The 56,358-nt window shown below is 64.7% G+C and carries 48 protein-coding genes, 2 tRNA genes and 3 pseudogenes (1 of these 53 only partly in view); 23 read left to right on the forward strand and 30 right to left on the reverse strand.

Translation table 11 applies throughout. The features are described 5' to 3' along the window. Window positions 1-832: 832 nt before the first annotated feature. Window positions 833-2,632, reverse strand: coding sequence for a DNA mismatch repair endonuclease MutL (gene mutL / locus ACTIEZ_RS13950; RefSeq protein WP_439547296.1), 1,800 nt, complete (start codon window positions 2,630-2,632; stop codon window positions 833-835). Window positions 2,633-2,891: 259 nt separating this feature from the next. Here mutL and ACTIEZ_RS13955 point away from each other — a divergent pair, with 259 nt between their 5' ends. The 14 genes from ACTIEZ_RS13955 to ACTIEZ_RS14020 all read left to right on the forward strand — a co-directional run bounded on the left by ACTIEZ_RS13955 (window position 2,892) and on the right by ACTIEZ_RS14020 (window position 17,862). Next, window positions 2,892-3,932: a rod shape-determining protein gene (locus ACTIEZ_RS13955; RefSeq protein ID WP_439547297.1), complete on the forward strand. Its 1,041-nt coding sequence runs from the start codon at window positions 2,892-2,894 to the stop codon at window positions 3,930-3,932. Window positions 3,933-4,005: 73 nt separating this feature from the next. After that, window positions 4,006-4,935 (forward strand): rod shape-determining protein MreC, encoded by a 930-nt coding sequence (gene mreC / locus ACTIEZ_RS13960; RefSeq protein ID WP_439547298.1) that lies wholly within the window; start codon window positions 4,006-4,008, stop codon window positions 4,933-4,935. Next, on the forward strand, window positions 4,932-5,492 hold the full coding sequence (gene mreD / locus ACTIEZ_RS13965; protein WP_439547299.1) for a rod shape-determining protein MreD: 561 nt from the start codon (window positions 4,932-4,934) through the stop codon (window positions 5,490-5,492). The genes mreC and mreD overlap by 4 nt, the downstream gene beginning before the upstream one ends. Then, window positions 5,485-7,485, forward strand: a complete 2,001-nt coding sequence (gene mrdA, locus ACTIEZ_RS13970; RefSeq protein ID WP_439547300.1) for a penicillin-binding protein 2 — start codon at window positions 5,485-5,487, stop codon at window positions 7,483-7,485. The genes mreD and mrdA overlap by 8 nt, the downstream gene beginning before the upstream one ends. Further along, the gene (gene rodA / locus ACTIEZ_RS13975; RefSeq protein WP_439547301.1) at window positions 7,485-8,594 is read left to right on the forward strand and encodes a rod shape-determining protein RodA; all 1,110 of its coding nucleotides are present in this window, start codon (window positions 7,485-7,487) and stop codon (window positions 8,592-8,594) included. Before mrdA ends, rodA begins: the two co-directional genes overlap by 1 nt. A 95-nt stretch (window positions 8,595-8,689) precedes the next feature. Beyond that, window positions 8,690-8,765, forward strand: a tRNA-Lys gene (locus ACTIEZ_RS13980). A 188-nt stretch (window positions 8,766-8,953) separates the two neighbouring features. Next, window positions 8,954-9,895, forward strand: coding sequence for an NAD(P)/FAD-dependent oxidoreductase (locus ACTIEZ_RS13985; protein ID WP_439547302.1), 942 nt, complete (start codon window positions 8,954-8,956; stop codon window positions 9,893-9,895). Between the two features lie 100 nt (window positions 9,896-9,995). Beyond that, on the forward strand, window positions 9,996-10,391 hold the full coding sequence (locus ACTIEZ_RS13990; RefSeq protein WP_439547303.1) for a DUF4149 domain-containing protein: 396 nt from the start codon (window positions 9,996-9,998) through the stop codon (window positions 10,389-10,391). A gap of 496 nt (window positions 10,392-10,887) precedes the next feature. Further along, window positions 10,888-13,023: a TonB-dependent hemoglobin/transferrin/lactoferrin family receptor gene (locus tag ACTIEZ_RS13995; RefSeq protein WP_439547304.1), complete on the forward strand. Its 2,136-nt coding sequence runs from the start codon at window positions 10,888-10,890 to the stop codon at window positions 13,021-13,023. Window positions 13,024-13,144: 121 nt separating this feature from the next. Next, window positions 13,145-14,185: a hemin-degrading factor gene (locus ACTIEZ_RS14000; RefSeq protein ID WP_439547305.1), complete on the forward strand. Its 1,041-nt coding sequence runs from the start codon at window positions 13,145-13,147 to the stop codon at window positions 14,183-14,185. Further along, window positions 14,185-15,069 (forward strand): heme/hemin ABC transporter substrate-binding protein, encoded by an 885-nt coding sequence (locus ACTIEZ_RS14005; protein ID WP_439547306.1) that lies wholly within the window; start codon window positions 14,185-14,187, stop codon window positions 15,067-15,069. Before ACTIEZ_RS14000 ends, ACTIEZ_RS14005 begins: the two co-directional genes overlap by 1 nt. Beyond that, on the forward strand, window positions 15,069-16,145 hold the full coding sequence (locus tag ACTIEZ_RS14010; protein WP_439547307.1) for a FecCD family ABC transporter permease: 1,077 nt from the start codon (window positions 15,069-15,071) through the stop codon (window positions 16,143-16,145). The genes ACTIEZ_RS14005 and ACTIEZ_RS14010 overlap by 1 nt, the downstream gene beginning before the upstream one ends. After that, window positions 16,142-16,954 (forward strand): ABC transporter ATP-binding protein, encoded by an 813-nt coding sequence (locus ACTIEZ_RS14015; RefSeq protein ID WP_439547308.1) that lies wholly within the window; start codon window positions 16,142-16,144, stop codon window positions 16,952-16,954. The genes ACTIEZ_RS14010 and ACTIEZ_RS14015 overlap by 4 nt, the downstream gene beginning before the upstream one ends. Next, on the forward strand, window positions 16,954-17,862 hold the full coding sequence (locus ACTIEZ_RS14020; RefSeq protein ID WP_439547309.1) for a ChaN family lipoprotein: 909 nt from the start codon (window positions 16,954-16,956) through the stop codon (window positions 17,860-17,862). Before ACTIEZ_RS14015 ends, ACTIEZ_RS14020 begins: the two co-directional genes overlap by 1 nt. 99 nt (window positions 17,863-17,961) lie before the next feature. Here the strand turns inward: ACTIEZ_RS14020 and ACTIEZ_RS14025 are convergent. The 4 genes from ACTIEZ_RS14025 to ACTIEZ_RS14040 all read right to left on the reverse strand — a co-directional run bounded on the left by ACTIEZ_RS14025 (window position 17,962) and on the right by ACTIEZ_RS14040 (window position 19,562). Further along, window positions 17,962-18,038 (reverse strand) — tRNA-Arg (locus tag ACTIEZ_RS14025). 53 nt (window positions 18,039-18,091) lie between these two features. Then, the gene (locus tag ACTIEZ_RS14030; RefSeq protein WP_439547310.1) at window positions 18,092-18,283 is read right to left on the reverse strand and encodes a hypothetical protein; all 192 of its coding nucleotides are present in this window, start codon (window positions 18,281-18,283) and stop codon (window positions 18,092-18,094) included. Then, window positions 18,283-18,561: an NADH dehydrogenase ubiquinone Fe-S protein 4 gene (locus tag ACTIEZ_RS14035; protein ID WP_439547311.1), complete on the reverse strand. Its 279-nt coding sequence runs from the start codon at window positions 18,559-18,561 to the stop codon at window positions 18,283-18,285. The genes ACTIEZ_RS14030 and ACTIEZ_RS14035 overlap by 1 nt, the downstream gene beginning before the upstream one ends. 44 nt (window positions 18,562-18,605) lie before the next feature. Continuing rightward, window positions 18,606-19,562 (reverse strand): polyprenyl synthetase family protein, encoded by a 957-nt coding sequence (locus tag ACTIEZ_RS14040; protein ID WP_439547349.1) that lies wholly within the window; start codon window positions 19,560-19,562, stop codon window positions 18,606-18,608. Window positions 19,563-19,726: 164 nt separating this feature from the next. Here ACTIEZ_RS14040 and ACTIEZ_RS14045 point away from each other — a divergent pair, with 164 nt between their 5' ends. Next, complete coding sequence (locus tag ACTIEZ_RS14045; RefSeq protein WP_439547312.1) at window positions 19,727-20,005, forward strand: chorismate mutase; 279 nt, start codon at window positions 19,727-19,729, stop codon at window positions 20,003-20,005. A 7-nt stretch (window positions 20,006-20,012) separates the two neighbouring features. Here the strand turns inward: ACTIEZ_RS14045 and ACTIEZ_RS14050 are convergent, their stop codons facing one another. The 3 genes from ACTIEZ_RS14050 to ACTIEZ_RS14060 form a co-directional block, all read right to left on the reverse strand. Further along, window positions 20,013-21,326, reverse strand: coding sequence for a sensor histidine kinase (locus ACTIEZ_RS14050; RefSeq protein WP_439547313.1), 1,314 nt, complete (start codon window positions 21,324-21,326; stop codon window positions 20,013-20,015). 94 nt (window positions 21,327-21,420) lie between these two features. Further along, window positions 21,421-22,083, reverse strand: a complete 663-nt coding sequence (locus tag ACTIEZ_RS14055) for a response regulator transcription factor (protein ID WP_439547314.1) — start codon at window positions 22,081-22,083, stop codon at window positions 21,421-21,423. Window positions 22,084-22,162: 79 nt separating this feature from the next. Beyond that, window positions 22,163-22,414: a PepSY domain-containing protein gene (locus ACTIEZ_RS14060; RefSeq protein ID WP_439547315.1), complete on the reverse strand. Its 252-nt coding sequence runs from the start codon at window positions 22,412-22,414 to the stop codon at window positions 22,163-22,165. A gap of 223 nt (window positions 22,415-22,637) precedes the next feature. On the opposite strand from ACTIEZ_RS14060, the gene ACTIEZ_RS14065 reads away from it, so the two are divergent. Further along, a complete protein-coding gene (locus tag ACTIEZ_RS14065; RefSeq protein WP_439547316.1) occupies window positions 22,638-24,416 on the forward strand; it encodes an ATP-binding cassette domain-containing protein in 1,779 nt (592 codons plus the stop codon). Window positions 24,417-24,513: 97 nt separating this feature from the next. Here ACTIEZ_RS14065 and ACTIEZ_RS14070 read toward each other — a convergent pair whose 3' ends face one another. Beyond that, window positions 24,514-25,818, reverse strand: a complete 1,305-nt coding sequence (locus ACTIEZ_RS14070) for a polyhydroxyalkanoate depolymerase (protein WP_439547317.1) — start codon at window positions 25,816-25,818, stop codon at window positions 24,514-24,516. 189 nt (window positions 25,819-26,007) lie between these two features. Here ACTIEZ_RS14070 and ACTIEZ_RS14075 point away from each other — a divergent pair, with 189 nt between their 5' ends. Then, a complete protein-coding gene (locus tag ACTIEZ_RS14075) occupies window positions 26,008-27,801 on the forward strand; it encodes an ABC transporter transmembrane domain-containing protein (protein WP_439547318.1) in 1,794 nt (597 codons plus the stop codon). A 4-nt stretch (window positions 27,802-27,805) separates the two neighbouring features. Here ACTIEZ_RS14075 and ACTIEZ_RS14080 read toward each other — a convergent pair whose 3' ends face one another. The 5 genes from ACTIEZ_RS14080 to ACTIEZ_RS14100 all read right to left on the reverse strand — a co-directional run bounded on the left by ACTIEZ_RS14080 (window position 27,806) and on the right by ACTIEZ_RS14100 (window position 31,276). Then, window positions 27,806-28,570 carry an SDR family NAD(P)-dependent oxidoreductase gene (locus tag ACTIEZ_RS14080; RefSeq protein WP_439547319.1) on the reverse strand — a complete coding sequence of 255 codons (765 nt, stop codon included), beginning with the start codon at window positions 28,568-28,570 and terminating at the stop codon, window positions 27,806-27,808. 263 nt (window positions 28,571-28,833) lie between these two features. Next, the gene (locus ACTIEZ_RS14085) at window positions 28,834-29,253 is read right to left on the reverse strand and encodes an ExbD/TolR family protein (protein WP_439547320.1); all 420 of its coding nucleotides are present in this window, start codon (window positions 29,251-29,253) and stop codon (window positions 28,834-28,836) included. Between the two features lie 56 nt (window positions 29,254-29,309). After that, window positions 29,310-29,780 carry an ExbD/TolR family protein gene (locus ACTIEZ_RS14090; RefSeq protein ID WP_439547350.1) on the reverse strand — a complete coding sequence of 157 codons (471 nt, stop codon included), beginning with the start codon at window positions 29,778-29,780 and terminating at the stop codon, window positions 29,310-29,312. Between the two features lie 42 nt (window positions 29,781-29,822). Beyond that, complete coding sequence (locus ACTIEZ_RS14095; RefSeq protein ID WP_439547321.1) at window positions 29,823-30,560, reverse strand: MotA/TolQ/ExbB proton channel family protein; 738 nt, start codon at window positions 30,558-30,560, stop codon at window positions 29,823-29,825. Window positions 30,561-30,655: 95 nt separating this feature from the next. Further along, complete coding sequence (locus ACTIEZ_RS14100; protein ID WP_439547322.1) at window positions 30,656-31,276, reverse strand: energy transducer TonB; 621 nt, start codon at window positions 31,274-31,276, stop codon at window positions 30,656-30,658. A 429-nt stretch (window positions 31,277-31,705) separates the two neighbouring features. Here ACTIEZ_RS14100 and ACTIEZ_RS14105 point away from each other — a divergent pair, with 429 nt between their 5' ends. The 3 genes from ACTIEZ_RS14105 (at window position 31,706) to ACTIEZ_RS14115 (ending at window position 35,658) form a co-directional block, all read left to right on the forward strand. Then, window positions 31,706-32,392, forward strand: a complete 687-nt coding sequence (locus ACTIEZ_RS14105; RefSeq protein ID WP_439547323.1) for a hypothetical protein — start codon at window positions 31,706-31,708, stop codon at window positions 32,390-32,392. A gap of 65 nt (window positions 32,393-32,457) precedes the next feature. Continuing rightward, the gene (locus tag ACTIEZ_RS14110; protein WP_439547324.1) at window positions 32,458-34,551 is read left to right on the forward strand and encodes a penicillin acylase family protein; all 2,094 of its coding nucleotides are present in this window, start codon (window positions 32,458-32,460) and stop codon (window positions 34,549-34,551) included. A 99-nt stretch (window positions 34,552-34,650) separates the two neighbouring features. After that, window positions 34,651-35,658: a fumarylacetoacetate hydrolase family protein gene (locus tag ACTIEZ_RS14115; protein ID WP_439547325.1), complete on the forward strand. Its 1,008-nt coding sequence runs from the start codon at window positions 34,651-34,653 to the stop codon at window positions 35,656-35,658. 191 nt (window positions 35,659-35,849) lie between these two features. On the opposite strand, the pseudogene ACTIEZ_RS14120 reads toward ACTIEZ_RS14115, so the two are convergent. The 3 genes and pseudogenes from ACTIEZ_RS14120 to ACTIEZ_RS14130 form a co-directional block, all read right to left on the reverse strand. Next, window positions 35,850-35,948 (reverse strand): annotated as a pseudogene (locus ACTIEZ_RS14120) (hypothetical protein); the annotation flags it as partial. Between the two features lie 103 nt (window positions 35,949-36,051). Then, complete coding sequence (locus tag ACTIEZ_RS14125; protein ID WP_439547326.1) at window positions 36,052-38,190, reverse strand: alpha-galactosidase; 2,139 nt, start codon at window positions 38,188-38,190, stop codon at window positions 36,052-36,054. After that, a complete protein-coding gene (locus ACTIEZ_RS14130) occupies window positions 38,154-39,623 on the reverse strand; it encodes a sodium:solute symporter family transporter (RefSeq protein ID WP_439547327.1) in 1,470 nt (489 codons plus the stop codon). Before ACTIEZ_RS14130 ends, ACTIEZ_RS14125 begins: the two co-directional genes overlap by 37 nt. Before the next feature lie 60 nt (window positions 39,624-39,683). Between ACTIEZ_RS14130 and ACTIEZ_RS14135 the strand changes: the two genes are divergently transcribed. Further along, window positions 39,684-41,588, forward strand: a complete 1,905-nt coding sequence (locus tag ACTIEZ_RS14135) for a beta-galactosidase (protein ID WP_439547328.1) — start codon at window positions 39,684-39,686, stop codon at window positions 41,586-41,588. Between the two features lie 61 nt (window positions 41,589-41,649). Here the strand turns inward: ACTIEZ_RS14135 and ACTIEZ_RS14140 are convergent, their stop codons facing one another. The 4 genes from ACTIEZ_RS14140 to ACTIEZ_RS14155 form a co-directional block, all read right to left on the reverse strand. Continuing rightward, window positions 41,650-44,766: a WD40/YVTN/BNR-like repeat-containing protein gene (locus ACTIEZ_RS14140; protein WP_439547329.1), complete on the reverse strand. Its 3,117-nt coding sequence runs from the start codon at window positions 44,764-44,766 to the stop codon at window positions 41,650-41,652. Between the two features lie 114 nt (window positions 44,767-44,880). Continuing rightward, complete coding sequence (locus ACTIEZ_RS14145; RefSeq protein WP_439547330.1) at window positions 44,881-46,206, reverse strand: tetratricopeptide repeat protein; 1,326 nt, start codon at window positions 46,204-46,206, stop codon at window positions 44,881-44,883. 16 nt (window positions 46,207-46,222) lie between these two features. Beyond that, window positions 46,223-46,936 (reverse strand): DUF4331 family protein, encoded by a 714-nt coding sequence (locus ACTIEZ_RS14150; RefSeq protein WP_439547331.1) that lies wholly within the window; start codon window positions 46,934-46,936, stop codon window positions 46,223-46,225. Further along, window positions 46,933-47,589, reverse strand: coding sequence for a hypothetical protein (locus ACTIEZ_RS14155; RefSeq protein ID WP_439547332.1), 657 nt, complete (start codon window positions 47,587-47,589; stop codon window positions 46,933-46,935). Before ACTIEZ_RS14155 ends, ACTIEZ_RS14150 begins: the two co-directional genes overlap by 4 nt. Before the next feature lie 55 nt (window positions 47,590-47,644). Between ACTIEZ_RS14155 and ACTIEZ_RS14160 the strand changes: the two genes are divergently transcribed. Further along, complete coding sequence (locus tag ACTIEZ_RS14160) at window positions 47,645-47,854, forward strand: hypothetical protein (RefSeq protein ID WP_439547333.1); 210 nt, start codon at window positions 47,645-47,647, stop codon at window positions 47,852-47,854. A gap of 372 nt (window positions 47,855-48,226) precedes the next feature. Here ACTIEZ_RS14160 and ACTIEZ_RS14165 read toward each other — a convergent pair. From ACTIEZ_RS14165 to ACTIEZ_RS14175, 3 genes and pseudogenes are all read right to left on the reverse strand, one after another. Continuing rightward, window positions 48,227-48,547, reverse strand: a pseudogene (locus tag ACTIEZ_RS14165) (integrase core domain-containing protein); the annotation flags it as partial. Between the two features lie 182 nt (window positions 48,548-48,729). After that, window positions 48,730-48,975, reverse strand: a pseudogene (locus ACTIEZ_RS14170) (transposase); the annotation flags it as partial. A gap of 87 nt (window positions 48,976-49,062) precedes the next feature. Further along, window positions 49,063-49,929: an IclR family transcriptional regulator gene (locus tag ACTIEZ_RS14175; RefSeq protein ID WP_439547334.1), complete on the reverse strand. Its 867-nt coding sequence runs from the start codon at window positions 49,927-49,929 to the stop codon at window positions 49,063-49,065. A 250-nt stretch (window positions 49,930-50,179) separates the two neighbouring features. Between ACTIEZ_RS14175 and ACTIEZ_RS14180 the strand changes: the two genes are divergently transcribed. Then, window positions 50,180-51,277 carry an NADH:flavin oxidoreductase gene (locus ACTIEZ_RS14180; protein ID WP_439547335.1) on the forward strand — a complete coding sequence of 366 codons (1,098 nt, stop codon included), beginning with the start codon at window positions 50,180-50,182 and terminating at the stop codon, window positions 51,275-51,277. Here the strand turns inward: ACTIEZ_RS14180 and ACTIEZ_RS14185 are convergent. The 6 genes from ACTIEZ_RS14185 to ACTIEZ_RS14210 all read right to left on the reverse strand — a co-directional run. Continuing rightward, entirely contained in the window at window positions 51,260-51,796 is a 537-nt protein-coding gene (locus ACTIEZ_RS14185; protein WP_439547336.1) for a nuclear transport factor 2 family protein, read from the reverse strand. The two genes, ACTIEZ_RS14180 and ACTIEZ_RS14185, sit on opposite strands and share 18 nt — an antisense overlap. A gap of 35 nt (window positions 51,797-51,831) precedes the next feature. Further along, window positions 51,832-52,944 carry an acyl-CoA dehydrogenase family protein gene (locus ACTIEZ_RS14190; protein ID WP_439547337.1) on the reverse strand — a complete coding sequence of 371 codons (1,113 nt, stop codon included), beginning with the start codon at window positions 52,942-52,944 and terminating at the stop codon, window positions 51,832-51,834. 6 nt (window positions 52,945-52,950) lie between these two features. After that, the gene (locus ACTIEZ_RS14195) at window positions 52,951-54,138 is read right to left on the reverse strand and encodes an acyl-CoA dehydrogenase family protein (protein WP_439547338.1); all 1,188 of its coding nucleotides are present in this window, start codon (window positions 54,136-54,138) and stop codon (window positions 52,951-52,953) included. Further along, window positions 54,128-55,030 (reverse strand): SMP-30/gluconolactonase/LRE family protein, encoded by a 903-nt coding sequence (locus ACTIEZ_RS14200; protein WP_439547339.1) that lies wholly within the window; start codon window positions 55,028-55,030, stop codon window positions 54,128-54,130. The genes ACTIEZ_RS14195 and ACTIEZ_RS14200 overlap by 11 nt, the downstream gene beginning before the upstream one ends. A 121-nt stretch (window positions 55,031-55,151) precedes the next feature. Further along, complete coding sequence (locus ACTIEZ_RS14205) at window positions 55,152-55,904, reverse strand: IclR family transcriptional regulator (RefSeq protein ID WP_439547340.1); 753 nt, start codon at window positions 55,902-55,904, stop codon at window positions 55,152-55,154. A gap of 37 nt (window positions 55,905-55,941) precedes the next feature. Continuing rightward, a protein-coding gene (locus ACTIEZ_RS14210) for a short-chain dehydrogenase (RefSeq protein WP_439547341.1) crosses the window boundary here: on the reverse strand, window positions 55,942-56,358 show its 3' portion. It continues 129 nt past the right edge of the window; only the last 417 of its 546 coding nucleotides appear in the window; the start codon falls outside the window, past its right edge; its stop codon occupies window positions 55,942-55,944.

A 56,358-nucleotide genomic window follows, 5' to 3' on the forward strand; every position in this document is an offset into this window, starting at 1 on the left:
CAGCTTCCCGCCACACGAGTGCGCCAACTACCTCAGAAACTCAGGCTATGCTTCAATCTAAATGCAATCGAGTCTAGATCGTTGTGCCGGTGAGGCCACGCTCGGTCCAAATCTGCTCCGAAATTTTCCAGCAATTCGCCTCCGCCGCAAACCGCCGCTTCTGACTCATCTCGCCCGTTCCGATCGTCTTCTTCCCGGAACCAGATGCCAACGTCCGCTGGTTGGCCCGAACCCAGCGGTGAGAAACGACCCTTCGAAGACCTTTCGGATGTGGTTTCCGGCAGATGGGCAATTCGGCGGCACGCGTTTCAATGTCCAGTTGCGGCATTGGCACCGGTCGCGCGCTGATCGCGCATGTAGTCGATGTCGCAGCTGTATATGGGGCGGTTTATGTCCATTGGCTGACGCATGAGACGAACGCGCGTGCCATGCGTCTCTATGATGATGTCGCCACGCGATCCGGGTTCGTCCAATATCGCGTAGCGATCCCCGGCTAAATGCGCCGAGGCCTTGCATGCAAAAGGACCGGGCGCCTTGCCGAAGGGCGGCATTGAAGAAAGCAATCGGCAGATGTTGGCGGAAGCAGCCGTTCGCGGACGCCCCCAGGATCGTCCAACTTTGGGTCGACAGCAGCCGTGACGACAACGGCTGCGACAGCGGCAGCAATCTTCAATTGCCGTTCCAAAAGCGGCCGGTCGGCAGACGGCCCAATTCTCGCCATCAAATCTGAGGCGCCGATTGTTGCGCATATCATGGCCGATGTGACGATCTTCGTGCTGGTGCTGGGTTCTGCTTGAGGTGATTGCGGCGCGCGCAGCGCTGGCGCGCCCCCTCACCGCCTTCCGAACAATTTTTCGATATCGGTCTTGGCCAGCCGCACCCAGGTTGGGCGGCCGTGGTTGCATTGGCCGCTGTGCGGGGTGATTTCCATTTCGCGCAGCAGGGCGTTCATTTCGGTGACCGACAGGTGCCGGCCGGCGCGGACGCTGCCGTGGCAGGCCATGGTCGCGGCCACAGCGTCCAGCCGCTCCTTCAGGCCCAGCGCCTTGCCGAACGCAGCCAGATCGTCGGCCAGATCGGCGATCAGCCCGCGCACATCGCAGGCGCCGAGCATGGCGGGCGTGGCGCGCACGATGATGGCGGTCGGCCCGAACGTCTCCACCTCCAGGCCAAGCTCGGCCAGTTCCGGCACGCGGGCCGCGATGCGGCCGGCGGCGATTTCGTCAAGCTCCACCACTTCGGGCGCCAGCAGCGCCTGGGACGGCACCGCGCCGCCGGCAAGAGCGCGATTCATGCGCTCCAGGGTCAGGCGTTCGTGCGCGGCATGCTGATCGACGATGATCAGCGCATCCTCGGTTTCGGCGACAATATAGGTGGCGGCAATCTGGCCGCGCGCGGCGCCGAGCGGGAATTGTTGCGGTGGCGGCGCAGGGGCCGGCGTGTGGGCGGCGAACGCGGGCGGGAAGGCTGGCGGCAGTTCGGTGAACAGGCGCGGCGGTTCGGCAAGCGGGCTGGCGAACCCCGGCGATTGCCGCGCAAAGGCCGATATGGGCGGCCCGGCGGCAAAGGCCGGCGGTTGCGGTTCGGCGACGAACGCCGCCAGCGCCGATGTCGCCACCTGGGTGCTGGCACGAATGCCCGCCTCGTCCAGGGCCCGCCGCAGGCCGGACACGATCATGCCGCGTACCATGGCGGCATCCTGAAAGCGCACCTCGGTCTTGGCCGGGTGCACGTTCACATCGACAAAATCATGCGGCACCTGCAGGAACAGCGCCACCACCGGATGGCGATCGCGGGCGAGCAGATCCTGATAAGCCCCGCGCACCGCGCCGACCAGCAGGCGATCACGCACCGGGCGGCGGTTGACGAACAGATATTGATGATCGGCGACCCCGCGGTTCCAGGTCGGCAGCCCGGCCAGCCCGGCCAGGTGCAGGCCATCGCGTTCCAGATCGACCGCCACGGCGTTGCCGGCGAAATCGGCGCCGATGATCGCCGCCAGCCGCGCCAGGCTGCTGGCCGGCGATTGATCGGGCAATCGCGGCAGATTGAGCAGGCGGCGGCCTTCATGTTCGAGCACGAAGCCCACCTGCGGATTGGCCATCGCCAGCCGGCGGATATGATCGTGGCAGGCGGCCAATTCGCTGCGCGCCGATTTCAGGAATTTGCGGCGGGCCGGCACCTGGGCAAACAGGCCTTCGACACGGGCCACGGTGCCGGGCGCCGCGCTGGCCGGGCGATCGGCGGTGATGCGGCCATTGTCGACGAGCAATTCCCAGCCTTCGCCGCCCGCTGTGCGACTGGTGAGTGATAATGTGGCGACCGAGCCGATCGACGGCAGCGCCTCACCGCGAAAGCCCATGGTGGCAATCGCCGACAGATCGCCATCGGGCAATTTGGAGGTGGCGTGGCGTTCGATGGCGAGGCGCAATTGATCGGCGGCCATGCCGATGCCATCGTCGGCGACTTCCAGGCCGTCGATGCCGCCATTGCGGAGCACGACCCTGATGTGGTGGGCGCCAGCATCCAGGGCATTTTCGACCAGTTCCTTGGCGGCACTGGCCGGCCGCTCCACCACTTCGCCGGCAGCGATGCGGTTGATCAGGGTTTCCGGCAGGCGTTGGATGGTCACGAGGGGTGATTTAGGCGCAAATTGCCGGGCTGTCAGCCTGTTCGGGCACCAAATGCGAGACATCGGCCACGGTTGCCCGGGCTTTGGGGCGCGTTATGGCGCACATGGCCACCGGCACGACGGTTTTGCCAGCTTTCCGTGGCCTTTGCCCACCGTTGGACGCTTGCCGAATCGGATGTTCGGGGCCAAAGCCGACGCAATTGCTTGCGCTCGCCGCGCAGCCCTTCACCTTGCCCTCCTGCCTGCGGTTGCCTGTTGTATGTCGGTTTTTTCGCGCATGTTTTCGTTTCTCGCCCAGGACATGGCCATTGATTTGGGCACGGCCAACACGCTGGTTTATGTGCGCGGCCGCGGCATCGTGCTGAACGAACCCAGCGTGGTCGCCATCGAAACCATTCGCGGCAACAAGGTGGTGCGCGCGGTCGGCAATGAAGCCAAGGTGATGATGGGGCGCACGCCGGGCAATATCGAATGTATCCGCCCCTTACGCGATGGCGTGATTGCCGACATCGATGTTGCCGAACAGATGATCAAGCATTTCATCAAGAAAGTGCAGACCAGCCGTTTCGGTCGTTATCCGGAAATCGTCATCTGCGTGCCATCGGGTTCGACCAGCGTTGAAAAGCGCGCCATCCGCGATGCGGCCAACAATGCCGGCGCCACCCAGGTTTACCTGATCGAAGAACCGATGGCCGCCGCCATCGGTGCCGGCATGCCGGTTACCGAACCGATCGGATCGATGGTCGTCGATATCGGCGGCGGCACTACCGAAGTTGCCGTGCTGTCGTTGAAGGGCCTGGCCTATACGACCAGCGTGCGCGTCGGCGGGGACAAGATGGACGAAGCCATCGTCAACTATGTACGGCGCAACCATAATTTGCTGATCGGCGAAATGACCGCCGAGCGAATCAAGAAGGAAGTCGGCACCGCCAAGCGTCCGGCCGACGGGGTTGGGCTGACCATCGACATCAAGGGCCGCGACCTGATGAACGGTGTGCCCAACGAAATCCAGATCAGCCAGGCCCAGATCGCCGAGGCGCTGGCCGAACCGGTCGCCACCATTGTCGAAGGCGTGCGTGCGGCGCTGGAAAACACCCAGCCCGAACTGGCCGCCGATATCGTCGATCAGGGCATCGTGCTGACCGGCGGCGGCGCCCTGCTGGCCAATCTTGATGTCGTGCTGCGCGAAGCCACCGGTCTGCCGGTGAGCGTCGCCGACGAACCCCTCACCTGCGTTGCCATCGGCACCGGCCGCGCGCTGGAAGACCCGATGTACCGCGGGGTGTTGATCAGCGCCTGAACCACTGTTTCGCCTGCATCGGGGACCTGCTGGCACCATGGACTGGACACCTGCCCCCCGCCGTTCGAGCGCCATGCGCCGCGAACAAAATCTCTCGCTGGTTTCGGCGGTGATGTCTGGCGCGCTGATTGCGGCTGGCCTGCTGCTGCTGCTGGTGGCGCGGGTGAACCCCGATACCGCTGCTGGCATGCGCCGGGTCGCGACCGATCTGGTGGCGCCGGTGTGGGGCGTGGTGCGGGCGCCCATCGATGGCCTGGCCCGGCTTGGTGACGAGGTCGCCGGCTATTTCGGCGCCATTTCCCGCGCCAAAGCATTGGAATCCGAACTTGATCTGGCCAACCAGCGCCTGCGCCAATCCCGGGTCCAGGCCCGCGAACTCCTGCAGTTGAAACGGCTCATGGCGGTGCGCGAACCCAGAAGGCAGGTGATCGTCACCACCCGGATCGCGGCGGCGACATCGGGCAGCGTCGTGCGCTTTGCCATGCTGGCCGTGGGCGCCACCGCTGGGGTCACTCGCGACATGCCAGTGATCGGCGCCGATGGCCTGGTCGGCCGCACCCTCGATGTCGGCCAGATCGCCAGCCGGGTGCTGCTGATCACCGATCCGCTCAGCCGGGTGCCGGTCATCGTCGAGCGCACCGGCCAGGCCGGGCTCGCCGCCGGGCGCAACCTGCCCACGCTGCTGCTGATCGATCGCGTCGGGCCCGATCTGCCGCTGCGCGTTGGCGATCGCATCGTCACGTCCGGCGATGGCGGCGTGTTTCCCCCTGGTGTGGTGGTGGGCCAGGTGATCGATGCCCGTGCGGATGGGCCGGTGATCCGCCCGGCGCAGCCGCCGCTTGGCGCCGGCTATGTCACCGTGGAAACCGCCTGGTTGCCGATGCCCGAAGCGGCCGAGACCGGCCCGGTATTCGACGCGCCGGTGCCTGTCGAAGCGCGCAGCCGCGGTGCGCCCCGCCCACGTTTGCGCAGCGATCCCGCCACAGCGGCCCCGATGCCATGATCGCCTCACCGCCGCCCCCGGCTCTGTTGATGACACCCGCCGAACGCCGGCGCTGGCTGCTGGCCAGCTGGCGCTATGCCGTGCCGGCGCTGGTCAGCATCTGGCTGCTGCTGCTGATGCTGGCGCCGTTGCCGTTGGTGGTGCCGGTGATGCCGCATCTCGGCCTGATGGGGGTGCTGGCCTGGGCCATGTTGCAACCGGGCCTGATGCCGCCGTGGGTAGCCTTTTTCGTCGGCGCGCTGGCCGATCTGCTGTTCGGTCAACCGCTTGGCGTCAATGCCACCCTGTTTGCGCTTGCCGCCAGTGTGATGCGGCTGTTCGAACGGCGCGTCGGGCGGCATGGCCATGGCTTTGATTGGGCGGTGGCGGCGGCGGTCATGCTGGGCGTGACGGCGCTCACCGGTCCGCTGATGGCTGTCGCCGGGCGGCCGGTGCCGATCGAACCGATGCTGTGGCAATGGCCGGCCAGCCTGATGGCCTGGCCGCTGGTGGTGCGCTTTGCCGCCGCGATTCAGCGCCGGCTGGTGGCATCCATGCCCGGTTGGCGCCATGGATGATCCGGTCCGCCGCCTGGGATTTTCGCGCCGGGCGCTGCTGCTCGGCGCTGGCATGGCCGGCACCGGCGGCTTGCTGGCCGGGCGCCTCGCCTGGCTGTCCTTGTTCGAAGGCGAACGTTACCAACTGAGGGCGCAGGAAAATCGCATTCAGAACCGGCTGATCCCGCCGCGCCGCGGCTGGATCGTCGATCGCAATGGCAAGCCGCTGGCGATGAACCGTCCCGATTATCGGCTTGAGCTGCGCCCCGCCGAAGTGGACGATGTCGATGCCACCCTGAATGCGATCCGTGCGGTCATCGATCTTGATCTCAATGACGAACTTCGCATCCGGGATGACATCAACACCCAGCCGAGCTTCATGCCGGTGGTGGTGCGCCAGAATCTGAGCTGGCCGGAATTTTCCGCCTGCAACGTGCGGCTGGCCACCCTTCCCGGCGTGGAGGCCGTGCAGAGCTTTTCGCGTTTCTACCCGGAAGGCGAACGGCTCGCCCATCTGCTCGGCTATGTCGGCGCACCCACGCCGGAACAATATCGCGAAGATCGCAATCCGCTGTTGATTTACCCAGGCTTTCGCATCGGCAAGGATGGCATCGAACGCCACGAAGACCGGCGCTTGCGCGGCGCTGCCGGTGCGTCGCGGGTGGAAGTGACCGCCCGCGGCGAGCTGGTGCGCGAATTGGGCACGCGCGCCGATCAGCCTGGCGACACATTGAAACTCACCATCGATCGCGCCCTGCAAAGCTACACCGCCCGCCGCCTGGCCGACAATTCCGGCAGCGTGATCGTGATCGATTGCCTGACCGGCGATCTGCACTGCATGGTCTCGATGCCGGCCTATGATCCCAACATCTTCTCCCGGCGGGTGCCCACCAGCCTGTGGAAAGCCTTGCAGGAAGATGATCACACGCCGCTGCTGAACAAGAGCGCGATGGGCCTGTATCCGCCAGGCTCGACGTTCAAGATGGTGACGGCGCTGGCCGCGCTGGAGGCGGGCGTGGACCCCAGTGAATCCGTTGGCTGCAGCGGTGCCTATCGGCTGGGCAACAACACCTGGCACTGCCACGCCAGGCGCGGCCATGGCGGCGTCAACATGCATCGCGCGCTGCCCTTGTCGTGCGACACCTATTTCTATGTGATGGGGCGGCGTATCGGCATCGATGCCATCGCCGCGATGGCGCGCCGGCTCGGGCTGGGCGAGGAATATCTGCTGCCGGTGCCCGGCCAGGCCAGCGGCATCGTGCCGGACAAGGCGTGGAAGCAGCGCCGCTATGGCAAGAACTGGCGCGAAGGCGAGACGCTGAACGCCGCCATCGGCCAGGGCTATATCATCACCAACCCCTTGCAATTGGCGGTGATGACGGCGCGGTTGGCCAGCGGGCGCGCCGTGATGCCCCGGCTGATTGCCCCCGAACCCAACAACGCGCAGGCGCCCGAATTTCCTTCGCTGGGGATTCCCGAAGCGCATCTGGCCCTCGTGCGCCAAGGCATGATCGATGTGGTCAATGCCGGCTTTGGTACCGCTCGCGCCGCGCGCAGCCCGGTGCCCGACGTGATGATTGCCGGCAAGACCGGCACGGCCCAGGTGCGCCGCATCAGCATGGCCGAGCGCCGCCGCGGCGTGATCCGCAACGAAGCCCTGCCCTGGAAACAACGCGACCATGCGCTGTTCGTGGCCTTTGCCCCGGCCAGCAGCCCGCGCTATGCCGCCTCGGTGATCCTGGAACATGGTATTGCCGGCGGGCGATATGCTGCGCCAATTGCGCGTGATGTGCTGACCTATTTGTTCGAACCGGAACGGGCGCTCGCCGTGCTGCCGCCGATCGAAGCTGATGCTGCACGCCGCCGGGCCGAGCGTGCCGTCGCGGAAACCGCCGCCAACATCGCGCAAGAACGGCAACAGATGATGCCGAGCTGGCTGAAAATCGATCTGGCGCCGCCGGAATACGAGATTTCCGATGCGGACACGCCGCAGCACCCCAGAGAACTCGAGTGATGGATCTGCTGAACGGCCCCTGGCAGCGAGAGCTGGCCCGCCTGCCGTGGGGCGTGGTGCTGATGGTGGTCGCCATCGCCGGTTTCGGCCTTGTGGTGCTCTATTCCGCGGCCGGCGGTGCGCTCGATCCCTGGGCGCTGAAACAGGGCGTGCGCTTTGCCATCCTGTTGGGCATGGCACTGGCCTTGGCGCTGGTGCCGCCCGAGCGCTGGCTGGCCTGGGCCTGGCCGATCTACGGCATATTGCTGGTGGCGCTGCTGGGTGTGGAGTTGGCAGGCGCCGTGCGTGGCGGCAGCCAGCGCTGGCTCAACATCGGCGTCATGCAATTGCAGCCGTCGGAATTGATGAAGATCGGCATCGTGCTGGTGATGGCGCGATATTATCATTTCGTGCCAAAGGGATATGAAAGCAAACCAGACGTGTTGCTGCCGGCGCTGGCGTTGATCGCCATGCCGGCCGCACTGGTGATGCTGCAGCCGGATCTGGGCACCGCCTTGTCGATCGTGTTCGGCGGCGTGGTCGTGCTGTTCCTCGCTGGCGTGCGGCTGTGGCTGTTTGGCGCTGCCGCTGCCGCGATGGCTGCCATGCTGCCGATCGCCTGGTCGATGCTGCACGATTATCAACGCAAACGCGTGCTGATCTTCCTCGATCCCGAATCCGATCCACGCGGCGCCGGCTATCACATCACCCAAAGCAAGATCGCCATCGGATCGGGCGGCCTGTCCGGCAAGGGGTTTCTGAACGGCACCCAGAGCCATCTGGATTATCTGCCGGAACTGCACACCGATTTCGCCTTTGCCACGATGGCTGAGGAATGGGGCCTGCTCGGCGGCCTGTATGTGATCATCCTGTATGGTTGCGTGTTGGCCTGGGGCATCCGCACCGCCATGAACGCCGGCAGTCAGTTTCAGCGCCTGCTGTGCGTCGGCCTGGTGGCGACGCTGTTTTTCTATCTGGCAATCAACATGATGATGGTGATGGGGCTGGCGCCCGTCGTGGGCATTCCCTTGCCGCTGATCAGTTGGGGCGGCAGCGCGATGATGACGGTGATGATCCTGCTCGGCCTGGTCATGGGCATCGCCCGCGCCAACCGCCTTCGGCTCGATTGACCGCCAGAAACCGGTTTACAAGCCCCCCTCCCCCTGTTAACTGCGCGCTCCCGACGGGTTGCGACACCCGCTTCGGTCGCCCAATATGGCGGAATGGACGCATAGCTCAGTCGGTAGAGCAGCTGACTCTTAATCAGCGGGTCCTTGGTTCGAGCCCAAGTGCGTCCACCATATTTTCAACAAGTTAGCTATCGCGTCTAGCAAGCGATACGAACCGTGTAGGCGTTGGGTAAGCGCAGTGCGGATCATCGTGACAGGTGCTGCCGGGCCTGTCGGAATGCCGGGCTTGGAAAATGCGCATCGGCGCTGCGGTCATTCGGCAACTGGCATTCGCAGCTCAGGCCGCGCAAGGGCAACGCATGGATCGCGATATTGTCATCATTGGCGCCGGCATGGCGGGGCTGGCGTGTGCCCGGCGGCTGGCGGCGGCGGGCCGCAAGCCGCTGGTGCTGGACAAGGGGCGCGGCATTGGCGGGCGCATGGCGACACGGCGGGTTGAACTGCCGGAAGGGCCGATAAGTTTCGATCATGGCGCCCAATATCTGACCGTACGCGATGCCGGTTTTGCTGCGGCGATGGCAGCGCTCGGCCCTGCCGTTGCGCGCTGGATGACGGATGCGGGCAAGGACAAGCTGGTGGGTGTGCCCGGCATGTCCGGCCTGCCCCGCGCCATGGCGGCCGGTCTGGATGTGCAAACCGGCATGGCGGTGACGGCGGTGCAGGCGGTGGCTGGTGGCTGGCAGGTGACGGCCGGCCATCTGATGGTGACGGCCCGGCAGCTGGTGATGGCCGTGCCGGCTCCGCAGGCCGCGCAGTTGCTGGGACCGGCGCATGGCCTTCATTCGCGATTGGCGGATGTGGCGATGGCACCGTGCCTGACCCTGATGGCGGCCTTTGCTGGCGATGCACCGCGTCCGTTCATCACACGCAGCGCCGATGATCACCCGCTGACCTGGATTGCGCAGGACAGCAGCAAGCCTGGGCGCAGTGATGAAGTCACCGCCTGGGTCGCGCAGGCCAGCGCCGACTGGAGCGCCCGGCATATCGAAGACACAGCCGACACCATCGCCCAACACATGCTGCCGATGCTGGCCGCGGTGATCGGCTGCCAGCCGCAGGCAGCTATCCATGCCGCCGCCCATCGCTGGCGCTATGCAAGGGTGGTGCAACCCCTGGGGGTGCCGTGCCTGACCAGCGACGACGGCAGTCTGCATGTTGGCGGTGACTGGTGCCTGGGCGACCGTGTGGAAGATGCCTGGCGCAGCGGCACGGCGATGGCGGAAGCTCTGCTGACGCGGTGAAACGCCCGCGCCGCGATGTGCCACGCGCCCTTGTGCCTCATGTCCGCTGCGCCCCGACGCAGGCACTGCTGTATCGGCATTTTCTGTTTGGATATTGGCGATGACTTTGTTGGCGCTGCTCGCTACTGCCCTGCTGTTTGGCGGCATGGTGCTGTATAGCTTTGGCTTTGCGGCGTTCCTGTTCACGGCCTTGCCGGCTGACACCGCTGGCCGAACGCTGCGCCGGGCCTTTCCGCTTTTCTATCTGTTCGTGATGGCCTGTGCCGGCGTCGCGGCGGCCTTGTTGTGGCCGACCGATCGGCAATCGGCGTTGTTGATGGCCGCCATTGCCGTGACGACACTGCCAACGCGGCAATGGCTGATGCCGGCGATCAACCGCGCGACCGACGCCGGGAACACGACAGGTTTCAAAGGCCTGCACGGCTTGTCGGTGGTCATCACGCTTGCGCATATCGGCGTGGCTGGCGTCGTGCTGGCCCGGTTCATCATGGAATGAACGGCGCGAACACGCGCTGCATTCGCGTGACTTTGCCGAAAGGCTGAACGTTGCACCGCGCAGCGATGACCGACAATTTCGCAAAGCCAAATACCGATAAGGGTCGTCGACGCCAGCGCTGACAGACGCGCGCTGACGGCCGATCGCGATCGAGCGTTCGCCAAGGGTCAGGCTGTTGGTGCTGACCGCGATCCGGAAATCCACATCTTTGCTGGCATTGGCACCCACGGCGGCCGCTTTCGCGACCAAGGCCTGTGCCGGACGCTTGCGCACGCCATGCTCTATTTGCTAACGAGACTGCGAATCACTCGCAAGAAAGGATCTCGCAGCAATGCGTGGCAGTAGAATTCATGGCGCTCCATCCCGGTCATGCCGGCCGATAAGCCTGTTGACACTCGGCCTGGTCCCGGCGCTTTGCTGTGCCGCCCCGGCAGCGCACGCCGGGACAACCGAAGACATTCCCGCCGCCGCAGCGTTGGACGATCTTGCCGCTCCGGTGATTACGGTCACTGCGACGCGCACCCCGACCGATGTTGCCGACGTGCCGGCCATCGTCAGTGTGATTACCGCCGAGGATATCCAGAACAATCTGATGGAAGACATCAAGGATCTGGTGCGTTTCGAACCCGGCATCGACGTGCGCACCCAGCCCAGCCGCCCCGGCGCGGCGCTGGCCGGCACCGGGCGTGACGGCAACAGCGGCTTCACGGTGCGCGGCCTGTCCGGCAACCGCGTGTTGATCCAGCAGGATCTCATCCGCCTGCCCGATGCCTTCGCCTTTGGCGGGCAGAGCGTCGGGCGCGGCGATTATGCCGATATCGAACTGCTGAAATCGGTCGAATTCCTGCGCGGGCCGCAAGCGGCGCTTTATGGTTCGGACGGGGTCGCCGGCGCCGTCAGCTTCACGACCCGCGATCCCGAAGATCTGATCGAGGATGGCAACAGCATCGGTGCCCGTGCCCGGCTTGGCTATACCGGCGCCGATGAAGGCTGGGCGAAGTCGCTGATGCTGGCCGGGCGGATCGGGGCGTTGTCGGCGCTGATTGCCTACAGCCGCCGCGACAATGGCCCGGCCCGCAATTTCGGTACCAACGCATCCGAAAATGCCACGCGCACCGTACCCAATCCGCTGGAGGCCAACAGCGATTCGCTGCTCGGCAAGTTGGTGCTCGATGCCGGTGGCGGCCACAAGCTGCGGCTGACCGGCGAACTGGTGCGCAGCGAGACGATTTCCGACGTGCTCACCGGCCGCACGCCGCGGCCGCCGTCGGGCGTGCTGCCGCCAACGGCAGTGATTGATCTTGATCTGCAGGATGATCTGTCCCGCGACCGCGTCAGTCTCGATTGGCGCTATGGCGGCGCCGGGCTGGTGGAGGATGCCTTCCTGATCGTCTTCCGGCAGACCAGCCGCAGCCGTCAGCAGAGTTTCGAGGATCGCAACACCGCGCCCGATCGCATCCGCGACAACCAGTTCAACAATCGCGTCACCGGCGTCAACGGCCAGGTGGCGCTGAAATTCGCCACGGGCGCGGTGAAGCACCGGGTGCTGGTTGGCGGGGATTTTTCCCGTACCCGGCAAAGCGGGCTGCGCGATGGCACCGTGCCGCCGTTCGGGGAGACTTTTCCGACCAAGGCCTTCCCGGACACCGATTACGACCAGGGCGGTGTCTTCATCCAGGACAGTATCGACATCGCGGATGGGCGCCTGCTGCTCTATCCGGCGCTGCGGCTCGATCATTACCGGCTCGGCACGGGCAATGATCCGCAGTTCCCCGGCCAGGCGGTGAATTCGTCGGGTGAACGTCTGTCGCCCAAGCTTGGCCTGGTCGGCTGGATCACGCCGGCGTTCGGCCTGTTTGCCAGCTATGCCGAAGGCTTCCGCAGCCCGACGCCGGGCCAGGTCAACAACGGCTTCATCAATCCGGTGGCTGGTTATCTTTCGCTGGGCAATCCCGATCTGCGTCCGGAAACCAGCCGATCCTGGGAGGGCGGCCTGCGCCTGAGGGAGGCGAAGCTGGGCGGCATCACGCTGAATGGGCAGATCAACGGCTTTATCGCCAATTATCGCAATTTCATCGATCAGGTGCAGGTGTCGGGCAGCTTCCGGCCGCAGGACCCGGCGATCTTCCAGTTCATCAACTTTGCCAGCGTCCGCACCGAAGGCATCGAAGCCAAGCTGGATGCGACACTGGGTAGCGGCTTTGGTTTCAACCTGGCGGCGGCCTGGGCACAGGGCACCTCGACCGGTGTCCGGCCCGGCCAGACAGCGGTGCAAACGCCGTTGTCGCCGATCAGTCCGTTCAACCTGGTAGCGGGCGTCAATTGGCGTGGCCTGGATGACCGGTTGTTCCTGCAGGCGATCATGACGCACAGCGCCGGCAAGCAACAGAATGAGATCGCCGAGGCCTGCTCGCCGAATTGCTTTGCCAGCCCGGCCTTTACCATCGTCGATCTGACGGCGGCGTTCAGCATCAACGACCATGCCCAGGCGCGCATCGGGATTTTCAACCTCACCAACCGCAAATACTGGTGGTGGAACGATGTGCGCGGCCTGGCCGGCAATTCGCCGATTGCCGATGCCTTCACCATGCCGGGTCGCAATGCCAGTGCCAGCCTGATCCTGCGGTTCTGAGCTGCGGCTGATGGATGCCCCAGGCCAACCAGACGGCATCCCGATGAAAAACATGCTGGATTCTGCGCCGGAAATATGTTGTCGCTATTGCGACTGACTCGCGTTCGCGAAAGGTAAGCCAATGACTCAGACTGCAACTGCAACTGCCCCTGCCCCTGCAACCGCCGCCCGCCCGCTGCGTCCGATCGAGGCCGCCGCTGCGCTCGGACTGTCGGAAGGCGAATGGCTGACCCGCCATGCGCCGGCCACGCTGGGCGTACGCGTCACCCGGCTGGGCGCGCCGGCGGGCGCGATCCTGAACGCACTCACCCCGCTTGGCACGGTGATGGCGCTCACACGCAACCCGGCCTGCGTGCACGAGAAAGACGGGGTCTATGATCATGTCGATATCGGTCCCGGCATGGGGCTGGTGGTGAACCACGACATCGATCTGCGCCTGTTCATGCGCCATTGGGCCAGCGCCTATGCCGTGGAAACGCCGGAGGCCGACGGCGGCGTTCGCCATTCGCTCCAGTTCTTCAATCGGCACGGCATCGCTGTTCACAAGATCTTTGCGCGCCCTGTCACGGACATGGACGCCTGGGCGGCGCTGGTGAAGCGCTTTGCGGCGGATTTCGAAACCGTTTCGGCCGAACCGAAACCATATCCGGCGTCGGTTCGCCCTGATGCCGAGATCGACGTGGCCGCCCTGCGCGCGGGCTGGGCGAAATTGCAGGACGTGCATGATTTCTTCGGGCTGCTGCGCAAGCTGAAGGCGCACCGGCAACAGGCCTTGCGCCTTGCGGGCGCGCCCTATGCCCGCCCGGTCGCCAAAACGGCCATCCGCGCCCTGCTGGAAGACTGCGCCGCGCGCGCGATCCCGATCATGTGTTTTGTCGGCAACGAGGCCTGCATCCAGATCCACAGCGGCCCGGTTCACAATGTGAAGGTGATGGGCCCCTGGCTCAATGTGCTGGACAAGGGCTTCAACCTGCACCTGCGCGAGGACATGATTGCAGCCGCCTATGCGGTGTGGAAGCCGCAAGCGGACGCCGCCGTCCATTCGATCGAGCTGTTCGCCGATGATGGCAGCCTGATCGCCCAATTCTTTGGGGAGCGCAAACCGGGGCGGCCGGAAATCCCGGCCTGGGCCGAACGCGTTCAGGCCATCGCGAGCCTGTGATGATCAACCGTCGCCGCCTGATCGCCCGTGGCCTGGCGCTGGCTGCCCTGCCGTCGCTGGCACCGGGGCTGGCACCGTCGCTCAGCCCGGCGCTGGCCCAGCCGGCGCGGCGGGTGGTGGCGCTGGGGTCCGATGTGGCCGAAACCCTGTTTGCCATCGGTGCCGGCGCCGCTGTGGTGGCCACGGACGACACGGCCAATTTCCCCGCCGCAGCGGAAAGCCTCCCCAAGCTGGGCTATCTGCGCAGCCTTGCCCCTGAACCCATAATTGCCGCCCGGCCCGGCCTGATCATCGCGGCGGATGGCGCCGGCCCGGACGCGGTGCTGCGCCAGGTGGAAAGCGCCGGCGTGACCATCCTGCGCCTGCCAGCCGGCCATGCCCCTGCCGACGTCGCTGCGCGCATCCGCCTGATCGGCAATGCCGTTGGCGCCGCTGCGGCGGCCGACCGGTTGGCCCGCGACGTGCTGGCCCGGCTGGCACTGCCCTTGCCGGCGCGCTGGGCGCCGCCGCGCTGCCTGCTGGTGCTGGCACAGGCCCCCGGCCGTATCCTGGCCGCCGGCCAGAACAGCGCCGGCGACAGCTTCATCCGGCTGGCCGGCGGGCAAAACATCTTCAGGGCCGATGGCTACAAGCCGCTTTCGGCAGAAGCGGCCATTGCCGGCACGCCCGCCATCATCATCGTGCCTTCGCATGTCATCGGCCTTGCCGGCGGGCTTGAGCGTCTGAAGGCGGACCCGGTGTTCGCCGGGACCCCGGCCGGCCGCACCGGGCGCTTTCATGTCGTGGACAGCCAGGCGGCGCTTGGCTTTGGCCCACGCCTGCCCGATGCCGTGGCGGCCGCCCGCAAGGCGCTGGCGCCGCTGGCTGTGCTGCGGGCAACGTGATGGCCAGCCTTGCCGCACCACTGGCAAACCAATCCGCGCTGTCGCGGCCGGTGAAGTTGGGGCTGGCACTTATCGTCTTGCTGCTGGTTTCGATGGTCGCCAACCTGCGGCTGGGCGCGGTGGCGATCAGCAGTGCCGACCTGCTGGCGGTGTTCACCGGCGCGATGCCGGCCGATCCGTCCGCCAAACTGGTGCTGATGGGCATCCGCCTGCCAAGAATGCTGGCCGCCATGGCGGTTGGCGCCGCGCTGGCCCTGGCCGGGGCCGCAATGCAGGCACTGTTCCGCAACCCGCTGGCCGAGCCCGGCCTGCTCGGCGTTTCGACAGGCGCGGCGCTGGGTGCAGCGGGCTGGCTGGTGTTCGGCAGTACGGTGGCGGCTTTGCTGCCCGGCGCGATGGCGCCGCTGCTGCCGTTCGGCCTGCCGTTGATGGGGTTCGTGGGCGCCGTTGCCGCCATCGTGCTGGTGCTGGCCCTGGGCGCGCGCAGCCGCGGACCGGAAGCCACGCTGCTGATGCTGCTGATCGGCATTGGGGTGAACGCCATGGGCGGCGCCCTGATCGGCACGGCCAGCTATGTCGCGACCGACAACGAACTGCGCGCGCTCAGCACCTGGATGATGGGATCGCTGGCGCAGGTGGAGCGGCCCGTGCTGGTGCCAGCGCTGTTGCTGCTGGGGCTGGCGACGGCCGGCATCGTTGCCACGGCCCGCGCACTGGATCTCCTGGCGCTGGGTGAGGCGCCGGCGCGCCATCTTGGCCTCGATACCGATCGTCTGCGTCGGCGGGTTGGCTTGTTGGTCGCCTTGATCGTCGGGTGTGCAGTGGCGCTTTCGGGCATCATCGGCTTTGTCGGCCTGATCGTGCCGCATATCGTCCGGCTGATCGCCGGGCCCGGACATCGGGCGTTGCTGCCCCTGGCAGCGCTGGGCGGTGCAGCGGCCTTGTCTCTGGCCGATCTGGCGGCGCGCCTGGTGGCGCTGCCGGCGGAGGTGCCGGTCGGCATCGTGATGGCGCTCATCGGCGCGCCGGCCTTTCTGGCGCTGCTGCTGGGCCGGGTCCGCGGAGGCATGGCATGAGCCTGGAACTGATCAATGTGCGGATCGCACGCGGCAGGCGCATCTTGCTTCAGGGTCTGGACGCGGCACCGCCGGCTGGCTGCCTGACCCTGATCGCCGGGCCCAACGGTGTTGGAAAATCCACCCTGCTCGATACGTTGGCCGGTGATGTGGCGCCCGCCCACGGGCAGGTGTTGCTTGATGGTCGACCGATTCATCGCTTGCCGCTGGGTCAGCAGGCGCGCCGTCGGGCGTATCTGCCGCAACGTGTGACGGTGGCTTTCGCCTTTCCGGTCATCGACGTGGTGGCCATGGGGCTGGCGCCGTTCGGGCTTTCGTCAACCGCCGGTCCCGGCAAGGCCATCGTGGAAGCCGCCATGGCCGATGCCGACGTGGCCCGCTTTGCCGGCCGCCCGGCAACGCAGCTTTCCGGGGGCGAACAACAGCGGGTGCACATCGCCCGCACGCTGGCGCAGGTGGAGGCTGCCTTTGTCAGCGGCATCGCCCACCCGCTGTTGCTGCTCGACGAGCCGCTCACCGGGCTGGATTATGCGCACCAGTTCGCGCTGATGCGCCGCTTTGCCCGCGCTGCACGCGATGGCGCCTGCACTTGGATTTCGCTCCATGATCTGATGCTTGGTGCGCCCTATGCCGATCAAATGTTGCTGCTTGCGCCCGGGCAGGCACCGCGCTTTGCCGCCCCGGCCACGCTGCTGAAACCGGATCTCATCGCCGCCACCTTCGCGCTCAGCCCCTGCGAAGCGGCGCGCGTGCTGGCCGCGACCGGCGATCTGTCACAGCGGCCGCCCCTGAACATTGCTGCCGAATGATGGCTGCGCTTGCAGCCGTGGTCGCTGCGGCGCTGGCGCAGGCGCCGTTGCAGGCGCCGTCGGCTCAGCCCGCCGTCGCGCCCTGCCTCGCGGCCGGCCAGTGGCGCGATGGCAATGGCCAGCCGCTGGCCGGTGCCGATGCGCTGGCGGCCGCCGCACGGGCGCGCATCGTGCTGCTCGGCGAAGCCCACGCCACGCCAGGCATTCACGCCTGGCAGGCCGAGATTGCCGAAACCCTGGCGCGCGACACCCGCACCCTGGTGATCGCTGTCGAATGGCTGCCGCGCAGCGCCCAGCCTGCGCTGGACCGCTTTGTGGCGGGCATCACCGATGAGGCGCAATTTCTGGCCGAAAGCGATTGGAAAAATCTCTGGCGCCACGATTTTGCCGCCTATCGCCCGGTGTTTGCCCTGGCCCGTGAACGGCGCATCCCTCTGCGCGCGCTCAATATCGACCGCGACGTGGTGCGCACCACGTCGCGACTGGGGATCGATGCCGGGCTGGCGGCTGCAATCGCCGCCGGCTCACCGGTGGGGCGCCCGGCCGAGCCGACAGCCGCTTATCGAACCCGGCTGGAAGCCAGCCTTGCCGAGCATGGCAAGCCCGGCGATCCGCCGCCTCCACCCGAAAGGCTGGCGCGGTTCATGGCTGCACAAGGCATGTGGGACCGCGCCATGGCCGAAGCCATCGCCGCCATCCTGGCGCAGCAGCCAGACGCCCGCGTGGTGGGCATGATGGGCCTTGGTCATGTCGAAGGCGGTGATGGCGTCGCGCACCAGCTCGCCGCGCTTGGTCATCGCAGTGTGTTTTCGGCCATTGCCGGGATTGCCGATCCCGATGACGCCGACACCTGTGATCCCGGGATCAACCAGGGACACCTGCTGGCTGGCTGGCGCCGGCCAGGCTGAATTCAGACCGCCGGTGACCGTCGGCCTTGACTGATCGGGCGCCCTTTGCCGCCGCGAACCGAGCCAACGGCGCCAGTCGCAACATTCACGAAAAATAAATGGCGCGCCCAGCAGGACTCGAACCTGCGACCCCGAGCTTAGAAGGCACGTGCTCTATCCGGCTGAGCTATGGGCGCGTTGGCGTTGGCAATGCCGCGAATGGCCTGGAAAATCCAGTGCTGCGCGGTGCTCAGTCGTCAAGGAGATCGGTGTAGGCGACCACATCATTGTCGGTGGCAAGCCACAGGGCAGCGGGATCGGGATAGGTTGCGGCCCGCGTCAACGCTTCGGACAACGGGCCGTAGAACAGGGTTTCTGCCACTGGATCGCCATCATCAAGCCGGTAGAGGCGAACGCTGGCGGAGCCAAATGTGGTGCGCATCAGCGAAAATTGTCGGAATAAGCCTGAATCTTGAGCGCTTTGGGGCCGAGCGGCACGACTTCGACGGTCAGGCCATGCGCCTGTGCATAAGCGCGGGCCGCCGCTTGTGTGGGAAATTGCAGTTGGATTTGCCCGGCCGTAAAGCCGCTGCCGGTCCAGCCGGTGAGCGGATCGGCGCGCATGCGATCATCGCGCTCGAACTCCAGCAGCCATTCGCCAGTGCGGGCGCGGCCAGACTGCATCGCGTGTTTGGGGCGTTGATAAAGGCGGGCATCCATCAGTCTGTTCTGCCTTTCGTCATCGTCGCCGGCAAGCCCTGCGGTCAATAAGCCCGGGCGATCGCGAATTCGACGGTTTCAGTCAAGGCCGCACGCGCTGGACCGTTGGGGAAGGCGCCCAGCACGTCCACGGCGCGCTGGCCATAATGGCGCGCGCGCGCCATCGTGTCGGTCACGGCGTTGGTCTGGCGCAGCAATCCACCGGCACGCACCAGTTCCGCTTCGCCAGCGGCACGCCCGGTCATGGCGGCGCGCCAGAATTCCCGATCCGATTCGCTGCCACGCGCATAGGCCAGGATGACCGGCAAGGTGATCTTGCCATCGCGGAAATCATCGCCGGCATTCTTGCCCATGGTCTCTGCGTCGGAGACATAATCAATGGCATCGTCAACCAACTGGAAAGCAATGCCCAGATAGCGGCCATAACTGGCCAGGGCGGCCTCCACCTTCTCGTCCCGTTCGGCCACCACGGCGGCGATCTGGCAGGCAGCCGAAAACAGTGCGGCGGTCTTGGCGCTGATGATTTCCAGATACCGGTCTTCGGTGGTGGTCACGTCGCGCTGCGCGGTCAATTGCGCGACCTCGCCTTCGGCAATCACGGCGGACGCCCGCGACAAGATCTTGAGCACGCGCAGGCTGCCGTCCTCCACCATCAGCTCGAACGCCCGGCTGAACAGGAAATCGCCGACCAGCACGCTGGCCGGATTGCCGTAGAGCGCGTTGGCCGTGACCTTGCCGCGCCGCAAACCCGACGCATCAACGACATCATCGTGCAACAGGGTGGCGGTGTGGATGAACTCCACGGCCGCGGCCAGCCGGTAGTGCCGGCTGCCCTCATAGCCAAGCAGGGCGGAGCAACCCAGGGTCAACATCGGGCGCAGGCGCTTGCCACCGCCAGCGATCAGGTGCCCCGCCAATTCGGGGATCAGCGCCACTGGCGACTGCATGCGATCGAGAATCACATGATTGACGGCATTGAGCCCCGGCGCCGTGAGGTGCATCAACGCCGCAATAGACGGATCACGGCCCGAACGCAGGTTATGTACAGTGGCGGTCACGCCTTTTCCATAACCGAAGGCGCGACACGTGCAAGCGCGGCCTTGCTCACCGCGCCGCTGTGACGCAAACAAGTGTTGCCGGCGGGACCGGTGGTGGGGGAGCATGCATGGCCGACAAGGTTCTGAAAGCGTATCGCGAAAGCATCGACAATATCGATGCTGCGCTGGTGTTCATGCTGGCCGAACGCTTCAAGGTCACCCAGGCCGTTGGCCGGTACAAGGCCGAAAATGGCCTGCCGCCAGCCGATCCGGGTCGCGAAGCCCAACAAATTGCCCGCCTGCGCAGCCTGGCGGCCAGCGCGCATCTCGATCCGGAATTCTCTGAAAAATTCCTGCGCTTCATCATCGATGAAGTCATCCGTCACCATCAGGCAGCGCGGGGCTGATCCCGGATCAGCGTGCGCGTGGCAGGCTGATCGTCACCAGCAATCCGCCCAGATCCTCACTGCTGTCCAGGCTGACCTGGCCGCCATAAAGTTCGGCAACATCGCGCACGATGGCCAGACCAAGGCCGGTGCCGGGCTTGTCGGTGTCCAGCCGTTCGCCGCGTTCGAACAAGCGGCTGCGCATCGCTTCGGGAATGCCGGCGCCATCGTCTTCCACCTGCACCTCCACCATATCTGCCTTGGCCTCGATGGTGATGAAGACGCGGCCGCCGCCATGAATGGCCGCATTTTCCACCAGATTGCCGACCATTTCCTCCAGATCCTGGCGCTCGCCCCGAAACGCTGCCGTGCGGTCGCCAGCCAGATCGATGGTCACCCGCCCGTTGTGCAGCCGTTCCACGGTGCGCACGATGGCCTCCACGGCCGGCCACACCGGTGTGCGCGCGCTTGATGCCGATCGACGCCCGGCCGCCCGCGCCCGCGCGAGTTGGTGATCGACATGGCGGCGCATCACCTGCACCTGGGCCTCGATGGTGCGCGCCAGGGCATCGTCGCGGCCGCGGGCTTCGCCCAGCATGATGCTCATCGGCGTTTTCAGGGCGTGCGCCAGATTGCCGGCGTGGCGCCGCGCGGCTTCGGCCTGGGCGTCACCATGATCGAGCAGTTCGTTGATCTCGCTGACCAGCGGCGCGACTTCCACCGGGAATTGCGCGGCCACCCGTTTGGCCCGCCCGGATCGGATTGCGGCAATGGCATCAGATACCCGGCGCAGGGGTGCCAGGCCATAGGTCGATTGAAACGCCGCCATGGCAATCAGGCCCAGGCCAAGCACCGACAGGGACCAGAACAGGATTGAACGCGTGCGTGCGCGCTGCGCATCGAGATCACGGCTGGATTGCGCCACCTGGAAATAGAGTGGCTCGGCAGCGCCGGGCAGCCGCACGCTGCGCCCGATGATGCGCAATGGTTCACGGGCAAAGATGGTCGCTTCATATTTGCACGGCTGGCGGCAATCGCGACCCGCGGGCGGCGGGCCCAATTGGCGATCCCACAGACTGCGTGACGGAAATGGCGTGTGGCCCTCGCCCGACACCTGCCAGTACAGGCCGGAATAGGGCTCGGCAAAACGCTGGTCCCCCAACGGGCGCAGCAACCGCACCTCGCCGACCTCGTCCAACTCGGCGGAATTGATCATGGCATTGAGATTGTTGGCGAGCTGCTCATCGAAACTGGCGGTGAGCGTTTCATCGAGCACGCGATCGAGCGCAAAGCCGCCAAGCCCGAGCAGCAATGTGATCCACACCGCCGCGATCAGGATCATGCGCCGCCGCAACGAGCGCCCGGAACTCACGGTTCTGCGCAACAAGCGCGGCGCCGTGCCGCCCGCCCCTGCCGCAGCAGCCGGGCGCGCCGCCTCAGAGCTGATCGTTGAGACTGTAGCCAAGGCCGCGCGTGGTCATGATGAGATCCGCACCCAGTTTCTTGCGGATGCGGGTAATGAACACCTCGATCGTGTTCGAATCGCGATCAAAATCCTGATCGTAAATATGTTCGATCAGCTCGGTGCGGCTGACGACCTTGCCCTTGTGGTGCATCAGATAACTGAGCAGCTTGAACTCCTGCGCGGTCATTTTCACCGGCTCGCCATTCAGCGTGACCCGCCCGGACCGGCCATCCAGCCGCACGCCGCCGGCGGTCAATTCCGATGTCGCCTGGCCCGCTGCGCGCCGGATCAGTGCCCGCAGCCGTGCCACCAATTCCTCGACCTGAAACGGCTTGGCCAGATAATCATCGGCGCCGGCATCAAGCCCCGCCACCTTGTCCGACCAGCTGTCGCGCGCCGTCAGCACCAGCACGGGCATCACCCGGCCTTCCCGGCGCCAGCGATCGAGGACGGTCAGCCCGTCCACTTCCGGCAAGCCAAGATCGAGGATGACGGCATCATAGGCTTCATTGGCGCCAAGATAATGGCCTTCTTCGCCATCGCCGGCGTCATCCACCGCATAACCTGCCTGCTCCAGCGCATTGCGCAACTGCTGGCGCAGGCTCGGCTCGTCCTCGACAACCAAAATCCGCATCAGCCCTGCTTCTCCAAAACCTGCATCGGGGCAGCCGCCTTACGCCTGCCTTTACAATCCGTCATGTCAAAAACCGCGTTCAAAAATTCTGCCGGCGCCGTACGCGCTCACCGGTGCGGGCATCAACATCGACATTGATCAGATTGCCATCACGCAGGAACCGGAACCGGTAGATGCGGCTGTTCTGATCAAATTGCGCGCCCACATATTCGCCCTGCGTTTCCTGCACAACGCGGCGCTGAATCGCTTCGAACGGCATGATTTCGCCGGCTTGCACCATGGCATGCACATCATCATTGGGGCCGGCAACCGCCGATGCAGCCAACAACAAGCCAACCAAAGGTAACAAGAACGCACGTGCTGGCATGATTACATCAATATCCCGAAAAGGTTCCGCCGGCATGCCGCCAGGCGCTTGAACAACCCCTGAACATGTGTCCCCACAACCCGTTCATGCAACAAGCCGCGCGCCCGTGCAACCGGCGCAAAGGTTCAGGCCCGGCGCCGTGCCCCACTTGCCAGCCGCACCATCCTTCGCCACTGCCAGAGCCGTCATGCCCGAACCCATTCTCACCCTTGATTCCATCGGCCTGAAAACCGGCAGCGATTGGCTGTTCCGGCAATTGTCGCTCACCATCGATGCGCGTGACCGTGTGGCCCTGATCGGCCGCAATGGCGCCGGCAAGTCCACCTTGCTGAAAATCATCGACGGCAGTTTGCAATTTGACGAAGGCCGCCGCGCCACGGCGTCCGGCCTGCGCATCGGCCGGCTGGAGCAGGACCCGCCGATGGCGCAGTTCGCCACGCTGGGCGACTATGCCATGGCCGGCGGTGCCCAGCCCTACGAAGTGGAAGCGCTCGCCGACCAGTTGGGCATGGATATGGCGCGCCCGGCCACCACGGCATCGGGCGGCGAACGTCGCCGCGCGGCATTGGTGCGGGTGCTTGCCGATGCGCCCGATCTGCTGTTGCTCGATGAGCCGACCAACCATCTCGATATCGGCGCTATCACCTGGCTGGAAAACTGGCTGGACCGCAGCCGCTGCGGGCTGGTGGTGATCAGCCATGATCGCACCTTCCTGACCAAGCTGACCAGGAATTGCCTGTGGCTTGATCGTGGGATGCTGCGCCGCGCCGAGGTTGGTTTTGGTGGGTTCGATGCCTGGTCCGAAGCCGTCGCTGCCGAGGAAGAACGCACGGCCCAGCGTCTCGACACGAAATTGCGCGCCGAAGAACATTGGCTGCAACGCGGCGTGACGGCACGGCGCAAGCGCAACATGGGGCGATTGTCGAAGCTGATGGACTTGCGCGAAACCCGCCGCAGCCTGGACCGCGGCCCGACCGCGGCCCGCATCAGCACCCAGAGCGACGATCCCGGCTCGAAGATCCTCATCGATGCCAAGCATGTGTCGGTGACATTTGGCGATCGCACCCTGATCGATGATCTGTCGCTGCGGGTGCGCAAGGGTGACCGCATCGGCATCGTCGGCCCCAACGGCGCCGGCAAATCGACGCTGATCAAGCTGCTGCTCGGCCAGATCACGCCGACCAGCGGCAGCATCACCCGCGCCGCCACATTATTGCCCACCATCATCGACCAACATCGCCTGCGCCTGACGGGGCGCACCGTGCGCGAAGTGCTGGCCGATGGCGGCGAATGGCTGGAGGTGAACGGAGCCAAGAAGCATGTCGCCGGCTATCTGAAGGACTATCTGTTCGAGCCTGGCATATTGGATGCGCCGGCCGCCAGCCTGTCGGGCGGCGAACAATCGCGGCTGCTGCTCGCCCGCGAATTTGCGACGCCGTCCAATCTGATGGTGCTCGACGAGCCGACCAACGATCTCGACATGGAAACGCTCGATCTGATCGAGGAAGTGATCGGCGATTATGACGGTACCGTGCTGCTGGTCAGCCACGATCGCGCGTTCCTTGATCGGGTGGTGACGATGATCGTCGCGATGGACGGCCATGGCAATGCCGAGGTCAGCGTGGGCGGCTGGAGCGATTGGGCTGCCCGCCAGGTCCCGGTCGGCAAGGCCAAGGGCCGTTCGGCTGGATCAACAACGCCAAGCGCCGGCTCCATTGCGAAGAAGGCGGTCAAGCTGAGCTACAAGGATGCGCGCGAACTGGCCGACCTGCCGGGCCGTATCGAGGCACTGGGCAAGGATATCGCCGCCCGTGAAGCCCGGCTGGCCGATCCCGAACTCTACGCCAAGAACCCGACCCGATTTGCTGCAGTCAGCGCCGATCTCGATGCCCTGCGCGCCGAACTGGAGGCCGCCGAACTGCGCTGGCTGGAACTGGCGGCGATGGAAGAAAGCCTGACCGGCTGAGGCCTAAACGGCCCGCCGCATCAGCACATCATCCACCGGCACGCCATCGACGCGGATCGCATCGACATCCGCCGCCAGCAGCGGGCGGACAACAAGTTCAGGCAACCTCAATCCCTGGGGTCACATCAGGCTCGATATGGTGCGGGATCACCACGCGCAGCGGTGCAGGGGCCACCTTGGCGGTGTCGTGCTTGCGCATGAACTGTTCCACCACCGGCGCCACGCCTTCGCGCCATTTGCGACCGTTGAAGATACCATAATGGCCGGCACCCATCGCCATGTGATAGGCCTTCTTGCTGTCCGGCAGGTTCACCGCCAGATCGAGCGCGGCCTTGGTCTGGCCGATGCCGGAAATATCGTCACGCTCACCTTCGATGGCCAGCAATGCCGTGCGGGTGATCGCCGCCGGATCGGCCAAACGGCCGCGGTGCCAGAACTGCCCGGTGGCCAGCGCCTGGCGTTGGAACACCAGATCGATGGTCTGCAGGTAAAATTCGGCGGTCATGTCGCAAACCGCGCGATATTCGTCGTAGAAAGCCTTGGTGGCATCCGACGATTCCGTATCGCCCTCGATCAGATGCTTGAACATTTCCCAATGCGATTTCATGTGGTTGGCCAGGTTCATCGACAGGAACCCGGACAATTGCAGATAGCCTGGATAAACCTTGCGACCTGCGCCGGGATAGATATCGGGCACGCGCTGGATCACCATCTGTTCGAACCAGGCATAGGGCCGGTTGTGGGCCAGATCGTTCACCGATGTCGGCGCCTTGCGGGTGTCCACCGGGCCGCCCATCAGGGTCAGCGAAGGCGGCGCACACGGATGATCATCGGCATTCATCAGGCAGACTGCAGCAAGCGCCGGCACCGAAGGCTGACACACGGCCAGCATGTGCGTGTCCGGACCCAGCGCCTCCAGATATTCGATCAGATAATCGACATAGTCATTCAGATCGAAGCGGCCTTCGCTCACCGGCACCAGCTTCGCGTCGCGCCAGTCGGTGATGTAGACGTCATGATCGGGCAGCAGGCGTTCAACGGTACCGCGCAACAAGGTGGCATAATGGCCCGACATCGGCGCCACCACCAGCACACGCGGATCGTTGCGACCCGACACGGCACGCTGGAAATGCTTCAACTGGCCAAACGGCTTGCGCACCACGATATCTTCCGACACGGCCACGGAAACGCCATCGACAATGGTGGTCTCCAAGCCGAACGGCGGCTTGCCGCGCGGGGCAACCGCATGCGCAAACACTTCGAGCGACCGCGCCATCACGGGTGATGCCGGGTTCCACGCCAACGGATGCGCTGCGCTCAACAGCAGCTCCGAGCTGGATTTTGCCATCATGCCGACGCCGGCCATCCAGGCCCGCTGCATCTCGAACGCCGTGTAAAGCATCAGTCACCTTTCCCTGCGGCCCGTCCGCCGCAAACGATGTCGTGCCATATCGCAGGTGCAGCATAAACTGAAATAATAGTTCGGCTGCAATATTGTCCAGCTTCGCCCGTGTGCACTATCGTCGGCCCCGAACGCCGCAGCCGCCACCACAAGCATTGAGCATCACTCAAACGCCTGTTATCAGCCGGCATGGCTCCCCGTCCGCCCAAACCGCCGCTGCCGCCAGTGGGTGAACGCAAATTGTCCCGGCTGCGGCTGTTGTGGCGCTTTGCCCAGGCCTATCCGTGGCAGCTTGTTGCCGCGTTGACGGCGCTGGTGGTGGCAGCGCTCACCACGCTCGCCATCCCGCAAGGGCTGAAAATGGTTGTGGACAACGGCTTTTCGCGTGGCAGCGATCCCGACGCCATCCGCCCGTTTTTCACCATCTTCCTGGGCCTCGTCGCCATGCTCGGCCTCGCCACCGCCGTGCGGTTTTACTTCGTTACGTGGATCGGGGAGCGCGTGGTTGCTGATCTGCGCACCGCCGTGCAGCGTCACCTCGTTGGGCTGGATCCAGTATTCTTCGAAGAGAACCGGCCGTCCGAAATCGCCAGCCGGCTGACGTCGGATACGGCGATCATCGAACAGGTGGTGGCCACTTCGGTCAGCCTGGCGCTGCGCAACAGCGTGATGGGCGTTGGCGGGATCGCCTATATGTTCTGGGTGTCGCCGCGTCTCACCTTGCTGATGATGCTGGTCATCCCGCTGACGATCCTGCCGATCCTCTATCTCGGCCGCAAAGTGCGCGATGTGTCGCGCACCAGCCAGGATCGCGTTGCGGATCTGGGCACCATGGTCTCTGAAGTGCTCGGCGCCATCCGCATCGTGCAGGCCTTCACCCAGGAAAACCGCGAGGCCGCGCGCTTTGCTGCCGGCGTGGAGCGCAGCTTTGCCACCGCCAAGACCCGCATGCGCTTGCGCGCGATCATGACGGCATTGGTGATCACGCTGGTGTTCGGTGCGATCACGCTGGTGCTGTGGCAAGGGGCGCTTGATGTGATTGCCGGCACCTTGTCCGGTGGTTCCATCGCAGCGTTCGTGTTCGCTGCCGCCATCGTGGCGGGCGCCTTCGGCACGCTCACCGAAGTCTATGGTGATTTCATGCGGGCCGCCGGCGCATCGGGCCGCATGGAGGAATTGCTGGCCGCACGCCCGATGATCCGCGCGCCGGCCCATCCGGTGGCGTTGCCGGCAAATGCGCAGGGGCGCCTTGAGCTCAACGATGTCCATTTCCATTATCCCTCCAAGCCCGATACGCCGGCGCTGGATGGCTTCACGCTGCATATTGCGCCCGGCGAAACGGTCGCCGTGGTCGGACCATCGGGCGCCGGCAAATCCACGCTCTTCCAGTTGGTGCAGCGTTTCTATGATCCCGCGCGCGGCGATCTGCGGATCGATGGCATTAGCTATCGCGACGCTGACCCCCACGCCATCCGTGAACGGATTGCCGTGGTGCCGCAGGAAACCGTGATTTTCGCGGCCAGTGCCCTGGAAAATATCCGTTATGGCCGCCCCGATGCCAGCGAGGCCGAAGTGTGGGCCGCCGCCGAAGCCGCCCACGCCGACAGCTTCCTGCGGGAGCTGCCAGAGGGCATCCACAGCTATCTGGGCGAAAGTGGAACGCGCCTGTCCGGCGGCCAGCGCCAACGCGTTGCCATCGCCCGCGCCATCTTGCGCAACGCGCCGATCCTGCTGCTCGATGAAGCCACCAGCGCCCTGGATGCCGAAAGCGAGCGATTGGTGCAGGCCGCGCTCGATGAGCTGATGAAGGATCGCACCACGCTGGTCATTGCCCATCGCCTCGCGACGGTGCGCAATGCGGACCGCACCGTGGTGATGGACAAGGGGCGCATCGTTGCCACCGGCACCCACGACAGCCTGCTGGCTGGCGGCGGGCTTTATGCGCGGCTGGCGCGGCTGCAATTCGACCAGGTCGCTGCCTGATCCATCATTGTGCCGTATAGCCGCCGTCAACGACCAGTTCGGCGCCGGTCATGAAGCTGGACGCATCGCTGGCCAGAAACAGGATCGCCTCGCCGATTTCCTTGGGCATGCCAAACCGCGCCATCGGGTGCGCCGCCATCAACGCCACCCGCATTTCATTGCCATCATCGCGGTCCGCAAGTGCATTCGCCACCAGGGGGGTGTCGATGAAACCGGGATGGATGCTGTTGACGCGGATATTGTGCGGCGCCCACTCCAGCGCGGCAGCCTTGGTCAGCAACGTCACCCCGCCCTTTGAAGCACAATAAGCCGCGGCGCCGGCCATGCCGACCTTGCCGAGGATCGAGCTGACATTGATGACGCTGCCCCCGCCGGCCGCAGCGATGCGCGGCCCGGCATGGCGCAGCCCGAGGAACACGCCATCCAGATTGACACTGAGGACCTGCCGCCACGCATCGAAGCTGTGGTCCATCAACTCGTGGCGCCCGCCGGCGATGCCGGCATTGTTGACCAGGATGTCGAGACGGCCAAACCTATCGACGGCTTCCTCCACCGCAGCCGCCCAGTCGGGGTGGCTGGTGACATCATGCAGGCGGAATGCCGCCTTCAGGCCCTGATCCGCCATCGCAACGGCCACTTCTTCACCGGCCAGGTCGCGATCGGTGAGGAGGACGGCCGCGCCGGATCGAGCCAGCGCCCATGCTGCTGCAGCGCCAAGGCCAGAGGCTGCACCAGTGACGAGGGCGGTCTTGCCGTGCAAATTGGCCATCTGAAGTCTCCCGATTTTGTGGTAGGCTAGCCGCGGCAAGCGCGATGCGAAAGCTGCCAAAACAAATCCCTCTGGCCACAGGTGCAAGGGGAACGCGGGTGCTTGTCTGGCAGCCGCGAGGGCATGAGGCGAAGAACAGCGCGGCAGAACCGAACTGTCAGACGGACAAGAAAAAGGGCGGCTGGAGAGCCGCCCTTTTCTTCCCGCTGACCGATGGTGCCGGAGCCGGCAAATAGCTGCGCTACGCGCCCGCCCGGCTATGATCAGTTGGCGTAAGCTTCGTTGCCCACGAAGCCCATTTTTTCAATCCCAGCCTGCTGCGCTTCCGCCATCACCTGGTCGACCAATTCGTACCTGGCTTCTGCTTCCGGGCGCAAACGCAGTTCCGGTTGCGATGGCATGGCCGCTGCCTGCTTCAGATAACCCATGAGGGTTTCCAGGGTAACCTCGGTCTTGTTCCAATAGACGTTGCCGAGGAAATCAATGTCGACCTGATTGAACACAGGATCAACATTGCTTGGGTTCGGGTTGGGCGGCGGCAGATCCAGCTTCACGGCGTGGGTCTGCGGCGGAATGGTGATGATGAACATGATGAGCAGAACGAGCATGACGTCGATCAGCGGCGTCGTGTTCATTTCGCCCATCGGGGCGTCTTCGTCCTTGCTGCCCACTGACATGGCCATGGCGCATTCTCCGTATTGTCATGGTGACCGGCACCGGGCCGGCCACCCATCGCATATTAGAAATCGCGCGTCACATAGCCGGCGACCGGTTCCGAAATGAACCCGACCTTCAGGAAGCCGGCGCGCTGCATGGTGAACACCACACCGCCGACGCACCGATAGGCCACATCCTTGTCACCGCGGATATGCACCTCCGGCAGTTCGATCTTGCTGCCAAGGGCTTCCTGGCGGGCAATCTCGTCCTTAAGCGCCCTGACGCCACGATCCAACAACTCCTGCTTGGTGGTCACCAGGGTCTGGCCCCAATAGGTCTCGCAGTTGCTGTCCACCGAAATAAGCACATTTTCCGGCTTGGTCGTGGTCGGCAGGTTGGTCACGGTCGGCAGGGTGAGCGGCACGGTCTGGATCACGACCGGGACGGTGATGAGAAAGATGATGAGGAGCACCAGCATGACGTCCACCAGGGGCGTCGTGTTGATCTCGTTCATCGGTGCATTCTCGTCGCCGTCCGACGATCCAACACTCATTGACATTTGTCTGTCTCCCGTTTCAGGCGGCGATCAGACCGTTCAGCGCTTGACCGGAGCAGCCGGAGCAGCGGCGGGAGCAGCACCAATCGCCATCTTCGGACGCTCAATGCGGGCACCGGACACCAGGGCACCATGCACGTCGGCGGTGAAGTTGTTCAGGCGATCGGCAATGTCCTTGTTGCGACGGACGAGCCAGTTGTAGCCAAGCACGGCGGGCACGGCCACGGCCAGACCCAGCGCGGTCATGATCAGAGCTTCACCGACCGGACCGGCAACCTTGTCGATCGAGGCCTGACCAGCCAGACCGATGTTGATCAGGGCGCGGTAGATGCCGACCACGGTGCCGAACAGACCGACGAACGGCGAGGTCGAGCCGACCGACGCCAGGAACGAGAAGCCGGTGGTCAGCTTGCCGTTGATGGCCGAAACCGAACGGTTCAGAGCCATCGTCACCCACTCGTGCTGATCGATCTTGTCGGTCAGGCGACCTTCATGGTGATCAGAGGCGCGCAGGCCATCGTCCACGATCTGGCGGAACGGGGAATTCTTGTCCAGCTTGGACGCACCGGTCTTCAGATCAGGCGCCGTCCAGAACTTCTTTTCCAGTTCAGCAGCTTCGGCGTTGATCTTGCGCTGATCCAGATACTTGGTGATGATGATGAACCAGCTGTAGAGCGACATGAACACCAGCAGCAGGAACACGGCCCAAGCGATCACGCCCCCCTGTTCGAGCGCTGCGATAAGGCCATATGGATTCTCGGCGGTTTCGGTCTGCATGTTCTTTTCCCTCGGTTATCGTTGCAGATTGTTCGGTAAAGTCGGTTGTGTAGCAAGACCCGACCTGGCACCGCGCCAGGCCGGATTTTACAGGATCAGTTGGTCAACTGCCAGCGCACTGGCTGAGTCTTGCGCTCGGCAACTGGCGTGCCGTCCTTGACCGCCGGGTTGAAGCGGAACCGGCGCTTGATGATCGAGCAGGTCTGCTCATCCAACCGCCTGAAGCCGCTCGACTGCGTGATCTCGCAAGTCTGCACGCGACCATCCGCTTCGACAACATAAGAGACACGTACAACGCCCTCTTCTTCGGCGGCGCGCGACGCGCTCGGATAATCGTCTTCGCTGATCACGTTACCACGGCCGCGCGCCGTCGCCGGCGTGGTCGGGCCAACGGCGGCCGGCGGCGCTGGCGGCGCTGGCGGCGCCACAACCGGCGGGTTGGGCCGCGCCACGGTCGTCTGCGTCGTGATGACCGGGGCAGCGTCCTGCTGCACCGTCACTTCTGGCGGCGGCACATACGGCGGAATTTCGATTTCCTTGGGCGGAGGCGGCGGCGGCTCGTCTGGCGGCGGCGCCTCTTCCTTCACGTTGACCGCTTCCAGCGGCTCGACGATTTTCTTGACCATCGAAATGGCGAAACCGGATACGATGGCATAACCGAGGATGACGTGCAGGACGGCAACCCCGACCAACGCCATCTGGCGGTTTTTGCTCATTCCAGGCGAATCCATGTATGACATGGCTGGTCTGGGCTCCCTAAATTACACGGGAAAAGCCGCGGACAGAGGACCCCCCTCAAACCCTGCGCCGATCCCTCGGTGGCACCTCTAGCCCCAAGCCGCGCCCCGGAGCAACCGGCTTTTTGCCACAATCCCGCCTGTTTCTCTGTCGCTACGTCAATTCACCCCCTTTGTAACAGGGTTTGGCCCGGACGGGCCGCACTGCAGCACCACTCATGGTTGGCGCCTGGGGTATCGCTGGCCTACACTGAAACGATGTCGCGCGTGATTCTGTCCATCTCCCTGATTTCGGTCCTGTTTAGCGCCGCCGGCCCTGCTGGTGCGCAACCGGCGTCAGCACCAGGCCAGGCACCGGCAAGCCAATCTGATCGGCTTTCCAGCTACGCAGATGTTGCCGAATTGGCCTTGACCAGCCCGGTAATCGTGCGCGCCACGATCGCCCGCGCTGATCGCGTTCGCGGTGCAGCGAGCGAAGGTGTGGCAGCAGGTCGCATGCGGCTGCTGGTCACCGCTGCCGTCTCCAACGTGCTGGTTGCCCCCGGGGCCATGGGCGGCACGCTGCAGTGGCTGTGGGACGCGCCTGTCGATGCCCGCGGACGGCCGCCTGCCGCCAAGGGCCTGGACGTCATTGCGTTCGTGGAAGCACCAGGACCCGGCGGTGCCACCCGGCTCGCGACGCGGCGCGGGCAGCAACCCTACGAACTCGCGCTTGCGGACCGGGTTCGCGCCATCGTCAGCGAAGCCCGCACCGGCGACGTGCCGGTCATCCGCAGTGTCTCGAACGGTTTCCGCGCCGACGGCACCGTGCCGGGCGAAAGCGAGAGCCAGTTCTTCCTGACAACCGCAGATGGCAAGCCGGCCACGCTGGTCGTGCAAAATCGCCCCGGCGAAATGCGCCGCGTGCTGGTGGCGCAAGGCGACATCATCGACGAATCAGCCCGCCGCGTCGCGCCCGAGACGCTGCTCTGGTATCGCCTCGCCTGTTTCCTGCCGCGCACCCTGCCCGCGGCCGCTGGTGCTGCTGATCCAGCCTTGGCCAAGGATTGGCGCGATGCGATGGCCAGCCTGGGGCCGTGCGGAAAAACCGGCTGAACTTTCCGGCTTGTTCCGCCGCGCGCCTGTCGGCAGGCTGTGGGCCTGTATCTGGGGACTTGACCATGAAACTGCCTGTTCTGCTGCTTGCCGCCATGCTCGCCAGCCCGGCATCGGCCGACGAAGTCTTGTGGGACAAATGGGGCGTCCCCCACATCGAGGCCAGTACCGAGGCCGGCGCCTTCAAGGGCTTCGGCTGGGCCCAGGCCGCCAGCCACGGCAATATCCTGCTGAAAATCTATGGCGAAAGCCGCGCGCGGGCCGCGGAATATTGGGGGCCGGACTATGCGCCGCTCGATCGCTATCTGATTGCCCATGATGCGCCCGCGCGCAGCCTGGCCTGGTACAAGGCGCAGACCCCGCAGATGCGCAGCAATCTCGATGCGTTTGCGGCCGGCATCAATGCCTATATCGCGGCCCACCCGGATCATGTGCCGGCCGAATTGAAACGCGTGCTGCCGATCACCGGAATCGATGTGATGGCCCATGCCCACCGGCTGATGCAGTTTCTCTATGTGGCGCCGATGGCCCGCATGCTCACGCCGCCGGCCGCCTTCACCGCGACCGGTATCGGCGACGCAGGCGAAGGGGATGCCGGCGGCTCCAATGGCTGGGCGGTGGCACCGGCGCGCTCCGCCAGCGGCGCGGCCATGTTGTTGGCCAATCCCCACTTGCCGTGGGCGCCGTCGCTGCTGACCTATTATGAAGCCCAGATCAATGCGCCAGGCTACAGCGTTTATGGCGCCACCCAGGTTGGGCTGCCGGTGCTGCGCTTTGCCTTCAACAACAATCTGGGTTTCACCCATACCGTCAACAACATGCTGGGCGCGACCCGCTACAAGCTGGAAGTGGCCGGGGACAGATATCTGCTGGACGGCAAGGCCCTGCCCTTTCGCCGCGTCACCAAAGCGCTGCTGATCCGGCAGCCCGATGGCAACCTTCGTCGCGAGACCTTCGTGCAGCGCCACAGCGTCCACGGCCCGGTGTTTGATGTCGGGGACGAAGTCATCGCCGTGCGCATTGCCGGGCTCGATCGCCCTGGCGTGCTGCAAGCCTATCTCGATATGGGCAAGGCGCAGGATTTCAATGGCTTCGAATCAGTTCTGAAGCGGTTGCAGATCCCCAGCTTCAACATCGTCTATGCCGATCGCGCCGGCCATGTCTTCCACATCAGCAACGGCATCCTGCCCCGGCACCAGACCGGAGGCAGCCACGCCTTTTGGGCGGGCCTGGTGCCGGGCAATCGTTCAGATCTGATCGCCACCGAAATCGAGCCTTATGAATCGCTGCCCAAGGCCCTCGATCCGCCGGGCGGCTATGTGCAGAATGCCAACGACACGCCCTGGGTGAACAGCCTGCCCCGCGTCATCAAGCCGGCGGACTATCCCGCCCATGTCGCCAGCAGCGACCCGATGAGCCTGCGCGCGCAGATGTCGGCGCGCCTGCTCGCGGGCAGCGACAAGATCAGCTTCGCCGAATTCACCCGCCGCAAGCTGACCACCACCAGCCTGATGGCCGATCGCATGAAGGGCGCGCTGCTGGCCGCCAGCGCTGCCAGCCAGGATAGCGACGTGATCGCCGCGCGCGAGCTGCTGGCCGGGTGGGACAACCGCTTTCAGCCCGACAGCCGCGGGGCGATCCTGTTTGAAACCTGGGCGAAACGCTTTGCCGGGCCGGGGCTGGGCGACCAGTCCAATTTCACGATAGCCTGGACGCTTGACGATCCGGTCAACACCCCCAACGGCATCAGGGACGCCTCGGCGGCCACCGCCATGCTGAAGGCTGCCGCCGCGGAGGTAAAAACCCGCTTCGGCCGCCTCGACCCGGCCTATGGTGATGTTTCCCGGTTCAACGCTGGCGAAGCAACCTCGGCGCCCGGCAATGGCGGTCTCGGCGGCCTTGGCCTGTTCCGCACCATCACCTGGGGGCCATGGCAAGGCGCCACCCGTGTGCCACAGGCTGGCGAGACCTGGGTCAACCTGATCGAATTCTCCACACCCATTCGCGCCATTGCCACCATGAGCTATGGCAACAGCAGCCAGCCGGGCAGCCCCCACCGCAGTGACCAGCTCCCGTTGATCAGCGAACAACGCTTCCGCCCGCTGTGGCTGACACGGGCAGAGGTAGAGCGCAATCTGGAGCGGCGGGACGTGTATTGAAGCCGCCATGCCGCTGCATCTGTCGCCTATGAATTTTTGGCTTGCCCGGCGCCCTCGCCAAGGCTTGCGCGCCACGAAAATCCGGTTCAGCCTGTCACCATGAAACTCGCTTCATTGAAATCCGGCCGCGATGGCCGGTTGGTTGTAGTCTCCGATGATCTGGCCTGGTGTGCCGCGCCGCCGCCCATGTATCCGACCCTGCAATCCGTGCTGGACGATTGGGATCGCGCCGCGCCGGTGCTGGAGGGCGTTGCCCTGTCGTTGGCGCATGATAGCGTGCCGCACGCCCGCTTCCATGAGCGTGATGCCGCAGCGCCCCTGCCCCGCGCCTATCAATGGGCCGATGGCAGCGCCTATGTGAACCATGTCGAACTGGTCCGCCGCGCCCGCGGTGCCGAATTGCCGGCCAGCTTCTGGCACGATCCGCTGATGTACCAGGGCGGCAGCGATCATTTCCTGGGGCCGCGCGAGCCCATCCCGTTTCATGATTCGGCGTGGGGCCTTGATCTGGAGGCAGAAGTGGTGGTCGTGACGGGCGATGTCCGCCAGGGCGCCAGCCGCGACGAAGCGCTGGCGGCCATAAGGCTGGTTGGCCTGATCAACGATATCAGCCTGCGCGGCCTGATTCCCGACGAACTGGCCAAGGGCTTCGGCTTTGTGCAGTCAAAGCCGGCCAGTGCGCTCTCCCCGGTGCTGATCACGCCGGCCGCGCTGGGATCAAGCTGGCAGGATGGCAAGTTGATCGGCACGCTGCAGATCGACCGCAACGGGCAGAAGTTCGGGCGGGTCGAAACGCATACCGACATGACCTTCGATTTCGGCACCTTGATTGCACATCTGGCCAAGACGCGCAGCATCGGGGCGGGCAGCATCATCGGCTCTGGCACCGTCTCCAACCGTGACGCCGATGGTGGCCCGGGGCAGCCGTGCGCGCAAGGCGGCCGCGGCTATGCCTGCATTGCCGAGCAGCGCATGGTGGAGACCATCGTGTCGGGCGCACCCGCCACGGCCTGGCTGGCGCCGGGCGAGACAGTGCGCATCGACATGCACGATGAACGCCACCACAGCATCTTCGGCGCCATCGAACAGACGGTGGTGGCGGGCTGAACCGGTACCACCTGCGTTGCATCAGCCCAGCATATGGAGCGATTTTCGACAGCAAAGCGCGCATCGCGGGCGCTGACAGCTTCGATCGTTGTCAGCGTTGAGCCATTGCCATAACCGCCAGTGACTGTTCCGGCGACGAGCATTGCCACCACGCGATCACCCGGCGAGGTCACCACGAACCTATCGGTCCCCGCATCGCCGCCGAACATATCGTTGCCAGCATCACCAAACAGATGATTGGTACCGGCGCCGGCAAAAATCCAGTCATTGTCGCCAAGGCCGAAGATCATTCATGATGCCACCGAAGTCGAACCGGTCGGGGCGTTCATAACGCCGGTCGGCAGGTATCGGCAGGCCGCCGTGTGAATGACGGTTGGTCGCCGGTGCATGCCATCAGGGTTCGGCCCGCAGATGAAAGATCAAGGCGCTTTGCGCGGCCAGCGCCGGCACCGGCAGGCCGGCGCCGGCCAGCCAGCTGCCGGTGAAGCGCTGTGCCGTGTCGCGCATCGTCTGGAAAATTGCCCCAGCGCGCGGGGTGAGCACGCCGGATTGGCCGCTGCGCCGTAGCAATGCGACCCGCCAATCCCGCCCGGCCGCGAACGGCAGCGGGATCGGCTGGGCAAAGCGGTCGCTGCCATGATCGGCGCGGATCACCCACAGCAGCCAATCCCGCCCATCCCCCTGCGCCTGCCACACCAGGCCATCCGCGCCTTCGCCCAGCACCACCTGCCCGCCCTGGATGATCGGCCGCCATGATTTCCAGAAGGCGATCCAGTCGGCCAGTTCGGTGCGCTCGGCCGGGTCCATCGCTTCTGGGTCCAGCTCGACGCCGAAATGGCCTTGCGCGGCGATGGCGGCGCGAAAGCCCAATGGCTGGGTGCGGCCGGTGGCGTGGCTGGGGCTGGCACCAACATGGGCGCCCATCAGCTCGGGCGGCATGAAGGCCAGAAATCCGCGCTGGATCGGAAGGCGTGCCAGCGCATCGACATTGTCGCTGGTCCAGAAGCGATGGCTGAAGCGCGCAATGCCGGCATCGATGCGGCCACCACCGCCGGCACAGCTTTCGATTTCCACCTGTGGGTGCGCACCCCGCAGCCGTGCCAGCAGCGCATAAAGCCCCGCCACCTGCCCGGCCCCGCCGGCTGGCGCCAGCGCCCGGTTGTGATCCCATTTCAGATAATCGATGCGAACCTCGCGCAGCAGGGCATCCAGCCGCGTGAACAGATGATCGACCACCGCTGGCCGGCGCAGATCGAGCACCAGTTGATACCGCGCGGTGGGTCGCGGCCGGCCCGGCAGCGCCAGCACCCAATCCGGATGGCTGCGATACAGATCGCTGTCGGGATTGACCATTTCCGGTTCCACCCACAGCCCGAATTCCATGCCCAGCGCGTGGACATGATCGGCCACCGGCGCCAGCCCGGCGGGGTATTTCAACGGGTCAGGCGTCCAGTCCCCCAGCCCGGCCCGATCATCGTTGCGGCCCTGGAACCAGCCATCATCGAGCACGAAGCGCTCCACGCCGATGGCCGCAGCCGCATCGGCGAGACGGCGAATGCGCGCCTCGTCATGGGCGAAATAACAGGCCTCCCAACTGTTGAGATGCACCGGCCGCGGCTGCATCGCGCCGCCTGGCCAGGCCAGCCGCGCGCGCACCGCGCCATGCATGGCCGCCATGGCGCCGTTGCGGCCACGGCTGGACAGCGCCAGCAGCAAGGGCGGCGCCGCATGGCTGGCGCCGGGCGGCAGCACCACCTCGCCGGGTTGCAGCAGCGCCGCCGCCGCGATGACATGGCCGCCATCCTCGTCCTGCTCGATGGCCAGCCGCGCATCGCCGGACCAGGCCAGTTGCAGCGCCAGTACCAGCCCTTCGTGCCAGCCGGCGCCCGTGCCCAGCAGCACGGCGCCGCACGGACCGCCATGGCCGGGCAAACCGGTCCGGGTTTCGCGGCTCCAGCCATGATCGGGCATGGCCGCGACGGTTTCGACCAGCTCGGCATTATGGCGACCGCGCCAGGCGATGATGCGCGCCATGCCGTCGGGAGCCGGCAGCACGGCACTGGCGAGATGATCGACCATCACCGGCGCGCCCGAGCGGTTTTCCAGCACCGTCTCCAGTTTCAGACCGTCGCCCGGCAGCCGGCGCATGCTGAGCGTGCAGGCAATGCCGGCGATGGTGTCATGCCCGGTGATGGTCAGGCTCTGTTCGGTTTGCGCCACCGTCCAGTCCGTGAACGCCACCGGCAGCGCCGTGCCATCTGGCCCCCGCAGCGCCAGCGCCGATGGCCCGAACCAGCCGAGGCCAGGCACCGGGATGGCCGTCATGGGGACCGGCGCCTCCAGCGAGAATGTCGCCGGGGCGCGCAGATCGGCCAGCGCCGGCAGTTCGCCCGGATCGACGCGCGCGCCGATATGGCGCCAGATTGGCGCGGCGCCGTCAGGGCATTCCAGCACCAGGCTCCACTGATCGCCGTGCAGGCCGGCCAGCCGCGCCGTCACGCCTGCCCCCGAAACAGGCTGAACCCCAGCCATGCCGCCCGCCCGCCCAACAGGCGATTGGCCAGCAACGCTGCCAGCACGGACGTGCCCAGAGTGATCGGCATCATGTCGATATAATGCAGCGTGACGAGGCCCTGCGGCTGCCACCAGAAACTGAAGAGGCCATAAAGCGCGATGCCCCACACCACGCCGGCAATCGCTGCCCGCGCCTGCACGCCGCGAAACAGCAGCCCGACGATGAACGCCGACAGCACCGGCATCGATGACAAGCCGTTCAATTGCTGCAGCAAATTGATGATGCTGTCAGCATTCTGATACACCGGCACCATCAACAGCGCAAAGCTGGTCGCCACCACCGACAGCGCGGCGCCCAGTTTCCAGTGATTTGCCACCGGACCGATGAAGCGTTCGTGGAAATCCACGGACCACAGCGCAATCGTCGAATTCAGCACCGCGGCAAAGGTGGTGATCACCGCCGCCGCCACCATCGCCGCGAACGCGCCCGACAGCCACGGCGGCAGCACCTCGGCAACCAGTCGGCCATAGGCGGCATCGCCGACATCGCCGAACAATTTGAACGCCACGACACCCGGCACCACCACGATCGGCGGCACCACCAGGATGCGGATGGCGGCAGCAGCAAACACGCCCTTGCGCGCCTCCGCCACGGATGGGGCCGCCATCGCCTTTTGGGTGATGTTCTGATTGGTCGACCAATAGAATATCTGGATGAAGGCCATGCCGGTAAACAGCGTGTGGAAGGGGATCGGGCTACCCGCACTGCCGATCATGCTCAGCCGCTCAGGCGGCACGCCGGCCACGATATCCCAATCCACCGCCGCAAGCGCCAGCACCACAATCAGCAGCGCCAGGCCCAATATGCCGACGCCGGAAAACGTATCCATCACCGCCACGGCGCGCAAGCCGCCGAAGATGGCATAGGCTGCGCTGATCACCGCCAGGCCGATGGCAAAGCCCATCAATGACACGCCGGTGCCAAACAGGGATTGCAGGAACAACCCACCCGAATACAGCGCCGCCGGCAAATAGATGAGCAGATTGCCGAACAGGAAAATACCCGAGATCAGGGTGCGGATCGAGCGGCCTTCATAGCGGCGCTCCAGCAATTCGGTCACCGTCGTGCAATTATAGCGATAATAAAGCGGCACGAACACGAAGGCGAGCACCATCAGCCCGACAAAACCGGCAATTTCCCACCAGGCCAGCAGCAGCATCTGGTTGCCATTCATGCCGACAAGTTGATCGGTGGACAGATTGGTGAGCGTGATGGAGCCGGCAACGAACGGCCAGCTCAATGATTTGCCGGCCAGAAACACATCCTGCCGGGACCCGTCATGGCTGGCTCGGCGCACCTGCCACCAGGTCAGCAGCGCCACCAGCGCCGTCAGGCCAACGAACACCGCAATCTGCAGCGCACTGTCGACCCCGGCCAGATCTGTTGGCATGCCCCTCCCCCTTTGCCGCTGTGTAACCCGGTTTCGTCGGGCTTGTCATCGCCCTCGCCCATGGCCAGTGTGGCCGCCATGGAACCGATGCGGCTTGGCGTCTGCTATTATCCCGAACATTGGCCGGAGGCGCTGTGGGCCGAGGATGCGCGCCGCATGGTCGCCGCCGGCCTGACCCGCGTGCGCATCGGCGAATTCGCCTGGGCCCGGATCGAGCCTGAACCCGGCCGCCATGATTGGGACTGGCTGGATCGCGCCATCGAAGTGCTGCACGATGCCGGCTTGGGCATCATATTGGGCACGCCCACCGCCACGCCGCCGAAATGGCTGGTGGATCAGATGCCCGACATGCTGGCGGTGGACCGCGAGGGCCGCACCCGCGGCTTCGGCTCCCGGCGGCATTATTGCTTCAGCCATCCCGGCTATCGTGCCGAGGCGGTGCGCATCACTGCCGCGCTGGCGCAGCGCTATGGCCAGCACCCCGGCGTGGTCGCTTGGCAGACCGACAATGAATATGGCTGCCACGACACGGTGGAAAGCTATTCGCCGGCCGCCCGCGCCGGTTTCCAGGCATGGTGCGCCGCCCGCTATGGCGATATCGCGGCGCTGAACACCGCCTGGGGCAATGTCTTCTGGAGCATGGACTATCGCAGCTTCGCCGAGATCGAGCTGCCCAATCTGACCGTGACCGAAGCCAATCCGGCGCACTGGCTGGCGTTCCGGCGCTTCTCCTCGGATCAGGTGGTGGCCTTCAACCGGGCGCAGGTCGATGTGCTGCGAAGCCTGTCGCCGGGGCGGGACATCACCCATAATGCCATGGGCTTTTTCACGGCCTATGATCATCATGCGCTGTCCGCCGATCTCGATGTGCTGGGGTGGGACAGTTATCCGCTGGGTTTCCTCGAGATGTTCCCGTTCAGCGAGGACGACAAGCGCCGCTTTGCCCATCAGGGCCATCCCGATATCGCCGCCTTCCACCATGATCTTTATCGCGGCTGCGCACGCGGTGGCCGCTGGGGCGTGCTCGAACAACAGCCCGGCCCGGTGAACTGGGCGCGGCACAACCCGGCGCCGCTGCCCGGCATGGTGCGGCTGTGGACGCTCGAAGCCTTTGCCCACGGTGCCGAGCTGGTCAGCTATTTTCGCTGGCGCCAGTTCCCCCAGGCGCAAGAGCAGATGCACGCCGGGCTGCTGCGGCCGGACAGTCAGCCGGCACCGGCGCTGGCCGAGGTGACGCAGGTGGCGGGCGAACTGGCGGCGCTCGCCACGGATGCCGACACGCCCAAACAGGCCGCGATTGTCTTTGCCTACGAAGCCGACTGGATGACCGACATCCAACCGCACGGCCCGGGCGCCAGCCAGCGATCAGCGCTGTGGGCCGCCTTTGCCTGCTATTGCGCGCTGCGCCGGCTGGGACTCAACATCGATATCGTGCCGCCCGGCGCCGATCTGGCCAGCTATGCATTGGTCGTCGTGCCCTGCCTGCCGATCGTGCCGGAAGCGCTGGTGGCGGCGCTGACCGCGTTCCCCGGCCAGATCGTCATCGGACCACGCACCGGCAGCCGCACAACCGACTTTGCCATGCCCGACAATCTCGCGCCCGGGCCATTGACGTCGCTGCTCGGCCTGACCGTCACGCTGAGCGAAAGCTGGCCTGATCGGTTGACCCTGCAAGGCGATGGCTGGCAGGCCGGCGGCTGGTTCGATCATGTCGAAGGACCCGCCGCGCCTGAGCTCGTCGCCAATGATGGCCGCGTTGCTTCGTGGTGCCACGGCCGCGCCCGCTATTGCGCTGCCTGGCCGCACGGCAGCTACATCGAAACCATCCTGGCCCGTGCCGCCCGCGATGCCGGCTTGCCGCATGCGCCGCTGCCTTATGCTGTCCGTCAACGCCAGCACGGTCATCTGCTGTTCCGCTTCGATCATGACCTTGCAGAGGTCAATATCATGCCTGCACCGCGGTAATCATCGACTGCGCGCGGCGTTGTCATTGATGCGCGAGATCTGATTTGCTTGCGCCCCCCACTCAAGACGCGCCGAGCGCTGCAACACGCGCTTCGAGATCGCCGAGCCGCGCCAGCAGCGCATTGACGGCCTCGATCGCCTGGGTCGTTGGCCGGGCATCGGCCTGCTGCAACAGCTTCAGCATGAACACCAGCTTCTCCTGCAGGCTGACGATGGTCTCCTGATCGGGCGGTGATGCGGTGATGCTGCCGTAATTCGTGTCGGGATTTCCCGCCTCGCCGGCGCCGCGCAGGCGGAGCAAGGCGTCGCGCCGGGCCGTGGTGGCGCTGGCAAGCCGTGCATCAACGGTGTCGCGCAACGCTTGTGCCGTCTCGCTGGCCCGCAACAGTTGCAGGCTGTGGCGGGCCTGCAGCGCCAGATCTTCGCTGGACACGCGCACGCGCGGATCGAGCCGAACCTCCAGCCCAGCCTCGCGCACCACGCCGTCGGCCGTCACCCGCACCCGATACTGGCCGGGCAGCACATAAGGCCCGACAGGATCGCTGGGCGTGTTGCGATAGGTCGCCGATATGTCATAGCCGCGCCGCACGCCCTTCGGTGCAGCGTAGCGCAGGTCCCAGACGAAGCGATGATGGCCAGGCGTCGTCGCGAGGCGCTGTGGCGGCCGGATCCAGTAGGTCGGATGTGGCAGGGTTGCCGGGTCAAGCAGTTCCGGCTTGTCGTCACTGGAAAAGATACGAACCCGTGTCCCCTGGCTGTCGAGGATTTCCAGCGTGACCTTGGCGGCCTTGGCCGGCAGGAGATAATCCAGCGCCGCGCCATCGGGCGGGTTCTCGCCGGTCGGCTCTTCCGGCGGCAGCGGCGTATCGAGGTACATGTTCGCGCGGACCCGCGTCGCGCGCGCCGGCTTGAACAGATGCACGGCCTTGCTGCCCCGCGCGGCGGCAAGTTCGCGCAGGATCGACATATTGTCCATGATCCAGATCGACCGCCCATGCGTGCCGATGACGAGATCATCCTCGTGAACCACAAGATCGCGGATCGACGTCGCCGGCATGTTCAGGCGCAGTTCCTGCCAGTTGGCGCCATCGTCGATCGAGAAATACACGGCGCGCTCAGTACCGGCGAACAGCAGGCCGGGTTGCTTCGGGTCTTCGCGCACGACGTTCACCGGGCCATCATCGGGCAGGCCGGTAACGACCCGCGTCCATTGCCGTCCGCCGTCGTGGGTGCGGTAGATATGCGGTCGCAGGTCGTCGCGCCTTATGGCGTTGATCGCCGCATAGACAGTGCCGGCGCCGAAGTGGCCAGCATCCAGGCTGGAAACCTTGTCCCAGGCGCGCAGCGGCGGCGGCGTCACGTCCGCCCAACGCTGGCCAGCGTCGCGGGTAATGTGGATCAGGCCGTCATCGGTACCGGCCCAGATGATGTTCACGTCGCGCGGCGACGGCGCCAGGGCATAGATCACCCCCAGCCTGTCCATCGTCGCCAGCGCCGGGGTGCGGAAATCGCCGATGCTTTCGGGCACGGCAGGCCGTTCGCGGGACAGATCGGGGCTGATGATCGACCAACTCTCACCGCCGTTCATGGTCTTCCACAGCACGTTGGTCGCGTACAGAAGTGTCTTGGGATCGGCGGGATGAAACAGCAACGGCATTGACCGCTTGACCCGGTAATTGCCTGACCGCAGCGCTTCGGGGGCGATGTTGCGGGTCTGCCCGGTGCGCTTGTCGAACCGCACCACCCGGCCGCCATAGATCAGATCGGGGTTCAGCGGATCGGCCACGACATAGGCATATTCGTCGGCGCCGACCCCCACCCAATCGCGGAAACTGATCTGGCCGCCGTTACCGCGGCTGGCGATGCCGATCCCGCCGCTTTCCTGCTGGCCGCCATAAATCCAATAGGGGAACTGGGTGTCGGTGGAGACATGATAAAGCTGCGCGGTCGGCTGATTGTACCAACTGCTCCAGGTGCGCCCGCCGTTCACCGTGATGGTGGCGCCCTGGTCCGCCGCATAGATCATGATATCCGGCTGCAGCGGGTTGATCCACATCCGCTGATAATCGTCACCGCCGGGCGCCCCCTTGTGCGAGACCCAGGTCTTGCCGCCATCCTCCGATCGATAGGCGGCGGTGTTGGCGACGAACACCCGGTTCTCGTCGTCGGGGTGCACGATGATTTCCGCAAAGCCGCCATCCGGCCCCCACAGGCGCCGGTCTGTGCTGACCAGCGCCCAGCGCGCACCGCCATCGTCCGATCGGTAGATGCCGCCACCTTGCACGGCGTTGACCACGGCATAGACACGGTTGGAATTGCCGGGCGCCACGCCAACGCCGGTCAGGTCCAGGCCATCGGCTGCTGTCGGCAGTCCGACGGTGAGCTTGCGCCAGGTGGTGCCCCCGTCGGTGGATTTGTACATCCCGCTGTTCGGCCCCGAAAACCGGGCATTCTCCCAGGGGCCCTCGCGATGCTCCCACAGATTGGCATAGAGGATGTCGGGATTGTTGGGGTCGAACTCGATACGGTTCGCGCCGGTGTTGGCGTTCACGTAAAGCGTCTTTTCCCAAGTCGCGCCGCCGTCCCGGCTGCGGAAGACGCCGCGTTCGCTGTTCGGGCCATAAGGGTGGCCCATGCCGGCAACATAGACGATGGCCGGATTGGTGGGATGCACTATGATGCGGCCGACCTGGCTGACGTCTTTCAGGCCGATCTGCGCCCAGGTCTTGCCGCCATCCACGGACTTGAAGATGCCATCGCCCGTGCTGAGATCGGGGCGGTGCAGCCCTTCGCCGGTGCCGACATAGAGGACGTCCGGATGCGATGGGGACACGGCAATGTCGCCGACGGATCCGGTTGGCGCCCCATCAAAGATCGGATGCCAACTGCGCCCATAATCATCCGTCTTCCAGACACCGCCATTGTTGACGCCCACGAAGAAGATATTGGGCCGGCTGGGAATCCCGACCGCCCCCACGGTGCGCCCGGCGCGAAACGGGCCGACCAGCCGATAGCGCAAGGATTGATACGCCTCGGAACCCGGGACAAAACTGGCCGGCGCTGCGCTGGCGCCAGGTACGGTTTGCGCCTGCCCGGCACCGGCGGCGCTGAAACAGACAATCAGGGCGACGCCAAGGGATCGGATCACCGGCAGTTGCAGCACGTCGTTGTCCCCCAAGCGTAAATCTTGGTGCAACATGCCAACCGGCTATGAAAATGCAAGCGGTGCATCCCGCCATCAGGACAGGCTGACATCCGCCGGCAACGGCCCCGCCTTTGCCCGAACGCCCTCTCAGGACAGTGGGTTGATTGCGCGCGCCTGCCTTGCCTGTGCTGCGGCTTCGGTCGGCATGCCCGTTGCCGTATAAATCATCGCTGCAACGCGGTGTAGATCGGCTGTGCGCCACGGGGACGCCAGCACTGCTTCGATCAGGGTGCGGGCTTCGGCGGCGCGGCCGTTGCCCAGCAACGCCTGTGCCAAGATCACCTTTGCTTCACCGAACGGACGCGCGGCGTGATTTTTCTCGGCAAGCTGCAGCGCACACGGCCAATCGCGTTTTGCGATGCAATGATCGATGGCATGGCCATAGGCAGCCTGCGGAAATTGCGCGATCCGCCGCTGCCAGATGACCCAGGCCTCTGCATAAAGGCGCCTGGCCTCGACAATATCGCCGCGCTGTTCGGCAATGGCGGCCAGCGCATCGAGGAATTCCGGGTGACCGGTGCGGCGGACGATATCGCGGTAGCGGACCTCGGCCTCGCCCGTCTTGCCCTGCAGTGTCAACACCTCGGCCATATGCTCTTCGATCAGCCAGTGACCGGGAAAGATGCGGTCCGCGTCGCGGAAATGCGCCATCGCCTCATTCAGCCGGCCGCGATCAAGATCAAGTATGCCGCGCTGCAGTTCCAGATAGGCGCGGACCTGCGGGACCGGCGGTTGCTGTTCGGCAATCTCACGCGCAAACAGCGCATCGGCCTGGTCAACCGCGCCAGTGCGCGCCGCATAAATTGCCCGGCGGAAGATGGAAGTTCCTGGCACCAAGGCGTCAGCCTGGTCATAAAACGCCAATGCGTCCCTGTACTGGCCGCGATAGAAGGCGATATCGCCGCGCATCGCTGCCATTTCCGCGCGTTCGCCAGTGCCCGGTCTGACAGCATAGCGGTCCATGGCCGCCAGATTGGCCTCTGCACCCGCGAGACGGTGCATGCTGAAATCCAGCTTGGCGTGCATCATGTGCGGGCCGCTTTTCGGCACCGCCACCTTGAATGCCGCGGTCAGGGCGCGTTCGGCACCAGCATAATCATCAAACGAGCCCGACAATGCTGCCCGCATCAGATACTGGCCAGCCAGGCGTTCGTGCATCATCCATTGATCGCTGTAGGTGTCGGCGGCCGCCTGCGCATTGGCAACACCGACATCGACCATCTTCATGGCCTGGACATGGCTGCGGCCAAAGCTCACCGATGAATAAGGCGAATCCTCCCAGACATGAACCATAGGCTCCGGCGGTTGATTGACGCGATCTTCCAAGGCCCACAAGGCGAAGATCGCCAATAGGGTCACGAAAACCCATTTCAACGCCGGTCGTACGGCCAGCGCGGCGGAACCAGATGTCATAGCGGGCCGGCGCTGATCACCCTGGCAGAGCGCAGGGCGTGAGTTGGAGCCGGACCAAATCGTCGACCAGAAGGTTGGACAGGATCGTCAATGTCGCTGTCAATTCGGGAACCCACTTGCCGGTGAGATCAATCGCCGGTGTGTCATCATTGTAACTGTTCCTGTTGGGAGGGCCGGAAATCAAGGCCGTGGCCACGGCCGGCATGCCAGCGCGATCAACCCGCACATAGGCCGAAGCCGGATCGGTGCGGAAGACGAAGTTGCTGCCGGCCCCGCCGGACGTGGGCGGATTGCCAAGCGGCGGCGCCAGGAACGGGAAGCTATCTGGCAAGGGCTGGTCAATGCCGTTGGGATTGACCGGGAGCCGCGCAAAGGTTGCAATATCATGCACCCGCAGATCGAGGAAAATCATCGCCAGCGTCAAATCGACCACGGGGTCGAGATAGCGCCGCCCGTTCGGGAAGTTGGCGGGCTGAGTCAGGTTGAGTTGCAACACATCAGGCACAACCAGATTGGCTACGGTGCGCCCCGGCACCACGGTCTGGCGAAGACATGGCGCCACATTGAAATTTGCCGACGTGGCTGGCGGAGTCGGGGTCGGCGCGGGTGCTGGTGCTGGTGCTGGCGCAGGTGCCGCCACCGCGGAGTCTGGCGTGCCGTTGCCACAAGCAGACAGCGTGACCGCGAGCGCCGCAACGGACACGAAGGTGGAAAATCCCCTGTTCATCATGATGCCCCCCTGATGCGTGCCGACGAGGTCCAGATGTCGAGCGGTTGTCCCCGATCGATCAACCCGCGCGGGATCGACAAAATGACAAAGGTCGAGTTGAGCCCTGCAAACCGGTCACGCTGGTTGTTGAAGGACAAGTTGCCGGTGGCCCGTGAATCCGTAAGCCCCTGTGGATCAAAGAAGAACGGATCGTCAAACAGGCCAGCCCGCACCGTGATGCCGTTGGAACTGGTCAGGTTGCGCTCCACAGGCCCCTCGATCGTGACGCCGCCCGGCAGATTGCGCACTTGTATCCCGGGATTGACACCATCGCGCCCGAAGCGGATCTCGATCGGAAATTCGGTATCCTCGCGCAATCCTTCATTGGAAACGTGGATCGTGTACAAGACGTCGGGATCGTAAAACCCCGGCAGATTTGTTGCCGATGGACCGCCGAAGCCGATGGCCAGATAGACGTTGGCTGCATCGTGAAAGGCATAAAGATCCGCGATATCAGCAGCGACATCAAAGCCTACCGTCGTGGCGGGTGAACCAGTGCGCCCCGGCGGATCAAAGTGGTCCGCCGCTTGCAGGGCGCGATGGCCAACAAAACCGACAACCGCGAGCGAAATTATCGGCGGAAGCGCGACTCGAATGAGATTTGCGATCTTCATGCCCGTCCCCCCCATTTGCGTTGAGAAGCCGCATTGGTGTTGTCATTCGTACGTGATGCATGCCGACGTGGTTGCATCGTGGTATCATCATCAAGTTTCTCTTTCGTTGCAAGCCGTCTCTGGCTGGATTCACCGGCCAGATTCCTTGGCGGCAGCATCCGCCAACATGCTTGGACAATTGCCGGGATCGAAGGCGTCGGTGAATATCTGCTGTCGCGGGCCGGCCGATTGCCAGCCCTTGGAGCTGCTGCGCCTAAACAGTTGATCACACGCAGGTTTGACAGTGCTGTCGACAGCTATTGCTGCCTTCATCTTACGCGCCGGGGTTATTTGGCGCCTGACACCGGGTTGCAATCGTCGAGGGCCTTCAGCCGTCGTTGCGCAACTTGCGTCGTCTGTCGGGGTACGCCCAACCGGGAAACCGGTCCAAGAGTGCCTGAGTTCGCCTGAAGCCCCAGAGACGCCCCAAATCCTGCATCACATATGCGACAAGTAAATTGTTCGGTGGAAAGGTCCGATAGCTTCCCGAACATTAGCGGGTCGGCAGAGTATCTGGTGCACCAAAGAGGACAAAACTGGGCAATGGAATCATTGGGAAATCTGTACGCCGCTGCTCAGCGGAGCCGCCTTTCCTACTTTAAGCATGGCTGGATTGACCCTGTCCCGGGATCGTATCCAGCCCGAATGAGAGATCTGGCGCTTTATCGGCTGGCGTCATGAACCCCAGTGATGTGTGAGGTCGGGTCTCATTGAAGACCCTTCGCCACGCATCGAGTTTGGCCCGGGCATCGTCCAGAGACAAGAACCAATGCGTGTTCAGGCATTCGTCGCGGAATCGGCCATTGAACGATTCCACGAACGCGTTGTCCGTGGGCTTGCCGAGCCGGCTGAAGTCCAGGGTCACCCGATTGATGTAGGCCCAATGATCAAGCGCCCGCGAGATGAACTCCGGCCCGTTGTACACCCTGATCTTCGTAGGCGGGCTGCCACGCTCATCGCAGCGCAGTATAGCTGCGGCGTTCACTGACGCAGAACTGGCTTTGCACCCAATACACGATCTCCCGACACCGCCCAGGCGCTAAAATTTTTTTGCCGGAACCTCCTGAAGCATGGCTCCCAGCAGATCGATCCACCGGATCCATCTGTAATCTGGTCGCTGTCGAGGCTGAGGTCCGCAACAAGCCGCTTCAGCTTCTGGTTCTCTTCCTCCACCTGGCGCACCTTGCGCAGCTCGGACGGCCCAAGGCCGCCATACAGCTGCTTCCAGCGGTAACAGGTGGCCTCGGATAGGCCCATCTTCCGGCCCATCTCGGCAACGGGCGTGCCAACCTCCGCTTGGCGAAGGGAAAACGCGATCTGCTCGCCTGTGAACTTCGACTTCTTCATCAGCAAAATCCTCCGCTCAAAGCAGCTTCGATTTTGCCAGATTCCTCTCATTCAAACCGGATACATTTTGCGGGACAGGGTCAAGTCTCAGGCCTCCACTGCAACCGCCGCTTCAGCTGCAGTCTGCCATTTCTGCCCCATTGGTTGGCTGACAAGTTTGGCCGCTGCATTGCACTTGGCGGCCACGGTATCTTCGTCAGTGAGCAATTGCTTTTTCTGGAAGTCTGCAATGGCTTCGGTCATGGACCGAATGATGTGCTGGGTGGCGTGCGAGATGCGATCGGCCATGCCGCCAACGCCAATGGCCAGCGGAATGCCGAACAGGCTTTGATCCAACGGCATGGCGATCGATGACAATTGTGGGGTCGGCCGCTTCGGCACGTAAGCGTAGCCAACCTGCCGCGTCCAGCGTACTTCGCGCATCAAGTCCTCAAAGCTGGGAAGGGCATCAGCGCCGAGGCCATAATGGCGGGAATAACGATAAATCTTCTCGATCTCGCGCTGACGCATGCGGCTCATCAAGGCGAGCCCGGAAGAGGAGTCGACAAACAGACGCATGGTCCCTTCCACCGGCGCCATCTTGTGCTCGTGATCGGGCGTCTTCAGCATGATATATTGAATATACAGATCATTCTGGGCGACGAGGCCCACGGTTTCGTCGGTGCGGCGCTGGATGTCGTCAACCAGGCTGACCAGTCCACCTTCAGCGTTTATAAGGCTGGGCAACCAGCTTCCCAGCGCTGCAACCCGCATCGTGGGAAGATAGGTCATGCTGCCGCGGTTATAATTCAGATAGCCCATCAGAACCATGCTCTTGAGCAGGTTGGTCGCGCTCGATTGCGGATAGCCGAGCGCCTTGTAGATCTCGTTCAGCCTTAATGGCTTGCGTTCGTCCATGAACAGCTCGAGGACTTCGAGCGTCCGGGACGCGGATTTGACCGTCCTGCGCTCCATGCTTTCCTCCCAATGGGGCCATGTCTTGCCGGCCTTTGTGCACAGCGTAACTTCAGCAGGAATGCACACAACAGCAGGAACATCTTATCACAAATGTGATGCCACCGGAGCGACTGCCGTCCCGGTCGAGACGCCAATCCGCACAATCGCCCACATGATAAGCGCGGGCTCCCCGCCACGCGCCGTGGCATTTGCCTGCGCATCATGGATCGTGGGGCATTGCCGTCTCGTGCTCCAGTCCGGAATCGCCATGATCCTGCCGCACCTGTTCCAGCCGTTGCAGATCGGCACCCTGTCCCTGCCGAACCGCCTGGTGATGGCACCGATGACCCGGCGGCTCAGCCCGAACGGCATCCCCGGTCCCGATGTGGCCGCATATTATGGGCGAAGGGCTGCGGGCGGTGTCGGGCTGATCATCACCGAAGGCACCGGCATCGCCGATCCCGCGGCCTTGGCAGAACGCGGCGTCCCGCAGTTTCACGGGCCGGCGCTGAAGGGCTGGGAATCCGTTCTGGCCCAGGTGCACGCGCAGGGTGCCAAGATCTTTCCGCAGCTCTGGCATGTCGGCAGCGCCCGCCGCCCGGATCTGACCGATACGCCCGATATCCCCGCCGTATCGCCATCCGGCCTGTTCGCGCCCGGCGATCCCAATGGCGAAGTGCTGAGCGACGCGCGGATAAGGGCCATAATTTCGGCCTATGGAGACGGCGCAGCCGACGCCCTGGCCATCGGCTTCGACGGGATCGAACTGCATTTTGCCCACGGCTATCTGGTCGATCAGTTCTTGTGGGGTCCAACCAACAGCCGCGCCGATGCCTGGGGCCGCGATCGCTGGCTGATGGCCACCGAAATCGTGGCCGAATGCCGTCGTCGCACCCACCCCGGCTTTCCCATCTGCCTGCGATTTTCGCAGTGGAAGCAGCAGGATTATGCCGCTCGCCTGTTTGAAACGCCGGCACAGCTGGCGGCTTTCCTGAAGGCGATGGTGGAAGCCGGCGTCGATCTGTTTCACTGTTCAACCCGGCGCTTCTGGGAACCCGAATTTGCGGGCAGCGCGATGAATCTGGCCGGATGGACCCGGCAGCTTTCGGGCAAACCGGCCATCACGGTTGGCTCGGTGGGCCTGGATGAAGATTTCCTGGTGACCCGCGTTGGCAACGACCCGACCACCGACAGCAGCCGGCTGACACGTCTGGACGAAATGCTGGCGACAGGCGAAGTCGATCTCGTTGCGGTTGGCCGTGCGCTGATCGGCGATGCACAATGGGGCGCGAAGGTCCGCGAGGGGCGCCTGAGCGACATCAAGCCCTTCACGCGCGCTGCGCTGGCCTCACTCGATGGCGGCTGACCGGTTGGCTGGGCGCGCTTGGAAGAAGGTGTAGACCGGATCGTCCGGAAAGCGTCCACCGATCGGTTGGCGGGCGCCGAAGCGGTCGGCCTCGGACGCGGTCGGCAAGGGCAGTTCCTCGATCCAGTCGAACACCACCAATCGCCTGAACACGCGCCATTCACCATCCCGCTCGGTAAACCAGTCGAGATAGCGGCCCTTCATGTCCCATTGGGTCAATTTCCCGTCGGTGCCCGGCTGGCGCTGGAAGGCAGAGAAATAGGTTTCGACGGCAGCACCATCGCTGCGCACATCGATCAGGATATTGTGGATCTGGTGAATGCCGCGCTCGATGCTGGGCAGGGTACGCAGCGCCCAATCGATGAAGCCACTGGCACTGCCATTATAGGGGCCATGGGCATCGGTGCCGTCCGGCCAATAGGCCGATCGCAACATGGCTTCATCGCTGCGATCGATGCCGCGGCAATATCGGAACAGGCAATCGCGAATGCGCTCGCGCGCGATCAACTCGGCAATCATGGCCGACTGTGTTTCGGTTGGGGGGCTGTGTTCTGTCACGCGGCGAACCTCATCCTGTGGTAGTCAACGGAGCCGTGGGCCAGCGACAGCATCATCTGCCGCTTGAGATGATGGCTGACGATCAGCTCGTCGCTGAAGCCGACCCCGCCGTGAAGCTGGACAGCCTGCTGCGCGACATAGAGGCCGCATTCGCTGATGCGCACCTTGGAGGCAGACAAGGCACGCAGGAATGCCGCCTCGCCCTGCGGAATGGCCAGCGCCATATGACACAACATCGCCCGGGCTTCCTCGCAGGCGAGGGTCATGTCGACCATGCGATGTTGCAACACCTGGAACGCGCCAATGGGGCGGCCGAACTGTTCGCGCGTGCGCAGATATTCCAGGGTGATCGCAGCGACGGCCGTCATCGAGCCGACGGCTTCGGCAAGATAGGCGCATGTCGCCCTGCCGACCGCAGCTTCGATCAACGGCAGCGCGCCATCGGCCGGGCCGACAAGGGTTGCGCCTGCCACGCCAGTGCATGTCAATCGGGCGTGGCGGTGACCATCGATGGCGCGGAAACGCTCCACGCTCAGGCCCGGCGCCGTGGCCGGCACCAGGAAAAGTGAAATCCCCTTCGGGTCGGCGCCATTGCCGCTCGTGCGCGCCGAAATGACGAACCAATCGGCATCACCGCCGTCTTCCACATGGCATTTGCTGCCGGTCAGGCAAAAGCCATTCCGGTCGGACGTCGCCTCAGCCCCGACCCGGTGCACATCATAACCACCGTCGTCTTCCAACAGGGCGGCCGCAACACAGGTCTGCCCGGCACCGATTTGCGCGATCAGATCGTGCACGGCGTTGCCACCATGGGCCAGCAGGGCGGGTGCCAGCACCGTGGTGGCAACATAAGGCCCCGGAACCAGATGCCGCCCCATGCCTTCGGCAACCGCCATCACGTCCACGATGCTGCCGCCCAGGCCGCCACATTCCGCCGTGATCGGCAGCAGCAGCCAGCCAAGCTCGGCCATCTTCGACCATCCTGCCGCTTCTCCGGCCCGGCCACGCCTGATGAGGCCGTGACGATCGTTCGGGGGATAATGTTCGCTGCCGAAGCGGTGGACCGTCTCCAGCAACATGTCCTGCTCGTCGTTATAGGCGAGGCGCATATCGTGTCAGCCTTTCAGGCCCAGCGCGCGCTGGGCAATGATGTTGTGCTGAATCTCGCTCGATCCGCCGTAGATCGACGTCACACGGGCATAAAGGGCGCCCTGCATGGCATAAGGCATGTCGGCCGGCAGCGCTGATCCGTCGTCGAGCGCAGCGAAGTGCGCGGCCTCTGGCCCAAGGGCATCCACCCACAAGGCGGTGCCAGCCTGGGTCAATTGCGACCAGCGCAACTTGATCATCGATCCAAGCGGCCCGGAATCAACCCCGGCAGCCGCATCGGCCATGACCTTGAGCACCATCGTCTGCAGTGCGATCACTTCGATCTCATATTGCGCCAGCTTGGCCTTCACGCCGGGCCGATCGATGATCGGCACGCCGCCAACCGCGCGGCGGGTGGCGGCCTCCCGAATGGCCTTCACCGTCTGGATCAGGAACACTGCAACTGACGCCGTGACCATGCGTTCGCGGTCCAGCAGCACTTTGCCATATTCCCAGCCGCGGCCTTCCGTTCCGACCAGATTGTCGAACGGCAACCGCACATCATCCAGAAACATCTCGTTGGTGTGATGTTTCTCGTCCATCGTGGCGACCGGCCGGATGGTGATGCCCGGCGTCTTCATGTCGAGCAGCAGCAACGAGATGCCCTGCTGGCGCTTGAGCTCGTCAGATGTGCGAGCCAGCACGAAGACATGGCTGGCAACATGGCCATAGCTGGTCCAGGCTTTCTGCCCATTCAGCACATAATGATCGCCATCCCGCACGGCCCGGGTTCGCAGCGCGGCAAGATCAGACCCGGCACCCGGTTCGGAATAGCCCTGGCACCACCAATCATCCGCATTGATGATGCGCGGCAAATACTGATCCTTCTGGGCCTGGCTGCCATAGGTGAAGATGATCGGGCCGATCAGTTCGAGGCCCTGGTGAAATTGGGCCGGGGCGTCGGCATTGGCGGCTTCGGTCCAGAAGATATACTGCTGGATCGGGCTCCATCCAGTGCCGCCATATTCGACGGGCCAGGTCGGCGCACCCCAGCCCCGGGCAGCAAGGCGCTTCTGATAGGCGATCAGTTCTTCGGGTTGCAGCCGCAATCCGGCCCGCACCCGTGTGCGCCACGCCGCCGGAATGCCCGTGGCGAAGAAATCGCGAACCTCCGCCCGGAAGGCGAGGTCGCCGGCCGTCAGCTCAAAGTCCATGGGTGCCTCCCTTGCTGGCCGGCACGCGCAAACGGCTTTCGGCGATTCCGGTGACGCCCAGGCCACGGATTGCGATGATGCGCCCGGCATCAGGGTGATCACTGTTGAGCATGTGGCCGGATTTACTTATCGAGGTCACAAACAGCGTATCCAGCGCCGATCCACCAAAGGCGGGACACGACGGATACGGCATCGGTACGTCGATGCGGCGGATCAACCGCCCCTGCGGCGTGATGCACGCCACCGCCTGGTCCAGCACCAGCGCCACCCAGATATTGCCATCGGCATCGACCGTTGCACCATCGGGCGCCTGCCCGATCGGACCAAGATCGATCGCCGCCACCTGCGGGCCGACGGCGCCGCTGGCGGGATCATAGTCATGACAGCGGATGGTGCCGTCGAGACTGTCGGCGAAGTACAGCCGGGCACCGTCCGGGGAAAAGCAGATGGCATTGGAAATCCGCATTCCGCTGGCCAGCGGGCGCAGCGCCGCGTTGGCAGACAGCTGGAACATGGTCCCGGTTGCAGCGTCGGCCATCCGGGTTTGGCCGCACAGATAGGCGCCGCCGGCGCGGTCCACCTTGCCGTCATTCAGGCGCATGCTGCCATCATGGCCGGGAACGGCCGCAAACGGCTGCGCCTGCCCCGTGGTTTCGTCGATCACGGCAAAATGATCGGCAAAGGCGGCGATCAGACCGCCCTGCGCCAGCCCGATGCTGCCGACCATATGATCATAGGTCCAGACGCAGACCGGTTCCCCGTCGGGTTTGGCGGCATGGATCGAAAGGCCTGCCGCATCGACCCACCACAATATTTGCCGATCGGCATCCCACAACGGGCTTTCGCCGAGCAGGCAGCGATGCGGACCGAAGAACTCGATGTCGATCGTCACGCCGGTTCGCTCCTGCCCTTGCCTGATGCCAAGCCACCTAGGATGGCATCAGGTTAGGCCCGCACAGCCAGAAGGTGCACGCGAACACACTTTGAAACCCCGACAATCATGTCCGCGATTTTCAGGCGGAAGCCGGGCGAAACGACGTCACCAGATCGCGCAGAACATCGACGATATGCTGTTTGCGATTCGCAATCCGATCGGCCAGCCCGCCCACACCCAAGGCCAGCGGCACGCCATAAAGTTCCGCATCAAGCGCCATGGTGATTGACGAGACCGCCGGCGTCGGGCGGTTCGGGATATAGGCATAACCCAACCGCCGAACCTGTTCGACCTGCTGCAGGATCTGAGGATAAGAGACACGCGTCCTGTCCCCGCTGTTGTAGGCATTGGAATATCGGCACAATTTGTCGATTGAGCGATCATCCATCCGTGCCATCAGCGACAGCCCGGCCGAGGAATCCACCAGTTTTCGCATCACGCCAACTTGCGGCGCCATCTGATATTCGTGATCGGGTGTCAGCAGGATGATGTACTGCACGAACAAATCGTTGCGCGTAATCAGCGCCACGGTTTCATCGGTCCGCCGTTGCAGCTCCTCCACAAGTTCCCGGAACCCGCCGGCCGCCTCGATGAAGCCTGGCAGCCAATTGCCGAGCATGGCAACGCGCGTTGTGGGCAGATAGCTGCGTTGATCCCGATTATAGTTGAGATAACCCAGCATCACCATGCTCTTGAGCAAGGCCGTGGTGCTGGATTGCGGGTAGCCCAACGCGCCGTGGATCTCGTGCAACTGCAGCGGCAAACGGCGTTCTGCGAACAATTCCAGCACCTCGAAGGTGCGGAGCGCGGATTTGACTGTGGGTTGCGACATGAGCCCCTCCCCGGCCGTAGTCGGGCCTGCCCGCTGTTCATGGCTTGGCAGGATCGTCCGGTAAAGCGGGTCGGCGCTGCCGCGCGCGCGACATCCGCAGATTGTCACCGCCATCACACGCGATCACCTGGCCGTTGACGCCGCTGCCCTGCAAAAGCGCTGATGCCAGCGTCGCGACGTCTGCGGCCCGGGCGGCATCTGGCGAAGCCACCGCGATCATGTTGATGGTGACTGCTTCCGCTGCGAATTCCAGCGCAACCGATCGCAGCAGACCGACCACACCCGCGGCCAGGCCGCCGGCCAGTGCGCTGTCCCAATCACCCAGAAAGGCCGCAGACCCGATCAGCACGATGCGGCGACGGGCCGGCACAAGGGCGGCCAGCCCTGCTGCCAGATCGGCCAGCGGACGCACGAGGCCAGCTTCGAAATCATCATCCGCCAGCTGGTCCACCGC

The organism is Sandarakinorhabdus sp. (assembly GCF_051860625.1).
In the GTDB taxonomy this organism is placed as follows: domain Bacteria; phylum Pseudomonadota; class Alphaproteobacteria; order Sphingomonadales; family Sphingomonadaceae; genus Sandarakinorhabdus.

Excerpts from the sequence above, each read along its gene's own strand:
- ACTIEZ_RS14190 (WP_439547337.1), bottom strand. The coding sequence starts at position 52,944 with ATGCGCCTCGCCTATAACGACGAGCAGGACATGTTGCTGGAGACGGTC.
- ACTIEZ_RS14180 (WP_439547335.1), top strand. The coding sequence starts at position 50,180 with ATGATCCTGCCGCACCTGTTCCAGCCGTTGCAGATCGGCACCCTGTCC.
- mreD (WP_439547299.1), top strand. The coding sequence starts at position 4,932 with ATGATCGCCTCACCGCCGCCCCCGGCTCTGTTGATGACACCCGCCGAA.
- ACTIEZ_RS14095 (WP_439547321.1), bottom strand. The coding sequence starts at position 30,560 with ATGCAGACCGAAACCGCCGAGAATCCATATGGCCTTATCGCAGCGCTC.
- ACTIEZ_RS14100 (WP_439547322.1), bottom strand. The coding sequence starts at position 31,276 with ATGAGCAAAAACCGCCAGATGGCGTTGGTCGGGGTTGCCGTCCTGCAC.
- ACTIEZ_RS14070 (WP_439547317.1), bottom strand. The coding sequence starts at position 25,818 with ATGCTTTACACGGCGTTCGAGATGCAGCGGGCCTGGATGGCCGGCGTC.
- ACTIEZ_RS13990 (WP_439547303.1), top strand. The coding sequence starts at position 9,996 with ATGACTTTGTTGGCGCTGCTCGCTACTGCCCTGCTGTTTGGCGGCATG.
- ACTIEZ_RS14135 (WP_439547328.1), top strand. The coding sequence starts at position 39,684 with ATGGCCAGTGTGGCCGCCATGGAACCGATGCGGCTTGGCGTCTGCTAT.
- ACTIEZ_RS14185 (WP_439547336.1), bottom strand. The coding sequence starts at position 51,796 with ATGATTGCCGAGTTGATCGCGCGCGAGCGCATTCGCGATTGCCTGTTC.
- ACTIEZ_RS14155 (WP_439547332.1), bottom strand. The coding sequence starts at position 47,589 with ATGAAGATCGCAAATCTCATTCGAGTCGCGCTTCCGCCGATAATTTCG.
- ACTIEZ_RS14175 (WP_439547334.1), bottom strand. The coding sequence starts at position 49,929 with ATGGAGCGCAGGACGGTCAAATCCGCGTCCCGGACGCTCGAAGTCCTC.
- ACTIEZ_RS14080 (WP_439547319.1), bottom strand. The coding sequence starts at position 28,570 with ATGGCCAATTTGCACGGCAAGACCGCCCTCGTCACTGGTGCAGCCTCT.
- ACTIEZ_RS14020 (WP_439547309.1), top strand. The coding sequence starts at position 16,954 with ATGGCTGCGCTTGCAGCCGTGGTCGCTGCGGCGCTGGCGCAGGCGCCG.
- ACTIEZ_RS14130 (WP_439547327.1), bottom strand. The coding sequence starts at position 39,623 with ATGCCAACAGATCTGGCCGGGGTCGACAGTGCGCTGCAGATTGCGGTG.
- ACTIEZ_RS14035 (WP_439547311.1), bottom strand. The coding sequence starts at position 18,561 with ATGGATGCCCGCCTTTATCAACGCCCCAAACACGCGATGCAGTCTGGC.
- rodA (WP_439547301.1), top strand. The coding sequence starts at position 7,485 with ATGGATCTGCTGAACGGCCCCTGGCAGCGAGAGCTGGCCCGCCTGCCG.
- ACTIEZ_RS14090 (WP_439547350.1), bottom strand. The coding sequence starts at position 29,780 with ATGAGTGTTGGATCGTCGGACGGCGACGAGAATGCACCGATGAACGAG.
- ACTIEZ_RS14045 (WP_439547312.1), top strand. The coding sequence starts at position 19,727 with ATGGCCGACAAGGTTCTGAAAGCGTATCGCGAAAGCATCGACAATATC.
- ACTIEZ_RS14110 (WP_439547324.1), top strand. The coding sequence starts at position 32,458 with ATGAAACTGCCTGTTCTGCTGCTTGCCGCCATGCTCGCCAGCCCGGCA.
- mrdA (WP_439547300.1), top strand. The coding sequence starts at position 5,485 with ATGGATGATCCGGTCCGCCGCCTGGGATTTTCGCGCCGGGCGCTGCTG.
- ACTIEZ_RS14150 (WP_439547331.1), bottom strand. The coding sequence starts at position 46,936 with ATGATGAACAGGGGATTTTCCACCTTCGTGTCCGTTGCGGCGCTCGCG.
- ACTIEZ_RS14065 (WP_439547316.1), top strand. The coding sequence starts at position 22,638 with ATGCCCGAACCCATTCTCACCCTTGATTCCATCGGCCTGAAAACCGGC.
- ACTIEZ_RS14075 (WP_439547318.1), top strand. The coding sequence starts at position 26,008 with ATGGCTCCCCGTCCGCCCAAACCGCCGCTGCCGCCAGTGGGTGAACGC.
- ACTIEZ_RS14145 (WP_439547330.1), bottom strand. The coding sequence starts at position 46,206 with ATGACATCTGGTTCCGCCGCGCTGGCCGTACGACCGGCGTTGAAATGG.
- ACTIEZ_RS14125 (WP_439547326.1), bottom strand. The coding sequence starts at position 38,190 with ATGGCTGGGGTTCAGCCTGTTTCGGGGGCAGGCGTGACGGCGCGGCTG.
- ACTIEZ_RS14050 (WP_439547313.1), bottom strand. The coding sequence starts at position 21,326 with ATGATCCTGATCGCGGCGGTGTGGATCACATTGCTGCTCGGGCTTGGC.
- ACTIEZ_RS13985 (WP_439547302.1), top strand. The coding sequence starts at position 8,954 with ATGGATCGCGATATTGTCATCATTGGCGCCGGCATGGCGGGGCTGGCG.
- ACTIEZ_RS14205 (WP_439547340.1), bottom strand. The coding sequence starts at position 55,904 with ATGTCGCAACCCACAGTCAAATCCGCGCTCCGCACCTTCGAGGTGCTG.
- ACTIEZ_RS14040 (WP_439547349.1), bottom strand. The coding sequence starts at position 19,562 with ATGCACCTCACGGCGCCGGGGCTCAATGCCGTCAATCATGTGATTCTC.
- ACTIEZ_RS14015 (WP_439547308.1), top strand. The coding sequence starts at position 16,142 with ATGAGCCTGGAACTGATCAATGTGCGGATCGCACGCGGCAGGCGCATC.
- ACTIEZ_RS14115 (WP_439547325.1), top strand. The coding sequence starts at position 34,651 with ATGAAACTCGCTTCATTGAAATCCGGCCGCGATGGCCGGTTGGTTGTA.
- ACTIEZ_RS14000 (WP_439547305.1), top strand. The coding sequence starts at position 13,145 with ATGACTCAGACTGCAACTGCAACTGCCCCTGCCCCTGCAACCGCCGCC.
- ACTIEZ_RS14005 (WP_439547306.1), top strand. The coding sequence starts at position 14,185 with ATGATCAACCGTCGCCGCCTGATCGCCCGTGGCCTGGCGCTGGCTGCC.
- ACTIEZ_RS14085 (WP_439547320.1), bottom strand. The coding sequence starts at position 29,253 with ATGGCCATGTCAGTGGGCAGCAAGGACGAAGACGCCCCGATGGGCGAA.
- ACTIEZ_RS14055 (WP_439547314.1), bottom strand. The coding sequence starts at position 22,083 with ATGCGGATTTTGGTTGTCGAGGACGAGCCGAGCCTGCGCCAGCAGTTG.
- ACTIEZ_RS14195 (WP_439547338.1), bottom strand. The coding sequence starts at position 54,138 with ATGGACTTTGAGCTGACGGCCGGCGACCTCGCCTTCCGGGCGGAGGTT.
- mreC (WP_439547298.1), top strand. The coding sequence starts at position 4,006 with ATGCGCCGCGAACAAAATCTCTCGCTGGTTTCGGCGGTGATGTCTGGC.
- ACTIEZ_RS13955 (WP_439547297.1), top strand. The coding sequence starts at position 2,892 with ATGTCGGTTTTTTCGCGCATGTTTTCGTTTCTCGCCCAGGACATGGCC.
- ACTIEZ_RS14030 (WP_439547310.1), bottom strand. The coding sequence starts at position 18,283 with ATGCGCACCACATTTGGCTCCGCCAGCGTTCGCCTCTACCGGCTTGAT.
- ACTIEZ_RS14160 (WP_439547333.1), top strand. The coding sequence starts at position 47,645 with ATGCATGCCGACGTGGTTGCATCGTGGTATCATCATCAAGTTTCTCTT.
- ACTIEZ_RS14010 (WP_439547307.1), top strand. The coding sequence starts at position 15,069 with ATGGCCAGCCTTGCCGCACCACTGGCAAACCAATCCGCGCTGTCGCGG.